Origin of the sequence: Geodermatophilus sp. YIM 151500, from assembly GCF_025716945.1 — a bacterium.
Lineage (GTDB): Bacteria > Actinomycetota > Actinomycetes > Mycobacteriales > Geodermatophilaceae > YIM-151500.
On record NZ_JAOVZT010000002.1, the window covers coordinates 479,761 to 527,096 of the forward strand.

The window sequence follows — 47,336 nt, forward strand, 5'->3', positions numbered from 1 at the left end:
CGCGGCCTCGGGCACCCGGGTGGCACTCCTGGACCGGAACCCCGACCGGCTCGCGGAGGTCGCCGCCGCCGTCCGCGGGACGAGTGGGGACGTCGAGCTCTCCGTGGCCGACGCCACCGACGAGCAGGCCGTGGCCGGGGTCGTCGGCGCCGCTGTCGAGCGCTGGGGCCGGGTCGACGTCCTGGTGACGTGCGCCGGGGGGTTCCGGGGCGTCGGGCCCGTCACCGAGGTGGGACTCGACGAGTGGAACGCCCAGCTCGAGGCCAACCTGACGAGCACGTTCCTGGCCTGCCGGGCCGTCGTGCCGGTCATGCGCCGCCGGCGCTACGGCCGCATCGTCACCGTGGCCTCGATGGCTGCGCGCACCGCGCTCGGGCAGGCGCCGCACGCCTACGCGGCGGCGAAGGCCGCCGTCGTCGGGCTGACCCGCCAGCTGGCCCTCGAGGTGGCGGGCGACGGCGTGACGGTCAACGCCGTCGCCCCGGGCGTGGTGCGCTCGCCCCGCGTCGCGGGTCTGGGCCCCGAACGCCTCCGGGCGCTCGCCGAGGAGACCCCGATGCGGCGGACCGGGACGCCGGAGGAGGTCGCGGCGGCGGTGTGCTTCCTCGCCGGACCGGATGCGAGCTTCATCACGGGGGCCACGCTCGACGTCAACGGTGGCCGGTTCATGGGCTGAGCCGCCGGGCCGCTCGTCGCGCCGCAGGCTTGTCGAGCGGGACAAACGCCGTCCCGCCGAGCTGTCCCCGCGGCGGTGTCCCGCCCGTCGAGCGCGCCGATACGGTCGGCGCCCGACCGGCGGCCGCCGAGGGGAGACGTCGATGGGCAAGACCACCCAGTTCACCAGGACCATGCGGATCGACTGGGACGAGCCGATCCTGATGGGGGACGGCACGGTGCTGCGGGCGGACGTCTACCGCCCCCTGGGTCCCGGCCGGTTCCCGGTGATCCTGACCTACGGCCCCTACGCCAAGGGCCTCTCCTTCCAGGAGGGCTATCCCGACCAGTGGAAGGCGATGGTGACCGAGCACCCGGACGTCACGGCCGGGTCCACCGGGAAGTACCAGAGCTGGGAGGTGGTCGACCCGGAGAAGTGGGTGCCGGACGGCTACGCCTGCGTCCGCGTCGACGGTCGCGGGTCCGGGCGGTCGCCGGGCTTCCTCGACCCCGTGTCCCCGCAGGAGAACCGGGACCACTACGAGTGCATCGAGTGGGCGGGGACCCGTACCTGGAGCAACGGCAAGGTCGGCCTGAACGGCATCTCCTACTACGCCTGGAACCAGTGGCACGTGGCGTCGCTGCAGCCCCCGCACCTCGCGGCGATGTGCCCGTGGGAGGGCGCGGCCGACTGGTACCGCGACATGACCCACCACGGCGGGATCCTCAGCACCTTCTTCGCGACCTGGTACCCGGAGCAGATCCTCAGCGTCCAGCACGGCGTGGGGGACCGGGCGCCGCGGAACCCGAACACCGGCGAACCGGTGGCCGGCCCCGAGACGCTGCCCGACGACGAGCTGATCCGCAACCGCGTCGACCTCGGCGTGCAGGCGCTCGCGCACCCGCTGGACGACGAGCACGCCAGGAGCCGCTCCGCGGACTGGTCGAAGGTCACCGTCCCGTTCCTGTCGTGCGCCAGCTGGGGCGGGCAGGGACTGCACCCCCGCGGCAACTTCGAGGCGTTCACGCGGGCCGCGTCGACGGAGAAGTGGCTCGAGGGGCACGGCCTCGAGCACTGGACGCACTTCTACACCGACTACGGGCGGCTGCTGCAGAAGCGGTTCTTCGACCACTACCTCAAGGGCGAGGACAACGGCTGGGACCGGCAGCCACGGGTCCTCCTGCAGGTCCGCCACCCCGGCGAGCGCTTCGTCGAGCGCGCGGAACAGGAGTGGCCGCTGGCCCGCACCCGGTGGACGACGTTCTACCTGGACGCAAGCACCATGGCGCTGACCTCGGAACCACCGGCCGCGGGCAGCGCCGCGTACGAGCCGCTCACCAGCGACGGGCTGACCTTCTCCACCCCGCCGCTGGATCAGGAGACGGAGATCACCGGTCCCGTGGCCGCGCGGATCGCGCTGTCCTCGGCCACGGCCGACGCCGATCTCTTCCTCGTCCTGCGGGTGTTCGACCCGGACGGGGACGAGGTGCTGTTCGCCGGCACCATCGACCCGCACACCCCCGTCGGGCAGGGCTGGCTGCGCGCGTCCCACCGCAAGCTCGACCCCGAGCTCTCGCTGCCCCACCGCCCCTACCACACGCACGACGAGCGGCAGCCGCTCACGCCGGGCCAGCGCTACGACGTCGACGTCGAGATCTGGCCCACCTGCATCGTGGTCCCGGCCGGGTACCGGATCGCGCTCACCGTGCGCGGGACGGACTACGACTACGGCGGCCCGCCGATCAACGTCGGGTGGTTCGTGATGAAGGGGTCGGGAGCCTTCATCCACGACGACCCGACCGACCGCCCCCGCGAGGTCTTCGGCGGGACGGTGACCCTGCACACCGGCGGCGAGGACGCGCCCCACCTGCTCCTGCCGCTGGTCCCGGAGGCCTGACCGGGCACAAGTTCGCCCCGCCCGCCTTTGTGGACGACCACATGGTCCCCGGCGCGGGATCGGCCTTGACTACCCGGGACCCCGGTTGCCGTCGGCACAGGGAAGGCCGCCGGGGGACGGGAAGCCGTACCGAACCGGAGGAGGACCCGCGTGCGCCGGTCGACCGCGGAACTGGACGACGTCGAGGAGCGGGTGGTCCGCTGCCTGCTCTTCGGCCGGACCACCATGGACCTGCTGTGCGACAGCCTGTACATCCAGTGCCACCAGGTGCGGCAGGCCCTGGACGGCCTCGAGGCGGCGGGCCTCGTCCGGCGGCGCGGTGAGGATGGCCGGGGCGCGCTCGAGGCCGAGCTGACCGACGCGGGCCGGGCGTGCGCGCTGGAGGGGGTCGATCCGCGCCAGGCTGCCTCGGCCGACCAGCAGCTCTCGGCCGACGACGTCCGCTACCTCCGCGCCCTCGCCGACGGGGCACCGCCGCCCCGCCAGGCCGAGTGCGAGTGGGGCGTGGGAGCCACCCGCCAGCACCTGTGGGAACTGCGGCTGATCGACGTGACGGGCTTCATCCGGCCGCGGTCGGTCCTGACCGACCGCGGCCGGGACGTCGTGCGCGGCCTGGAGGGGGTCCTGTCATGAGCCAGTCGGTCTGGCTGTGGACCTTCCTCGTCGTCTACACGGTCGGGATGATCGGCCTGGGCTTCTGGACCAAGCGCTGGATCGACGACGACGAGGACTTCATGGTCGCCGGGCGCGGGCTGTCCTGGCCCCTGCAGGGCATGGGCATGACCGCGATCATCATCGCGGGCACGACCGGCGCGACCGTCGGGGCCATCGGCTACGCCAGCGGCTACGTGGCCCACTGGTGGATCACCGGCTGGATCCTCGCCGTCGTCATCGGCGCGTTCACCATCGCCCCGTTCGCCCGCCGCACCGGCGGCGTGACGATGACCGAGTGGTTCGAGGCGAACTTCGGCAAGTGGGTGCGGATCGTGGCCGGCCTGGCCCTGGCGCTCGGCCTGCTGTTCTCGCCGCTGGCGAACATCCTCGGCGGCAGCCTCATCCTGTCGGGACTCATGGGGATCACGCCGGAGTCGGCCATCCTCATCCTGGGTTTCAGCGGCCTGGTCTACCTCTACCTCGGTGGCATGTGGGCGACGGTCTTCTCCGACCTCGTCCAGTTCGTGCTCTTCGCCCTCGCCTTCATCGGGGGCACGCTGTGGCTGGTCCTCGGCAGCGACGGGACGCGGGCGCTGTCCGAGCTGCCGTCCGGCTTCTTCAACCCGCTGCCGCACGGTGACTTCGCCGGGCTCAGCTGGACGGCGGGCAGCGCCTTCGGGCTCTTCTTCCTCATGTTCTGCCTGGCGTTCGGCGGCACCTACTGGCACCGGGGAGCCGCGGCCCGCTCGCCGGCGGAGGCCCGCAAGGGATGGCTGCTCGGCGTCGCGCTCGCCGTCCCCTTCGCCGTCGTCATGCCGCTGGCCGGCATGTACATCCGCGGTCAGGGCATCACGCTGGACGATCCGCAGCAGGCCTTCGGCGTGTTCATCGCCGAGCTGCCGCCCGTCGCCGCCGGGGCGATGCTCGCCGGCATCCTGGCCGCCACCATGTCGACCGTCGAGGTGGGCGTCGTCGCCGGCGTGAGCGTGCTGTTCCGCGACGTCATCGAACGCGGTCGCGGGATCAAGTTCAGCCCCGCGGCCAGCGTCCGCTGGATCCGCATGATCACCGTCGTCTACGGCGTCATCGCCATCTTCGGCGGCATCTTCCTGCACGGCGTGAGCCCGGGCGTCGGTGCGCTCATCGGTATCGCGTTCCTCAGCGCCTTCTCCGCGGCGCTGCTCCCGTCGGTGTTCGCCACCATGCTCGGACGGCGCTTCTGCAGCCGCGAGGCCTCGCTGCTCAGCATCGTCGCTGCGACGGTCTACACGGTCTACAGCCTGGCCTCGGGCACCTACGTCGAGGTGCACCCGATGTTCGTCTCGGCGATCATCGCCACCGTCGTGTACGTGGTCGTCGCCGCGATCGTGCGGATGACCGGGCCGTGGTGGGGTGCCGAGGAGCGCGTCCGGCAGCCGGCCGCCTCCCGGCAGCCTGCGTCGTGATGCCGCGGCGCCCGGGACCCTGCGCTCGCGCGGCCGGTCGGGAGGGTGCGGGGTGACCGTTCCCGGCGTGCTGGAGCAGCGGGCCGTCGAGTTCGTGGGCTACCACGACCTCGACGGCCGGCCGGGGTTCAAGCTGGCGATGCAGCGGCGCGGCGACCGCTGGTACCTGTACCTCGGTCACCTGTGGCACCGGGGGTGGTCGATCGTCGACGTGACCGACCCCCGGTCCCCGAGGCTCTGCCGCTTCGTCGAGGGGCCCGCGCACACCTGGACCATCCAGGTGCAGGTGGCCGACGGGCGAATGGTCACCGCGCTGGAGAAGCCCAACGAGGGGTGGGGTGTCGACCCCGGCCTGCCCTTCGAGGAGGGCGCCTACATCTGGGACGTCGGCACCGACCCCGAGGACCCGCGGCTGCTCGGCCACTGGCGGACCGGCGGCACCGGCACCCACCGGAACTTCTACGCCGGCGGCGACCTCGTGTGGATGACGGCCAACCCGGAGGGCTTCGCCGGCCACCTGCTCGCCGTCGTGGACATCGCCGACCCCACCCGGCCGACCGAGATCGGCCGGTGGTGGTGGCCCGGCCAGCACGTGGCCGGCGGGGAGGTGCCGGAGCACGACTTCTACCTGCACGGCCCGGCCTACGTCGTCGACGGGCGGGCCTACCTGGGTTACGGCCGCGTCGGGATGGTGATCCTCGACGTGGCCGACCCGACGGCGCCGGCGCTCGTCGGTCGGGTGTCCTTCGGCGACCTGGGGAGCGTGCTGGGCTGCCACTCGGCGGTACCCGTGGGCCGCGGCCTGGTGGTGGCGAACAGCGAGACGATCCTCGAGGGCACGGGTGACCCGGTGAACTACGCCTGCGTCGTCGACGTCGCCGACGAGCGGCCGAGGATCATCTCCACCTTCCCGCTGCCGCGGCCCGAGCCCGGCACCCCCTCGGCGAGCTACTACGCCAAGGGCGGTCGGTTCGGTCCGCACAACCAGCACCACCCCCAGGGGCACCCCGACCTGGCCGCCCCCGGGAACCGGGTCGTCATGACCTGGTTCAACGCCGGGCTGCGGGTCTTCGACATCTCCGACCCCTACGTCCCCGAGGAGGTCGGCTGGTTCGTGCCCGAGGACCCCCGGGAGCGGCGCGGGACGCTGCCCACGACGCTGGTCACCCAGTTCGAGGACGTCCTGGTCGACGCGCGAGGCTACGCGTACTGCACGGACAAGAACCACGGCCTGTTCGTCCTGCGCCCGGAGGGCGGCGCCGCCCCGGGGGACGGCTCGGCGTGATCCGACCCGACCGGCCGTGAGCCGGGCCCGACCGGCGGCCGGGTGGTCAGGCGGGCCAGCGCAGCCAGGCCAGCACGCTGCCGCCCATGACGGCCTCGACGTCGGCGGGGGAGAGGAAGTCGAGGTCCTCCCGGAAAAGCCGCACCAGGTCGGCGTAGCTGCCGCGCAACCGGGACAGGTCCGAGCCCCAGAACAGCCGCTCCGGGCCGTACGCGTCGTAGAGCTGCCGGAGCAGCGGGTGCAGCGCCGGATAGGGGTAGGGCTCGGTGCTGTAGCAGGGCGCCGCGGTGAGCTTGACCGAGACGTTGGGCAGGGTGGCCAGCCCGGCCAGGGTGGCGATCTCGGGCGCCGCGGCGGCGTCGGTCCGCTCCCCGGTCAGCCCCAGGTGGTCGACCGCGAGCCGCAGCCCCGGCCGCCGGCGGGCCAGCTCGCCGAGGGCGTCGAGCTGGCCCGACGCCAGCAGCATGACCGGGACGTCCTCCTGCTCGGCGAACTCCCAGAACCACTCCGCACCCGGGTCGTCGACCCGACCGGCGTCGGCCGGCAGGAAGACCAGCCGCACGCCGGCCACCACGGGGTCGCGCAGCAGCTCCCGCACCGGCCCGGCGTCGCCGGTACGCAGGTCGACGCGGGCCATCACCCGGAAGGCGTCCGGCGCCTCGGTCGCGCAGGCGACGGCGTGGTCGTTGCGGTACCCCTCGAAGAACGGCGGCACCAGGACGGCGCGGTCGACGCCGACCGCCCGCATCTCGGCCAGCAGCCCGCTGCCGCTGATCGGCTCGGCGCGGTGCATCGCCTTCGCCCGCTCGGCGCCGCCCGGCGGCCACGGCCGGTCGGGGGCCTCGGGCAGCCACACGTGCACCTGCGCGTCGACCACGGGAGCCGCCACGGCTACAGCTCCCGGACGGCGGGCAGCACCTTGCGCCCGATCAGCTCCAGCGACGACATGATCGCCTCGTGCGGCAGGCCGCCCAGGTGCAGGAAGAGCATGACGCGCTCGATGCCGAGCTCCCGGATGTCGCGGAGCCGCGAGACCACCGTGTCCGGGCTGCCGAACAGCGCGCTGTCGCGCAGGTCGGCGTCCAGGTCGAAGGGGCTCCGCCCGCCCTCGGCCGCGCCGGCCGACGTCGCCCGGCGGAGCTTGTCGGCGTACCCCAGGAAGTCCTTGTACGGGTCCTCCGCCTCGGCCCACGCCTGCTCGTCCGTCGGGGCCACGTGGGTCGCCCGGGCGAGGTAGACCCGCCCCCCGTCCGGGTCCGCGCCGGCGCCGGCGAGCGCCTCCGCGTAGCGCTTGACCTGGCCGGCGGTGACGGTGAGCGAGGTGCCCTGGGGCAGGAGCACGCCCCAGTCCTTCGCGGCGCAGGCGGCCAGCCCCTCGGGGCTGGCCGTGGCCATCCAGAACGGCGGGTGCGGGCGCTGGAAGGGCCGGGGCTGCGGGGCGGCGTCCTCGAACGACCAGTACCGGCCGGCGTGCGACACCGGCCCCTCGCTGGTCCAGACCCGCTCCAGCACCGCCAGCGCCTCGGCGAACCGCTCGTGCTTCTCGGCGATGTCGACGCCGAAACCGCGGAACTCGCCGGGCTGGTAGCCGCTGCCGATGCCGAGGTCGAGGCGCCCGCCGCTGAGCTGGTCGACCGTCGCCGCGGTCTCGGCGAAGCGCAGCGGGTGGTGCAGCGGCAGCACGGAGACCGCGGTGCCCAACCGCACCCGGTCGGTGCGCGCGGCCAGGTGCGCCAGCACGGCGAGGCTGTCGGAGACGATCCCGTGCCGGCTGAAGTGGTGCTCGGTGAGCCAGAGCGAGTCGAAGCCGAGCTCGTCGGCGCGGCAGGCCTGGCGCAGCGCCTGGTCGTAGCGGTCCCGCTGGTCGCTGCCCTCGGGCCACTGGACGGAGTGGAACAGGCCGATCTGCATGCGTCCTCGGCTCCCGGGAGAGGGGTGCGGCGGCGGTGCCCGGGGCGAGCCGGGCCGCGCGCACGGGTCATCCCGCATGCAACCGCACCGCCGGGCCCGGGTGCTTGTGGAGATCCACAAGCCAGCAGGCCGACTTTGTGTGGGTGGCGATGAGACCTAGGTCACCGTGCCGCTCGTAGGGTCCCCGGGAAACGATCTCCGGTGAGAGGTGGATCACATGCGGGTCACGGCAGCCCTGGTCGCCAGCGCCGCCCTCCTGGTCTCCGCCTGCGGGGGGACCGTCGCCGGCGGCGGCGGCGGAGGCGGCGGGGCCTCCGACGAGCCGCTGCGGGTCGGCGTCATCACCGGCCTCACCGGGGCCTACGTCCAGCTCGGCGAGGAGCAGCGGGCCGGCGCCGAGCTGGCCGTCCAGGCGCTCGACGGCATGGCCGGCGACCGCCCGATCGAGCTGATCGTCCGCGACGACCAGCTCAAGCCGGACGTGGCGCTGCGGGAGGCGCAGGCCCTCGTCCAGGAGGAGCAGGTCGACTTCCTGACCGGCTGCGTGTCCGCCGCGACCACGCTGGCGGTCAACCAGATCGCCTCCCAGGCGGGCGTGCCGTACCTGGGGACCTGCCAGACCGAGCAGCTGAACCGTCCGCCGAACTACGACCCCGAGGTGACCTACCACCTGGCGCCCACGCCGTCGCAGGCGATCAAGGCCGGCTCGCCGTTCATCTGCGGGCAGCTGGGGCAGCGGGTCTTCCTGCTGATGCCGGACTACGCCTTCGGCCACGAGCAGGAGACGGCGTACAAGAACGCGATCCCCCAGCAGTCGGGCTGCAGCGTCGTCGGCACCGCCTACTTCCCGCTCGGGACGACGGACTTCAACCCCTACATCCCGACGATCGAGGGCTCGGGCGCCGACGCCCTGGTGTTCGGGGGAGCCGGCCGCGACCAGGTGAGCTTCCTGCGCCAGGCCGAGCAGTTCGGCCTCACCGACCGGATCCGGACGTTCATCAGCATCGAGGACCTCACCTTCGACGAGGAGCTGGGCTTCGACCTCATCGACGGGACCTGGGCCATGGCGGCCTTCTACTGGAACGTCGACGACCCCGGCGTGCAGGAGTACGTCGAGGCGTTCCGCACCGAGTACGGGCGGCCGCCGGGCGGCTACGGCGTCTACCTGTGGAACGCGCTGCACCTCATCGCCCAGGGCGTCGAGGAGGGTGCGGACAGCCCCGAGGCGTTCAGCGAGTTCATGTCGGGCCGGGAGGTCAGCCTGGCCCAGGGCGAGATGACGGTCCGCGAGTGCGACCACCAGGCCCTCGCGCCGGTCTACATCCTCGAGGGCCTGTCGGCCGAGGAGGCGGCCGACCGGGGCGGCGACCCGCAGTTCGGGCTCCGCGCGGTCGTCGAGACCGTCCCGGGCACCGAGGAGTACGCGCCCACCTGCGAGGAGGTCCAGACGGAGTTCCAGCGCGCCGGGTGACGTCGCGCCGCCCCGCGGAGCCGCCGCTCCGCGGGGCCTGCTGTCGTCAGCCGGACCGATCGTCGTGCCCGGGAGGTGCGGATGGACCAGCTGGTCTCCCAGCTGCTGCTCGGCCTGGTCAGCGGTGCGTTGCTCGTCCTGCTCGCGCTCGGCCTGAACCTGATCTTCGGGTTGCTGGAGTTCATCAACTTCTCGCACGGGGCGCTGTACATGGTCGGCGCCTACGTCGCCTCGTACCTGGCCGCGGCGACGGGCAGCATCTGGCTCGCCCTGCTCGTCGTGCCGATCGTGATGCTGCTCGTCGGCGCCGGCCTGGAACGGACGATCATCCGGCCGATGTACGGGCGGGACCAGGTCGACGCCCTGCTGCTCACCTTCGGTCTCACCTACGTGCTCATCGAGGGCATCCGGATGATCGCCGGCTCCGGGGGTCGGCGGGTGCGGGCGCCGGAGCTGCTCGACTTCCAGGTGCCGCTGGGCATCGGCCGGCCCATCCCCGCCTACCTGCTCTTCGTCGTCCTGGTCGTGGCCCTGGTCGTCGGCGGCCTGTGGCTGTTCCTCCAGCGCACCGACGTGGGGCTGGTCGTGCGGGCCGGCATCCGCGACCACGTGATGATCCGGGCGCTGGGCGTGCGGTTCGACCGCTACCGCACGCTGGTCTTCGCGATCGGCGTGGCCGTCGCCGGGATCGCGGGCGTGCTCACCGGCCCGATCACCGGCGTCTACCCGGAGATGGGGGCCGACATCCTGATCCTCGCCTTCGTCGTCGTCGTGGTCGGCGGGATGGGCAGCTTCTGGGGTGCGGTCGCCGCCGGCCTGCTCATCGGCGTCCTCGTGTCGCTGACCACGCTGTACGCCAGCGTGTACGCCGGCATCGTGCCGTTCGTCCTCATGATCCTCGTGATGACCTTCCGTCCGCGCGGCCTGCTGGGGGCGACGTGACCCACGTGACCACGACGCCGTCGTCCGACGGGACGCCGGTCGAGGGAGCCGCGCCGGCGACGCTGGCGCGCGTCCGCGGTTCCCGCGCCGCGCGCTGGACCTGGGGGCAGCTGGGGCTGCTGCTGGTGCTGGCCGTCATCGTGCTGTTCACCGTGCCCAACCCGAGCCTGGCCATCGGCATGCTGATCTACGGGCTGTGGGCGGCCGGGCTGAACCTGCTGGTGGGGTACGGCGGCCTGGTCTCCTTCGGGCACGCCCTGCCCTTCGCCTGGGGTGGCTACGCCGCCGGCCTGGTGCTGCTGCACGTGAGCACGAGCGTCTGGCTCGCGCTGCTCGTCGCGGTCGCGTCGATGGCGCTGCTGTCGACGCTGGTCGGCGCCGTGTGCCTGCGGCGCACCGAGGTCTACTTCTCGATGCTCACGCTGGCCTTCGCCCAGCTCGGGTTCTTCATCGCGCTGCAGTGGGACAGCGTGACCGGCGGGGACGACGGCCTGGCGGGCATCCCCGTCCCGACGCTAGGACTGGGCACCGGCATCGAGCTCAACGCGCTGCGCGACCCGCTGACGTTCTTCCTGTTCACCGGCGTCGTCGTCCTGGTGACCTTCGCCGGGCTAATCCTGTTCACCGAGTCGCCGATGGGCCGGGTGCTGCAGGCCATCCGGGAGAACGAGGAGCGGGCCCGCGGCTGCGGCTACAACACCCGGCTCGTCCAGCTGGTCACCTTCGTGCTCGCGGGCACGGTCGCGGGCCTCGCCGGTGGCCTGTTCGCCATGCTGAACAACTTCGTCGGGCTGCAGCCCTACTGGCTGCTGTCCGGCGTGGTGCTGATCATGGTGATCCTCGGCGGGCGCTCGTCGCTGTTCGGCCCGGTGCTCGGCGCCGTCGTGTACCTGGTGCTGGAGAGCACGCTGAGCCGCTACTACGCGTCGTGGCAGCTCATCGTCGGGGCGATCTTCATGGTCTGCGTCCTGGCCTTCCCGCAGGGCCTGTGGGGCCTGGTGACGCAGACGGTGCCCGGCCTGTTCCGGAGGAGGCGATCGGCGGGATGAGCGAGCCGATCCTGCTGGCCGAGGGGCTCGACCGCTCCTTCGGCGGCATCCACGCCGTCAACGACGTGTCGCTGGAGATCCCCGAGGGGAGCCTGCACGCGATCATCGGCCCCAACGGGTCGGGCAAGACCACGCTGTTCAACCTCATCACCGGGCACACCCGGCCCAGCGCCGGCCGGGTCCGGTTCGCCGGCCAGGACATCACCGGGATGCCCTACTCCAAGGTCGCCCGCAAGGGGCTGGCCAAGTCCTACCAGATCACCACGGTCTTCCCGCTGCTGACGGTGTTCGAGAACGTGCGCATCGCCGCGCAGGCCGCCGAGCACTCCTACGTCTTCTGGCGCCCGGCCGACCGGATCAAGAGCGTCGTCCGGCACACCGAGCAGGTGCTGGAGCGGATCGGGCTGGCGCACGAGCGCGACACGATCGCCAGCAACCTCTCCCACGGCGACCAGCGCCGGCTCGACCTGGCCATCGCGCTGGCCACCTCGCCCCGGCTGCTCCTGCTCGACGAGCCGACGGCGGGGATGAGCCCGACCGAGACCGCGGCGACGGTCAAGCTGGTGGAGGAGCTCAACGCGGACGTGACCATCCTGATGATCGAGCACAAGATGGACGTCATCCTCTCCATCGCCGACCGGATCACCGTCCTGCACCAGGGGGAGAAGTTGTTCGAGGGGGCGCCGGCCGAGGTGAAGTCGCACCCGCGGGTGCAAGAGGTCTACCTGACGGGCAGCCTGTGAGCGCCGTCCCGCGGGAGGGGTCCGCGCCGCCGCGCACGGCCCTGCTCGAACTGCAGGACGTGCAGGCGTACTACGGGCTCGCGCACGTGCTGCAGGGCGTCTCGCTGGGCGTCCGGCCCGGGGAGCTGGTCGCCCTGCTCGGCCGCAACGGCGCGGGCAAGACCACCACGGTGAAGTCGATCATGGGCATGGTGAGCGTGCGCGGCGGTTCCGTCCGCTGCGACGGCCGGGACGTCGTCGGCCTGCCCGCCGAGGACGTCGCCCAGTTCGGCATCGGTTACGTGCCGGAGGACCGGCGGATGTTCCCGGGCCTGTCCGTCCGCGAGAACTTCCGGCTGGCCGCCATCGGCGCCCGGCTGCCGCGCGGTGAGCAGCAGGACGCCCAGCGCCGCGCGCTGGAGGTCTTCCCGCAGCTCGAGGCGCACCTGGACCGCGACGCCTCCCGCCTGTCGGGCGGCCAGCAGCAGATGGTGGCCGTGGGCCGGGCGCTGATCGGCGGCCGGAGGCTGCTGCTCGTCGACGAGATCACCCAGGGCCTGGCGCCGAACATCGCCGCCGACCTCGGGCGCACGCTGCGCCACGTGGCCGACGAGGGCCTCGGGGTGCTGCTCGTCGAGCAGAACAGCCAGATGGCGCTGGAGCTGGCCGACCAGGTCTACGTCATCGACCAGGGCGTGATCGTGCACTCCGGCGACGCCCGGGAACTGCGGGCCGACCAGAGCTGGATGGAGCAGTACCTGCAGCTGTGACCCGCTGACCGCCGCGGAACGCCGGCCGTCGGCCCGCGGCGAGGGAGGAGCCGGCGTGGCCGAGCTGGGCGTCGCACTCGTCACCTTCGCCCCGGCGCGGACGGCGGACTTCGTCGCGCTGGGGCGCGGCGCCGAGGACCACGGCTACGCCGCCGTCTACACCACCGAGTCGCTGACCGACACGCTGTCGATCGACCTGGCGATCCTGCTCGGCACCACGCGCGTCCGGGTCGGCAGCTACGTGGCCATCAGCTACCTGCGCCACCCGGTGGTCGCCGCGCAGATGGCCGTCACCGCCGCCGACCTCTCCGGCGGGCGGTTCGTGCTGGGCGTGGGGCTGGGACACAAGCTGCGCGTGGAGGCGTTGGGCGTGCCCGTCGGCCGGCCCTCGGTCGACCTGCCGGCGTACGTCCGCGACGTCAAGGCCGTCCTCTCCGGCCGCGGGCGGGAGCGCTACCCCGACCTGCCGCCGCAGTCCTACCGCGACCGGACGCTGGACTTCCGCCGTCCCGAGCACCCCGTGCCGGTGTACACCGCCGCCGTCGGGCCGCGGATGGCCGAGGCCGGCGCGGAGGTGTCCGACGGCGTGATGGCCTGGCTGGTCCCGCGGGCCGGCATCGGCGCGCTCACCGCCGCGTCGGCCCGGGCCGGGCAGCGGACCGGCCGTGCCGCACCCCCGGTGGAGGCCGCGGTGCACGCCTTCGTCTCCGACGACCTGGCGCTCGCGCGGGACGCCGCGCGGGCCGCCCTCGGCTACTGGGTAGGGCTGCCGAGCTACAACCGGGCGCTGGCCGCCGCCGGGTGGGAGGCGGAGGCCGCCGCGATCGCCGCGGCGTTCCGGGCGGGGGAGCCCGCACGGCTGCGGGCCGCCATCCCCGACCGGCTGGTCGACGAGTACTGCCTCGTGGGGCCGCCCGCCCGGTGCCGCGACCAACTGGCCGCCTGGGACGGCACGGACGTGGCCACGGTGGTCGTCGTGCCGCACCCGGTGGCGGCGGAGGAGTCCTACGTCGACGGCGTGCGCCGCAGCCTGGCGGCGCTCGCGCCGGCGTGACGCCCGAGGAGGAGGGATCACCGTGCCGGAGGACGTCGAGTCCAGCAGCGAGGGGACCACGGTCCGGGGCCACCTGCACCTGGTCCCCGCGGCCGAGAAACAGCTGTTCGTGATGCGTCGGTCGTCGCACATGGTCATGTACACGGACAAGAGCCACCTGGAGCTGGCCGCGGAGCAGGGGGTGCGGTTCCTCGGCGAGCACCTCGTCGCGCCCGGTCCCGCCGGTGCCTGATCCCGTGCCGTCGCCCGATCCCGTGCGGTCGCCCGATCCCGTGCGGCCGCCCGATGCCGTGCCGTCGCCCGATCCCGTGCCGTCACCCGACCCCGTGCCGTCGTCCGACCCGCTGCCGTTCGCCGGTCGCGTCGCCCTGGTCACCGGCGCGTCCGGGGGCATCGGCGGCGCCATCGCGCTGCGGCTCGCCGGCGCGGGCGCCGACGTGGCGCTCACCTACGCCTCGCACCGCGGGGATGCCGAGCGGGCCGCAGGCCTGGTGGCCAGCACCGGCCGGCGGGTGGCTCTCCTCGGGGGAGACCTGGCCGACCCCGCCGTCCCGGCCCGGCTGGTCCGGCGGACGGCGGAGGAACTGGGCCCGCCCGACGTCCTGGTGGCGAACGCGGCCACCGGGACCCGCCGCGACTGGGCCGAGGTCGACCTCGACCTCTGGCAGCACACCGTCGCGGTGAACCTGACCGCACCGTTCCTCCTGGTGCAGGCGGCGCTGCCGGGCATGGTGGAGCGGGCCTTCGGGCGGGTCCTGTTCGTCTCCTCGGTGGCGGCGCTCAACGGCGGCGTGCTCGGCCCGCACTACGCCGCGAGCAAGGCCGGCTTGCACGGGCTCACCCACCACCTGGCGCCCCGGGTGGCCGGGCACGGGGTGACCGTCAACACCCTGGCGCCGGCCCTGGTCGCCGCCACCCGCATGCTGCCCCGGGCGCCGGGCGGTGCGGACGGGCTGCCGATGCCGGTCCCGGTGGGCCGGCTCGGCCGCCCGGACGAGATCGCCGACATGGCGGTGGCCGTGCTCACCAACGGCTATCTGACCGACAAGGTCGTGACCGTGGACGGCGGCCTGGTTCCCCGCTGAGCAACCCGTGCCCCGCTGACCCCGTTCGCTGACCCCGTGCCTGATGACCCCGTGCCCGCTGACCCCGGCGGTCAGCCGGCGTGGTGGGCCGCCCGGTGCGCGGCGAGGACGTCGATGCCGAAGTCCGACCCCGGGTCGCGCCACACCGAGTGCGCGTGGTTGGCCCCGCGCTGGGTGTTGTCCCACTCGGCCAGGAACCGCGGCCCCTGCAGCCGGAAGTAGTGCGGCCGGCCCGGCTCGGTCGGCCCGGCCCACGCGATGTGCAGCTCGGACGGGTCCGGGACGGCGGCCAGCCCCTCGGGCACCCGGTCGGTGTGGGCGGCGACGAGGCGGCGCAACAGGTCGCGCTGCCCGTCGTCCAGCTCCGACGCCGGCAGCCCCTTCGGCCGGGAGGTGAGCGCCAGCCGGCCGTGATCGGCGTCGTCGTAGCCCGACGCCGCCTCCGCGCGCTCGTCCATGCCGGCGATGCGGTCGACCAGCCGGGGCTCGGTGAAGCGGCCGCGCCAGACGTCGGCCAGCAGCAGCATCCGGTCGCCGTCCCGCACCTGCGTGCGGTTGCCGCCGACGATGTCCGACGGAGCGCGGTCGAGCAGCACGGCCCGGGCGAGCTGATCGCGGTCCAGCGAGCGCACCAGCTCCCGGGCCAGGTCCTCGGTGGCCCCGAGCGGGCGCAGCGTCGTGCCCCCGAGCAGCGGGGCCCCGGCCGGGTCCGCGCCCAGGAAGCAGGGCGTGACCGACCGCACGCGGCCGTCGACGACCAGGTTGTTCAGCGAGACGTGGTGCCCGCCGAACCGCCACCCCCACGGCCCGTCACCGGTCGGGTCGCCGAAGACGCGCAGGTAGTACAGCCCGGGGTCGCGGCCCCGTTCCCGCCCCCAGTCGACCTCGAAGCCCTCGACGTGGTCGAGCACGTTCTCCCAGCCGATGACGGTGCACACCGTCACGTAGCCGGCCGTGGACAGGCCCGTGGCGACGAGCTGCAGAGCCCGCGACTGCTGGGCGGGGCGCTGCCCACCCAGCGGGAGGCCGCCGTGGTCGGTGGGCGTGTAGAACCAGCGCAGCCGCTCGGCCTCGGCGTCGCTGCCCGGGGCCGCCCAGGAGGCTGCCCGGCGCTGCTCGGCGTCGAGGCACGCGAGCCAGGCCGCCGCCGCGCGGGCCATCCGCTCGGCGACCTCCCGGTCCGGCGCGACCCGGCCGGTGGTGTCGACGGTCTGCATGGGTGCTCCTCTCGGCGGCCCTGTGTCGGCGGCCCTGTGTCGGCGGCCCTGTGTCGGCGGCGCGGTGGACATCCTCGGGGGTCGGGCGGACCGGGCGCCTTGGTCGCGGCCACAGCCGTGCGGGGCCGGTCCTGTGCGCGGGGCCACTGGTGGTCCGGGCACGGGTCCCGGCACGATCCCGGTGCCGGTGATCATGGTCGTCGTCGAGCGCCGGCGCACCCGGTCGCGCGGTCCCTGTCCCGTCCCGACCGTCCCGCACCCCGTCCCCGTCCCCGTCCCGACCACGAAGGAGCACGCATGCGGATCGTCGACCTGTCGCAGGACATCTACGAGGGGATGAAGGTCTATCCCGGGCACCTGAAGACGGTGCAGTTCGAGCACGTCACGCACGAGGAGACCGCGCCGCGGTTCGAGGGCGGGTTCTCCTTCCAGACCACCGGGTTCATCCTCAACGACAACGGGCCCACGCACGTGGACTCCTTCTCCCACCTGGATCCGGCGCCGGGCGCGGAGACCATCGACCAGATGCCGCTGGAGCTGTTCCACGGGCCGGCGGTGTGCCTGGACGTGACCGGGTTCGCGCCGCAGACCGACATCACCGCCGAGGACCTGGACCGGATCGAGGCCGCCGCGCCGGTGGAGGTGCGCCGGGGCGACATCGTGCTGTTCCACACCGCCACCTGGAACCGCTTCGCGGGGGACAAGCGGTACCTGACCGACTTCCCGGGGCTGGGCGCCTCGGCGGCGGAGTGGATCGTCGAGCGGGGGGTGAAGACCTTCGGGGTGGACAGCCCCACCCCGGACAACCCGGCGAGCAAGACCTATCCGGTGCACATGATGTGCCGCCGGGAGCACATCACCCACTACGAGAACCTGGCCAACCTCGACCAGGTGGTGGGCACCCGGTTCACGTTCATCGGGTTCCCGCTCAAGGTCCGCGGCGCGCACGGCGGCCCCACCCGCGCCGTCGCCCTCGTCGAGTGAGCCGGGTGCCTACTCGCCCAGGACGGTCTCGATCATGAGGGCGAGCTGGAGGTGGAGCATGGCCTGGGGGTCGGCCAGGTCGACGCCGAGGAGCTCCTCCACCCGGCGCAGCCGGTAGGCCACCGTGTTGGGGTGGACGTGCATCTGCTTGGCGGTGACCGAGACGTTGCAGCGGCGCTCCATGTAGCAGTGCAACGTCTCCCCGAGCCGGGTGTGGTGCTGCTGGTCGTAGGCGCGCACCGTGCCCAGCATGTCCTCAGCGAACGACTGCAGCTCCCGGGGCCGCTTGACCTGCAGCAGCAGCCGGTAGGCGCCGATGCCGTCGAGGGAGACCACGCGGTCGCGCCGGTCGGACTGCTGGACGAGGTCCAGCACGCCGCAGGCCAGCCGGTAGGCGTCGCCGTACTCCGCGACGTCCGCGCACGTGGGCCCGACGCTGATCGTGGCGGTCCACCCGCCCGCGTAGGCCCGGATCTCCCGGCACAGGTGCTCGGCGAACTCCCGCGCCGACCGGCACTCCTCCTCGGAGCGCACGAGCACCACGACGTGGTCGCTGCGCGTGGCCACGAGCGTGCCGGTGCTCCACGCGGCCGCGGTGCGCTGGACGAGGGAGAGCAGCGACCGCTGCGCGTAGGCCTCCCGGTCCCCGTGGCCGCCCAGTGCGCTCCCGTCGTCCGGATCGCGCCGCACGACCAGGAGGGTGTGCGGGCGCGACAGGTCGGCGCCCAGCTGCCGGCCCCGCGCGCCGAGTGCCTCACCGGCCCGGCCCTCGGCGTCCAGGAGGTCGTCGAAGAAGTCGCGCGAGAGCCGCCACTCCACCTCCTGCGCCGTCCGCTCCTTGAGCAGGGCCAGCGCGACGACGGCGGCCGCCCGGGTCAGCGCCTCGCGCTGGCGCTCGCCGAACCCCGCCCGGGGCCGCAGCGCCCACAGGTGCCCGGCCACCTCGTCGTCGAGGACGACGGGGACGACGAGCCCGCCGGTGTCCCCGCCGTGCGGGGGGAGGACCACGGTCTCCGGGCCGACGTCGGGGCCGACCCGCTCGCGGGCCTGCTCGTAGGCCGCCGCGGTCCGCCGGTCGCGCGCTCCGGGACGCACGTCGCAGCACGCCGACGCCAGCACGCGGCCGGCCTCGTCGTCGATGACGACCGCGCACTGCAGCGCGGCGCCGAGGAAGTCGGCGATGGCGGCCGGCCCGCCGCCGCGCAGGACCACGCCGAGCAGCTCCCGGTGCTGGTCGTGGGCCGACCGGGCGACCTCGAGCTCGGCGCGCAGGGCGGCCGCCTCCTCGGCGGCCCGCTGGGTGCGGTCCCGGGCCTCGGCCAGCCGCTGCGCGGTCTCGACGGCCAGCCCGGCCTGGTTGGCCATGCTCTCCATCAGGATGATCTCGCGGGGCGTGAACTCGTGCTTGTCCGCCGTGTAGCAGTTGACCAGGCCGAACTGGGTCTGCCCCACGACCAGGGGGACCGACAGCAGCGAGGAGTAGCCCTGCTGCGCGGCCACCGTCTCCCACGACCGCGAGGGGGCGTCGGCGGCGATGTCGAGCACGGTCGTCGGGCGCTGCGCCCGGAAGGCGCGGCTGGACGGGCCCTCGCCGGCGTCGCCGGCCCGCAGCAGCACCGGGGTGCGCGCGTTGATCGAGTCGATGTACTCCCGGGTGAGCCCGTACGACCCGCGGATGATCAGCGCGCGCCGCTGCTCGTCGGGCACGAAGACCGCGCAGAAGTCGTAGCCGGTGAGCCGAGCGGTCGTCCCGGCGATCAGGTCGAACAGCTCGTCCAGCGGGGCGTCCCGGTTGGCCGCGCGGGTGATCTCGGCGATCGCATCCAGCCAGGCGCTCAGCTCGGTCGAGGCCGGCTCGGTCGCGAGGAGGTCGCCGGTCGGTGGTGCCTGCGCCACGGACAAGGGCCCTCCTCCGCAGTGTGGTCCCGATCACCCCAACTCTACGGACGCCCTCGTTCCGGCGGGGGGCCGCCCGGCCGCCGTCACCCGGTCCGGGTGACGACCGACCGCGGCCAGCGCGTCAGGACGCCGGCGTCCTCGAGCGAGGAGAGGTCGCCCGGGGGCACGCCGAGGTAGGAGGCCCGGGCCACGCGCCGCAGGACCTTGCCGTTGCGGGTCTTGGGCAGCGCGTCGACGACGTGGACCGCGCGCGGCGCCAGGGCCCGCCCCAGCGCCGCGGTCACCACGGCGTGCAACGCCTCCGCGGCGGCGGCGGGCTCGACGCCGGGGTGCAGGACGACGAAGCAGACCAGCACCTCGCCCTTGACCTCGTCCGGGACACCGACGGCGGCGGCCTCCACCACCCGGCCGTCGGCGACCAGCAGCGACTCGACCTCGGCCGGCCCGAGCCGCTTGCCGGCGACCTTGATGGTGTCGTCGGACCGGCCCAGCACGTACCAGAACCCGTCGGCGTCGACGTAGGCGAGGTCGCCGTGGTGCCAGACGCCCGGGAACCGACGCCAGTACGAGGCCAGGTAGCGCTCCTCGTCGCGCCAGAAGCCGCGGGTCATGCCGGGCCAGACCGACCGGACCACCAGTTCGCCGACCTCACCGCGCACGGACCGGCCGGACTCGTCCACCACGTCGACCCGCACACCGAGCGGAGGGCCGGGGAACGACGTCGGCTTGGCCGGCAACCAGGTCGCGCCGCACAGCAGCGAACCGCCGATCTCCGTCCCGCCGGAGATGTTGACGACCGGTGCCCGGCCCTTGCCGACGTGCTCGGCGCACCACAGCCACGGTTCGACGTTCCACGGCTCACCGGTGGAGCCGATCGCCCGCAGGTCGGCCAGCGCGTGCCGGTCGGGCCACCCGTCCCCGTGCGCCATGAGCGCGCGGACGACGGTGGGGGAGACGCCGAGCACGGTGGCGCGCAGGCGCTCGGCGACGTCCCACAGCCGATCGGGCGCCGGCCAGTCGGGCACGCCCTCGAAGAGCACCGCCGTCCCGCCGTTGCCGAGCGCCGCGGCGACGACGTAGCTGCCCATGACCCAGCCCATGTCGGTCAACCAGAGCACCGCCGAGGTCTCGTCGACGCCCAGCCCGTGCCGGGCCTCGATGGCGATCTTGAGCGGCAGGCCGGCGTGGGTGTGCACGCAGCCCTTCGGCCGTCCGGTGCTGCCGGAGGTGTAGAGCAGCAGGCACGGATCGAAGCCGGCCATGGGCTCGGCCGCGGTCACCGGCTCGGCCGCGGCCAGCGCCGCCGCCCAGTCGACGTCGCGACCCGGGACGAGCGGGTTGCCGCTGCCGAGGCGGTCGACGACGAGGACGGTGCGCAGCCCGGCCAGGCCCCGGGCGGCCTCGTCGGCCACCCGCTTGAGCGGCACCGGGCGGCCCCGGCGCGGGAACGCGTCGCAGGTGACCAGCGCCCGGGCGCCGGCGTCCTCCAGCCGCGCCCGCACCGCCTGCGGCCCGTAGCCGCTGAACAACGGCAGCGCGATGGCCCCGATCCTCGCCGCGGCGAGGACGGCCACGACGGCCTCGGGCACCATCGGCAGCAGCAGCGCGACCACGTCGCCCCGGCCGACGCCGGCACCGCGCAGCGCCCCGGCCGCCCGGTTCACCTGCTCCGCGAGCTCCGAGTAGTCGAGCGCCCGGGTGGCGCCGTCCTCGCCCTCCCAGCGGATCGCCGGTGCCGAGCCGCGGCCCTCCCGCACCCACCGGTCGACGGCGAAGTCGGCCCAGTTGAGCCGGCCGCCGACGAAGAACTCGGGGTGCTCCACCCCGCGCGCGGTGTCGACCACCGCCCCGTAGGGGCGCATCCAGGGGATGCCGACGTCCTCGACCGCCGCCGCCCAGTACCAGGCCGGATCGGCGAGCGCGCGCTCGACGAGCGCGCCGGGGCCGGGGATGCCGTGGCGGGCCGCGAAGCGGCCGGCCGGGGAGGCGTCGAACGCGCCGGGCGGCGGGCTCCAGGTGACCGTCAGCCGCTCCAGCTCCTCGATCGGCATCGCCGCCGTCCTCCCTGCTCCGGGGCCTTCGGACGCCCGAGTATCGGGTCGAGCCGCTCGGGTGCGGCTTGTGCGCGTCGACAACGAAATGGCGGGAGACGCTGTGGCTGCGCCACATGTGACGGGCCCCCGGGTGTCCGTAGCGTCCCCGACCAGCGGGGTGGTGCACCTCACATCCCGACGCGACATCCCGACTGCGACCAGGAGGCCGGCGGCCATGGTGAAGGTGATCCTCCAGCTCTACCCCCAGGTCCGGGCCACCCGCGAGGAGCGGATCGCCCAGCGTCCATTGGGCCGTGACGCCGAGCGCTACCAGGCCCTGATCCGCGAGATGCCGACGATCGTCCGCGCGGCCGACGAGCTGGGCCTGTGGGGCATCTCCTCGATCGAGCACCACTTCCACAGCGAGGGCTACGAGGTCGGCCCGAACCCCGGCCTGCTCGACGCCTACTGGGCGGCCATGACCACGCGCATCCGGGTCGGCCAGCTCGGCTGGACGATGAGTGCGCAGAACCCGTTCCGCGTGGCCGAGGACGTCGCGATCATCGACCACCTCTCCGGCGGCCGCTCGTTCTGCGGCTTCTCCCGCGGCTACCAGGCGCGATGGACCAACATCATCGGCCAGCACCTGGGGACGCGCGCCACCCTGTCGCCGTCCGGCACGCAGGACAAGATGGCCGAGCTCGACGAGGCGACCCGCGCGGCCCGGATCTCCGACGACCAGGTCAACCGGGAGATCTTCGAGGAGAACGTCGAGCTCGTGCTGCAGTCCTGGACGCAGGACAGCGTCGAGGCCAAGGGCCGCTGGCAGGTGCCCTACCCCTACGAGGAGGGCGTCGACTGGACGATGACCGCCACGCGGGAGCTCGGCGCCCCGGGTGAGATGGACGAGAACGGCAAGATCCGCCGGGTCAGCGTCACGCCCAGCCCGCTGACCAAGCCCTACCCGCCGGTGTTCGTCTCCAGCAACGCCAGCAAGGAGACCATCGAGTACTGCGGCCCGCGCGGCTTCATCCCGACGTACTTCTCGAAGATCGAGCGGGCCGCCGAGTTCGGGGCGGCCTACGTCCACGCGGCCGCCGCCGGGGGGAGGACGTACGCGCTCGGCCAGAACCAGGCGCTGGTCCGCTGGGGCCAGATGGCCGACACCGAGGACGAGGCCCGGCGCATGGTCGCCGAGTACGACGTCGACATCTTCCGCGACCTGTACGCGGGCACCACCCCGATGAAGTTCGACCCGGACAACCCGGTCGACTCGGTGGTGAACTCCGGGCTGTGGGTCGTCGGCACGCCCGAGCAGGTCCGCGACCAGTACGTGGAGCTCTGGCGGCAGCTGCCGGCCGAGTACGTCGTGCTCATCTACCACTGGGCGCAGCAGCCGGCCGAGAGCGTCGTCCGCCAGCTCGAGCTGTTCATGCAGCACGTCAAGCCGGCGCTCGACGAGATGACCCCGTACGAGGCCTGAGGTGCCGACGGCCGAGGTGCCCGGCGGGGCCCGCTTCGACCCCGTCGGGCTGGCGGTCCGGGAGATCGCCGACGGCGGCATGGTCCTCGTCGTCGACGACGAGGACCGGGAGGACGAGGGCGACCTGATCATGGCCGCCGAGCACGTGACCGCGGCCGACGTCGCCTTCCTGGTGCGGCACACCTCCGGGGTGCTGTGCGTGGCGCTCCCCGGCGAACGCTGCGACGAGCTCGACCTGCCGCTGATGGTCGCCGACAACACCGAGCAGCAGCGGACCGCCTTCACGCACACCGTCGACCTCGCCGCGGGCACGACGACGGGCATCTCGGCGGCCGACCGGTCGGCCACGATCCGCGGGCTGGCCGACGCGTCGCTCACCGGCGGCGCCTTCAACCGGCCCGGGCACGTCTTCCCCCTGCGCGCCCGGGACGGCGGGGTGCTCAAGCGGGCCGGCCACACCGAGGCGGCGGTCGACCTGGCGCGGCTGGCCGGGGTGACCCCGGCCGGGGTGCTCTGCGAGGTCGTCAACGACGACGGGACCATGGCCCGCCGCCCGGAGCTGCTGCGCTTCGCGGCCGAGCACGGATTGCCGATCATCACGATCGCCGACCTGGTCGAGCACCGGCGGCGCGTCGACGTCCTGGTCGAGCGGACCGGCGAGGCGCGGGTGCCGACCCCGTGGGGCGAGTTCCGCTGCGTCAGCTACCGGTCGGTGCTCGACGGGACCGAGCACGTGGCGTTCACGGTCGGCGACGTCACCGGCGAGGAGGAGCTGCTCGTCCGGGTGCACAGCGAGTGCCTGACCGGCGACATCTTCCGGTCGCTGCGCTGCGACTGCGGGCCCCAGCTGGAGTCGGCGATGGCGCGGGTGGCCGCCGCCGGCCGCGGTGCGGTGGTCTACCTGCGCGGCCACGAGGGACGGGGCATCGGGCTGGGCCACAAGCTGCGCGCCTACGGGCTGCAGGACGCCGGACGGGACACCGTCGACGCCAACCTCGACCTCGGTGTGCCGGTGGACAGCCGGGAGTACGGCATCGGCGCGCAGATCCTGGCCGATCTCGGCGCCCGCCGGTTGCGGCTGCTCACCAACAACCCCGCGAAGTACGGCGGGCTGGACGGCTACGGGCTGGAGGTCGTGGGCCGGGAGCCGCTGCAGACGGTGCCCAACCCGGAGAACCTGCTCTACCTGCGCACCAAGAAGCGCCGGCTCGGCCACCTGCTCGACGGCCTCGACGACCTGCCGCTGCCCGTCGAGGGCACGCGGACCGACCTGCACGCCGCGGGAGGGCCCGACCGCGCATCCGTGCTCGCCTGACCCCCGCGGCGCACCGCCGCCCCGCCCCTGACGGAAGGACCCGCATGCGCTGGACCACCTACGTGTCACCCACCGACGGCCGCGAGCACCCGGCCGTCGTCTCCGACGGCTCGCTGCACGGTCTCCGCACGGCCACGCGGTTGCTCGACCTCCTGGGCGACGACGGCGAGCGGCTCGCCCGGGCCGGCGAGGAGGCGCTGGCCGACCCGCTCGACGTCGTCCCCGAGGGCGAGGCCGACCTGCGGGCGCCCATCCCCTCGCCGCCGTCGGTGCGGGACTTCTACGCCTTCGAGACGCACGTCCGGACCTACCGAGAGGCCAACGGCCAAGAGATGGACCCGGACTGGTACGAGCTGCCGGTCTTCTACTTCCAGAACCCGGCGGCGATCCGGTCCGCGCGGGCCGACGTGCCGATGCCACCGGGCTCGGCGAAGTACGACTTCGAGCTGGAGTTCGCCGCGGTGGTCGGCCGCGAGGGCGCGAACCTCACGCCGGACGAGGCCGAGCGGCACATCGCCGGCTACCTGCTCTTCTGCGACTGGAGCGCCCGCGACCTCCAGGCGCGGGAGGTCCGGCACAGCCTGGGACCGGTGAAGGCCAAGGACACCGCGACCAGCCTGGGCCCGTGGCTGGTCACCCCCGACGAGCTGGAGCCCCGCCGGTCGGGCCGGTCGTTCGACCTGGAGATGAGCGCCTCGGTCAACGGCCGGCCGTACAGCAAGGGCAACGCCGCGGACCTCTACTGGAGCTTTGGCCAGATGATCTCCTACGCCTCCCGCGGCACGCGGGTGCAGTCCGGCGACGTGATCGCCAGCGGAACGGTCGGCACCGGCTGCATCCTGGAGCTGTCCACCGTGCACAGCGAGGCGGAGTACCCGTGGCTGGCCCCGGGCGACGAAGTGCGGCTCGACGCCGACCTGCTCGGGTCGATCACCGCACGGATCACCGACGCCCCGCCGCTGCACCCGCTCAAGTGAGGCGGTTCTCGTGCCCGAGCAGCGGACGACCCCCGACGTGGGGGACCGCGCCCCCGACTTCCGGCTGCGCCACACGTTCGAGGCCGACGTCGGCCTGGCGGACACCCTCGCGCGCGGGCCGGTCGTGCTGGCCTTCTACGTGTTCGACTTCGGCGGCTACTAGCGGACCGAGCTGTCCCAGTTGGGACACCGGGCATCCGAGATCCGCGCGCTGGGCGCCGACGTCCTGGCCGTCGCCGTCACCGCGACCTTCTCCCAGCAGGCGTTCGCCGACGCCCTGGGCGTCGACTTCCCGCTGCTGTCGGACTGGGACCGGGAGGTCTGCGCCGCCTACGACGTCCGCTACGACGTGTGGAAGGGCCACCGCGGGCTGGCCAAGCGGTCGCTGTTCGTCGTCGGCCGCGATGCGACCGTCCGCTACCGCTGGGTCACCGACGACGCGCTGGTGCTGCCCGACCTCGACGAGGCCGTGGCCGTCCTGCGCGAGCTCTGAGCGGAGGTGCCGGTGACCCCCGGGGCTCCGGTCGGCGGGCCCGTGGGCCTGGTCGGCGGGCCCGTGGGCCCGGTCGGCGGGCCCGTGGGCCTGGTCGGCCTGGGCATCATGGGGTCGGCGATGTGGCGCCACCTCCTCGACCGCGGCCACCCGGTCGTCGGCTGCGACGTCGACCCCGCCCGGGTGCGCGACCTCGAGGCCGCCGGCGGCGCGGTCGCCGCCACGCCCCGCAAGGTGGCCGAGCGGGCCGACGTGGTCGTCACGTCGCTGCCCACGGAGGCCGCCGCGCGGGAGGTGTGCGCCGGCCTCGCCGGCGCCGGCCGCGCCGGCCTCGTCGTCGCCGAGACCTCGACGCTGCCGCACGAGGCCAAGGAGGACTGCCGGCGGCTGCTCGTCGACGCCGGAGGAGAGCTGCTTGACTGCCCGCTCAGCGGCACCGGGGCCCAGGCGCTGGTGCGCGACGTGGTCGTGCTGGGCAGCGGCGACGAGGCGGCCTTCGAGCGGGCCCGCCCGGCGCTGGAGGCCTTCGCCCGCTCGGTGCGCCACCTGGGCCCGTTCGGCGCCGGCTCCACCATGAAGCTGGTCGCCAACCTGCTGGTCGCGGTGCACAACGCCGCGACCGCGGAGGCCTTCGCGCTCGGGCAGGCGGCCGGGCTGGACCCGCGGCAGATCTACGACACCATCCGCGACGGCGCGGGCAACTCGGTGATCTTCGAGAAGCGGGGCGCGCTGATGGTGGACCGCCGCTGGGAGCCGCCCACCGCGAAGGTGTCGATGTTCGTCAAGGACGCCGCGCTCATCGCCGAGTTCGCCGACCGCGTGGGGGTGCTCACGCCCGTGCTGCAGGCCACCCGCCCGCTCTACGACCGCGCGGTCGAGCTCGGGCTGGCCTCCGCCGACGCGGCGGCCCTGCTGGAGGTCCTCGAGGCGCCCGCCGCGGCCCGGGAGGAGCCGGCATGACGACGCTCGCGCAGGCGCGGGCCGTCGCCTCGGCGACGCTGGCGCACGGACGGAGCATCGGCGCCGCCCCGTTGACCGTGGCGGTGCTCGACGCCGGTGGGCACCTGGTCGTCCTCGAGCGCGAGGACGGCTCGGGCATCCTGCGCCCGCAGATCGCCTGCGCGAAGGCGTGGAGCGCGCTGGGCATGGGGTTCAGCTCGCGGGAGATCGGTGTGCGCGCCGAGCGCCAGCCGGTGTTCTTCGGCGCGCTGGCCGCGGTCGCCGACGGGCGCTGGGCCCCCGCCGCCGGCGGGGTCCTGCTGCGGTCGGACGACGGCTCGGTCACCGGCGCCGTCGGCGTCAGCGGCGACGTCTCCGACGTCGACGAGGAGTGCGCGCTCGCCGGCGTCGCCGCGGCCGGGTTGCGGTCCGACCCCCCGGCCGGGGGAGCGACGGCGGGCCCGCCCGGGGGGAGCGGCGCGCGGTGAAGCCGGCGCCGTTCGAGTACGTGCGAGCCGACACCGTGCCGGAGGCGCTGGCCGCGCTCGGCGGCGCCGACGACGCCCGGGTCCTCGCCGGTGGCCAGAGCCTGGTCCCGATCATGGCGCTCCGGCTGGCCACGCCCGAGGTGCTGGTCGACGTCTCCCGGGCACCGGAGCTGCGGGAACACCGGTCGGACGGCGGGGTGCTCACCGTCGGTGCCGGGGTCACCGACCGCGAGCTGGAGCTGGACGCCGGAGTGCGCGCGGCGCACCCGCTGCTGGTGCGCACCCTGTCGCTGATCGCCCACCCCGAGATCCGCGCCCGGGGCACGCTGTGCGGCTCGCTCGCGCACGCCGACCCGGCCGCGGAGCTGCCCGCGCTGCTGCTGGCCACCGACGGCGAGGTGGAGGTCGCCGGCGACGCCGGCCGGCGTCGCGTGCCGGCCGCCGAGTTCGTCACCGGCCCGTTCACCACCGCGCTGGCGGACGGCGAGATGGTCGTCGCCGCGCACCTGCCGCTGCCCGGGCCGGGCTCGGGCTGGGCGGTGGACGAGATCGCGCGGCGCCCGGGTGACTACGCGCTGGCCGGCGTGGTCTGCGGCGTCGAGCTCGACGGTGCCGGGCGCTGCGCGGGGGCGCGGGTCGCCCTCTTCGGGGTGGCCGCCACACCGGTGCGGGCGCACGGCGCGGAGCGGGTGCTCGACGGCGCGGTGCCCGACGACGCCGCCCTCGACGCGGCGGCCGCCGCGGCCTTCGACGGCGTCGACGTGATCGGTGACGAGGTGCACGCCTCGGCCGGGTACCGGCGGCGGGCCGGCGCGGCCCTGGTGCGCCGGGCGCTGACCGCGGCGGTCCGGGCGGCGGGGGAGGGTGCGTGACGGTGGCTGGGGAACCGGTGCGGGTCCGGTTGTCGGTCAACGGCCGAGCCGAGGTCGGGCTGGCCGAGCCCCGGACGACGCTGGCCGAGTTCCTCCGCGAGGAGCTGGGGCTGACCGGCACGCACGTGGGCTGCGAGCAGGGCGTCTGCGGCGCCTGCACGGTCGTCGTCGACGGCGCCGCGGTGCGCGGCTGCCTGATGTTCGCCGTCCAGGCCGACGGCCGCGCGGTGGAGACCGTCGAGGGCCTGGCCGCCGAGGGCGGGATGCACCCGCTGCAGCGGGCCTTCTGGGACGCCCAGGCGCTGCAGTGCGGCTTCTGCACCCCCGGCCTGCTCATGACGGCGCTGGTCGCGCTGCGGGAGCGGCCGGAGTGGACCCGGGAGGCACTCCGCGAGCGGTTGAGCGGCAACCTCTGCCGGTGCACCGGCTACTCCACCGTGCTCGACGCGGTGCTCGCCGCCGGCCGCGCGGGCGCCGGGGACGGTGGCGACGACGGGAGCGCCGGCGCCGGCGCGCCGGCCTCCGGCGAGGCGGGACCGCGATGACGGGTACCGGGTACGTCGGGCGGGCCGTGCGGCGCCGCGAGGACCCCCGGCTGCTGGCCGGCCGGGGCCGCTACGTCGACGACGTGACCGAGCCCCGCCAGGCGTACGTCGCGTTCGTCCGGTCGCCGGTGGCGTCCGCGCGGATCGCCCGGATCGACACCTCGGCCGCCCGCTCGGCTCCCGACGTGCTCGCCGTGCTCACCGCCGACGACCTCGCCGGGCACTGCTCCGGCTGGCGCGGCCTGTTGTCCTGGCCCGGCATGGTCGCCGGCGAGCAGACCGCGCTGGCCACCGGCGTGGTCCGGCACGTGGGCGAGCCGGTCGCGCTCGTGGTGGCGACCGGCCGCGGCCCGGCCGAGGACGCCGCCGAGCTGGTGGAGGTCGACTACGAGGAGCGGCCGGCGGTCCTCGACCCGGTCGCCGCGCTGGAGCCGGGCAGCCCGCTGGTGCACGAGGAGCTGGGCACCAACCTGTGCTTCGCCTCGCCGTTCGGCAGCGGCGACGTCGACGCGGCGTTCGCCGGCGCCGACACCGTGGTCGACGTGACCGTCCGCACCGGCCGGCACACCGCCGTCGCGCTGGAGACCCGCGGCATCCTGGCCGCGTTCGACCGGGACGAGCGCACCCTCACGGTGCGGATCTCCACCCAGGCACCGCAGATGCTGCAGACGCTGTACGCCCGGCTGCTCGGGCTGCCCGAGAACTCCGTCCGCGTGATCACCGAGCACGTGGGCGGCGCCTTCGGGATGAAGGCGTTCGTGTACCCCGACGAGATCGCGGTGGCGGCCGCCGCGATGCTCCTCGACCGCCCGCTCAAGTGGACCCAGGACCGCTACGAGGCGATGCAGTCGGACACCCAGGCGCGCGACGAGCGGGTCACCGCCTCCCTCGCGCTCACCGCCGACGGCCGCATCCTGGGCCTGCGCTCGCAGGTCGTCTCCGACGCCGGGGCCTGGTCGATGTACCCCCGAGGGTGCGTGACCGAGGGCGTGCAGGTGGCCACGATCATGCCGGGCCCGTACCGCGTGCCGGCCGTCGCGGCGGACCTCCGCGTCGTCTACACGAACAAGGCGCCGCTGGCGGTGTACCGCGCGGTCGGCCACCCGCCGGCGATCCTGGTCATGGAACTGCTGATGGACGAGGCGGCGCGGGCGCTGGGGCTGGCTCCCGACGAGGTCCGGCGGCGCAACCTCGTCCGGCCGGAGGACCTCCCGTACACGTCGGCGACCGGCAACGTCTACGACTCCGGGTCGCACCTGGAGTCGCTGGAGCGCGCCGTCGCCCTGCTCGGCCCGGACGGGCTGGAGGAGCGCCGGCGGGACGCCGCGGCGAGGGGCCGGCTGCTCGGCGTGGGGCTCGCCGCGTTCGTCGAGCTGTCCGCGCCGGGCGCGATGTTCTACGGCGCGAAGGGCGCGCCCATCACCGCGCACGACCAGGTCGAGGTGACGTTGCAGCCCGACGGCTCGGTGACCGTGCTGCTGGGTACGCCCGGCCAGGGCCAGGGGCTGCACACCACGGCCGCGCAGGTGGTCGCCGACGGCCTGGGCGTACCGCTGGAGGCGGTCCGGGTCGTCTCGGGCGACACCGGCGTCGTGCCGCACGGCAGCGGCGTGTGGGCCAGCCGGTCGGCGGTGGTCAGCGCCGGGGCCGCGCACGCCGCCGCGGTCGAGGTCCGCGGCCGGGTGCTCGCCCTGGCCGGTCACCTGCTGGAGGCCGACCCGGCCGACCTGGAGCTGTCCGAGGGCGTGGTCGGGGTGCGCGGGGTGCCCGGCACCCGCGTGCCGGTGCACGAGATCGCCGCCGTGGCGTACTGGGGCACCCACCGGCTGCCCCCCGACCTGGAGGTGGGGCTCGGCGCGGTCGGCTCCTACGCCGGACCGCCGTACACCTTCAACAACGGCACGCACGTGGCGGTCGTGGAGGTTGAGCGCGCGACGGGGCTGGTCCGGGTCGTCGACTACGTCGTGGTCGAGGACTGCGGCGTGCTCATCAACCCCGACATCGTCGACGGCCAGATCCGCGGTGGCGTGGCGCAGGGCCTCGGTGGCGCCCTGCTCGAGCAGGTGGTGCACGACCCGAACGGCCAGCCGCAGACCTCCACGATGCTCGACTACCTGGTGCCCACCGCCTACGACGTGCCGGACATCCGCATCGAGCACATCCAGACGCCGGCGCCCACGACGACCCTGGGCACCAAGGGCGTCGGGGAGGCCGGGACCGCCGGCGCGCCGGCGGCCGTCCACTGCGCGGTCAACGACGCGCTGGCCCGGGCGGGCGCCGGCGGGGTGTTCCGCCAGCCCATCCGCCCGGAGGACGTGCTCGACGCGCTCGACCGGGCGCCGGCGTCGCGCTGACCCGGGACGCCGGTCACGGGAGTGCCGGTGGTGCGGGCCTCACCGGACGCGGACCGGCGGGCGGTCGACGGTCGCCCGCCGGACCAGGCTGGTCGCGAACACCTGCTCCCGGCCCGGACCGATCTCGTCGGCGCCCTCGATCCGCTCGGCGAGCATCCGGACCGCCGCCCGCGCCATGTCGCCGATGGGCTGGCGCAGGGTGCTGAGCTGGAAGACCTCCCACGCGGCCATCGGGATGTCGTCGTAGCCGAGGATCGAGACGTCGTCGGGCACCCGGACCCCCAGGGAGAGGGCGGCGTCGATGGCGCCGAAGGCGACGACGTCGTTGCCGCACACGATCGCGGTGGGTGGATCGGGCAGCCGCAGCAGCTCGCGGGTGTGCTGGTAGCCGTTCTGGTGGGAGAACGTCCCCTCGCGCACCAGCGCCGGATCCAGCGACAGGCCGGCCTCCGCGAGCGCCTCCGTCAGCCCGGCCAGCCGGTCGCGGCTGGTGGAGGTGTTGGCCGGGCCGCGGACCACGGCGATCCTGCGGTGCCCGAGGTCGAGCAGGTGCCGGCCGCCGATGACCGCGCCGCCGTGGTTGTCGCTGGTCACCCGGTCGACGTCGAGACCGTCGATGTACCGGTTGAGCAGCACCATGGGCAGCCTGCGCTGCTGCAGCTCCACGGCGAAGCGGGAGCCGAGCGTCGCCGTGGTGACCAGCACGCCGTCGATCGACCGGTCGAGCAACCGCCGGAGCGTCTCCTGCCCGGTCGGGATGTCGGTGCGCTCGGTCAGGAGCACGACGCGGTAGCCCAGCAGCTGCAGCTCGTCGTAGATGGGCGTGAGCAGCGAGGGGAAGAACGGGTTGGTCAGGTCGGAGACGATGACCGCGACCGTGCGGGTCGAGCGGCGGACCAGGCCAGCGGCCAGCGAGTTGGGCACGTAGCCCAGGCGCAGCGCCGCCTCGTCGACGCGTCGGCGGGTCTCCTCGCGCACCCGCGGGTCACCGCGCAGGGCGCGCGACACGGTCGACTGCGAGACGCCGGCCGCGCGGGCGACGGTCCAGCTCGTGGGCGTGGCGTGGCCGGTCGGCTCCGCCGTGAGCCGCGGGGGGGCCAGTGGCGCGGACAGGGTCCGCGCCCGGCGCCGCGGGCGGGCGGTCACCCCAACGTCGGTGGGCTCCCCGGGCGGGGATTCCGTGCTCACCGGGGACACCCCGGGTGCAGGGCCGGATCCGGGCGGGGGCAGGGTGCCGCGACGCGCCCCGGGATCGGCAGCGCGGTGTGCAGCAGGGACCCGGGCGCCCGGCGGTCGGGTGGCGGGCTGGTGGGCATCGACGTCCCCCTCGGATGTCCTGGGCGGCGGACCGTGCGGGGCCGGAGGACGGGCCCCGGGGGACGGGCGTGCGTGCCGGCGCGCGCCCGCCCCCGGGACGACGTCAGCCGGCCGCGGCCACCTGCGGCGTCATCGCCTTCATGTTCTCCAGGCGGGCCAGCACCTCGGCCTGCAGCGTGGCCACCGCCGGGTCGGACTGACGCCGGGGCCGGGGCAGGTCGATGGTGATGTCCTCGAAGATCCGGCCCCCGGGCTGCAGCACGATGATGCGGTCGGACAGCTCCACGGCCTCCACCACGTCGTGCGTGACGAACACGACGGTCTTCTTCGACTGCGCCCAGATGTCCTGCAGCTGGGCGCGCAGCCCCCGCGCGGTGATGGCGTCGAGGTGGCTGAACGGCTCGTCCATGATCAGGAGGTCCGGCTCGACCGCGAAAGCCCGCGCGATGCCCACGCGCTGCTGCATGCCGCCGGACAGCTGGCCGGGGAAGAAGTCGCCGTGCTTGCCCAGACCCACCATGTCCAGGTACGTGTCGACCCGGCGCCGGGTCACCTCGTCGTCGGCGTCCTGGACGTAGAGCATGTTCCTGCGCACGCTGCGCCAGGGCAGCAGCCGCGGGTCCTGGAAGACGTAGCCGAGCCGGGCCGGCTTGCCGGCGTCGCTGGTCACCGAGATCTCGCCGGAGGTGTGGGTCTCGACGCCGGAGATGATGTTGAGCAGCGTGCTCTTGCCGCAGCCCGAGGGGCCGACGATCGAGACGAACGTCTGCCCGCGGACGTCGAAGGTGATGTGGTCCAACACCCGGTTGGCGCGCGCCGTGCCCGCGCCGAAGGTCTTGCAGAGGTCGTTCACCGTCAGGACGGCCATGTCAGTGCCTCTCGGTGGGTCGGTGGTCGGAGGAGGGCGGGGGAGAGGTCGTGCCGGGCGGCGGCGCGACCGGACGCGCCGGAGGCGCCGCCGCCCGGCGACCGCTCAGTGGGCCGCGTCCCGCCAGCGGAACGCCCGCCGGGACAGCCGCTCGAAGATGAGCTGGTCCAGGATGATGATCACGCCGACGAACAGGACCACCCAGGCGGCGAACCCGGCGAACTGGTTGGCGTCGTACCAGTAGCGGGCGCGGTAGCCGGCGCCGCCGGAACCGCCGAACCACTCGGCGAGCAGGACGCCGTTCCAGCCCATGATCACCACGAACCGGATGCCGGCCATCACGTAGCCCATGACCGCGGGCAGGACCAGGTCGGAGACCCGGCGGCGCAGCGGGACGCCGTACGAGGACGACATGTCCCGCAGGTCGCGGGACACGCCGAGCACGCCCTGCGCCACGTTGACGATCATGAACGGCACCGCCGTCAGGAACGTGGTCACGATCGGGCTGGTGTGCCCGAACCCGAACCACATGACGGTGAGGAAGGCCCACATGATCGCCGGGATGGACAGCGCCACCATGACCGGGCTCTCGAGGAACGCCCGCGCCATCGGGGACAACCCGACCAGGACGCCGACCAGGATGCCGACCACGATCGACAGCGCCACGCCGATGCCGAACCGGTAGAAGGTGTCGGCGAAGTTGCCGAACACCTCCCCGCGGCGGAACTCCTCGACCAGCCGGTCGACGACCGACGGCGGGCCGGGGATGCGCTCGAACAGGCCGGCCAGGACGAGCCACAGCGCGAACGCCGCCACGTAGAACGTGAACCGGGCCGCCCTGTCCGAGGTGATGCGCTTCTGCCAGGCCGGTCGCGAGGAGGCCAGCTCCTCGGTCGACCGGCGGGGCGTCAGGGTCGCGGTCACGTGCGCACCCTCTCCTCCGGGCGCCAGGCGAGGACCTTGGCCTCCAGCTTGCGGAGGACCAGGCGCTCGATGATGAGCATGAACACGATGAACAGGGCCATCCACGCGATGACGCCGGTGATGTTGAACAGCTGGTACTCGTTGCGGATCTGGAAGCCCACGCCGTTCGTGCCGCCGAAGACCTCGGTGAGGGCCTCGACCTTCCACGCCACGGCGAAGGACATCCGGACCGCGGCGAACATGTAGGGCACGATGGTCGGCAGGTACACCTCGCGGCGGATCTGCTGCTGCGAGCGCCCGAAGGCCTGGCTCATCTTCACCAGCTGCTGGTCGACCCCACGGATGCCCTCCGCCACGTTGATGGCGACGTAGGGCGTCGAGACCAGGGCCACGGCGAGGACGGGGCCGAGGTTCGACAGACCGAAGATGATCAGCGACAGGACGGCGTAGGTGAGCGCCGGGATGGTGCCCGCCACGGTGACACCGTCGTGGAAGAAGGCCTTCCAGTAGTTGTGGCGACCCATCAGGTAGCCGACGGGCGCGCCGACCAGAACGGCGACGCCGAAGCCGGCGAAGGTCTTCAGGACGCTGGCCATGAAGTCGGAGACCAGGGCGCCGCTGGCGATGATCTCCCACATCTCGGCGCCGACCTCCAGGGGGTTCGGCAGCGTGCCGAACGGGAGGTAGTACGCGGCCACCTGCCAGATGAGCAGCAGGACCACCCAGCCGGCGACGAGGAGGGCGAGGCGCTTGCGCTTGTTGCGCGCCGCTGCGCGTCGGGCGAGCACCTCGCCCTCCTGCCAGGTGACCGCAGGCGCCGTCGGGGGCGCCTCGATCACGGGGTTCGACATGGCGTCGGTTCCTCCTCGTCGGGTGCGGCGGTCAGGAGGCCGGCTTCTCGAGGGTGGTGAAGCTCGGCTCCTCGACGTCCTCCTCGACGAAGCCGGTCTCCTTCATGAGGTCGAAGACCTCGCGCTCGCCCTCGACCCACTCCTCGGTGAGGTACGTGGTGGGCACGAACCAGTCGAACCGGTTGTCCAGCCAATCCTGCAGGAAGGCCATCTCCTCCGGCGTGCGGACGGCGAAGTCCTCCGGGTACGCCGCGATGATCTCGTCGCGGTGCTCCTGCCACTCCTGGATGCCGCGGTCCCACAGCTCGATCAGGAAGGACGCCTCCTCCTGGTTCTTCTCGACCCAGGCCTCCCGGGCGACGAAGACGTTCGTCTGCGGGTGGGTGACGTCCTCGGGGAAGCTGCTGTAGTTCTCGGCCCACATCTGCGCGGCCGACTTCGCGTCGTACAGCGGCTTGATCTGGTTGGTCGACAGCTCCGGGATGGCGAAGTCGGGCAGGCACAGGCACGCGGCGGCGTCGCCGCGGGCCACCAGGCTGGCGAGGTTCTGGATGTCGGTGACGACGAGCTCGTAGTCGCCGCCGTCGGCCGAGAGGTCCAGACCGCACATCTCCTTGGCGTACATGCCCCAGATCAGGGTGATGCTGACCGAGGTGAAGGTCGCGATCTTCTGCCCCTCGAGGTCGCAGATGTTCTGCGCGGGGTTGTCCGCTCCGACGGCCAGGATGCTGCGGTCGGTGTTGTAGGCACCGAAGACCGTGGCGGGTTCACCGGTCGCCTCGGCGAGGTCCGGGACCTCGTAGGTGGCCGCCGAGATGACGTCGGCGTGACCGCCGGCGTAGACGCCGAACTCGTCCCACGACGAGGAGGTCAGGACCTGGATCCCGGCCGCCTCCTCCATCTCCTGCTTGATGCCCTGGTCCTCGAGCCACTTCCAGACGGGGTCGGGCGCCATGACCATGTTGATGACGCCGCCTGCGTCCGCGGCCTCGCCGGGGGGCTGGCTGGACCCGCCGCCCGACGCGCACGCCGATGCGGTGACCGCGACCGCGGCCATGCCGGCCACCAGCCGCAACCCACGGGCGTTCCCGCTCGTAGTGATCCCCATGCTCCTGCCTCTCGTACGGGACGCCTCAGCGCGTCCGCCATGGGTGGATCCGTGTGGTGCTGCGTCGGCCGGCTGTGACCCAGCCCACGCGTATACGGCCGACTGTGCCTGCAATCACATGCATACGTCAAGCACGGGTGCCGCGGCCCTCCTCCGGTGGTCCGGCGCGCACCGGGCGGCGCGCCGATGCCGCGGCCGTCCCCCAGTCCTGGTGACACCGCGCTGAGCACCGTGTTCGTCAACGGCGGGACGACGTGCGGGCCACGTGGGCCGCGCCCGACCGCGACCGCGGCTTGACATGACTAGGTATGCACAACAGGATCGTGATCCCGACGTGACCTGGAGCACAGCATGAGCCGGCAGTTGAAGGAGGCGGCGTCCACCGCGGCGCTGCGGCAGGAACGGTCCGACGTGTCGGAGGTGGTGGCCGCGGTCATCGCCGACGTCCGCGAGCGCGGCGACGAGGCGGTCCGGCAGTACTCGGAGAAGTTCGACTCCTGGTCGCCGGAGAGCTTCCGGCTGTCCGCCGGGCAGATCGAGGAGATCGTCGCGCGGGTGCCCGACGAGGTGCTCGACGACCTCCGCACCGTGCAGGCCAACGTGCGGGCCTTCGCCCAGCACCAGCTGGAGTCGATGCGCGAGTTCGAGGTGGAGACCCGGCCGGGGGTGTTCCTCGGTCAGCGGCACCTGCCGATCGCCGCGAGCGGCGCCTACGTGCCGGGCGGGCGCTACCCGCTGACCGCCTCCGCGCACATGACCGTGGTGACCGCCAAGGTCGCGGGCGTCGAGCGCGTCACCACGTGCACCCCACCCATCCGGGGCGAGATCCCCGCGGCCACCGTCGCGGCCATGCACCTGGCCGGCGCCGACGACATCTTCCTCCTCGGCGGCGTCCAGGCCGTGGCGGCGATGGCCCTGGGCACCGGGACGATCGGCAAGGTCGACCTGCTGGCCGGGCCGGGGAACGCCTACGTGGCCGAGGCCAAGCGCCAGCTGTTCGGCGAGGTGGGCATCGACCTGTTCGCCGGCCCCACCGAGATCCTCGTCGTCGCCGACGGCAGCGCCGATCCGTTCGTGGTGGCCGTCGACCTGCTCAGCCAGGCCGAGCACGGTCCCGACTCACCGGCCGTGCTGATCAGCACCTCGGAGGAGGTCGCCCGCGCCGCCATGGCGCACATCGACCGGCTGCTCCCCGACATGCCGACCAACGACATGGCCGGTCCGGCCTGGCGCGACCACGGCCAGGTGCACGTCGTCGACGACCTCGACGAGGCCTACCGGCTGGCCGACGCCTTCGCCAGCGAGCACGTCCAGATCCTGACCGAGCGGCCGCGCGAGGCTCTGGAGAAGATGCACAACTACGGGGCCCTCTTCCTCGGCGAGGGCACCTGCGTCTCCTACGGCGACAAGGTGATCGGGACCAACCACGTGCTGCCCACCCGCGGCGCCGCCCGCTACACCGGCGGGTTGTGGGTGGGGAAGTACCTGCGCACGGTCACCTACCAGGAGGTCACCGACCGCGCGGCCAGCGCCGAGCTGGGCGAGCTCTGCGGCCGGGCCTCGCGCATCGAGCTGTTCGAGGGTCACGCGCGCTCCGGCGACGTCCGCGCCGCCAAGTACGCAGGCGCCCCGCTGCCGTGGGCCGCCGACGTGTACGCCCCCGCCCGCTGACCCGCCCGCTGACCCGCCCGCTCCCGACCCGCACCGTGCCGACCCGGGCACCGTGCCCCCCCACCCGAGAGGACCCGCCCGCATGACCCGGAGCACCGGCCGCACCGTGGACGTCCACGCCCACGTCATCACCCCCGCCTGCCTGGAGCTGGCGCAGGGCCTGATGGAGCCGCAGTACGACCCGTTCTCCTACTGGGCGGGCAAGGAGACCAACGAGTACCAGGCCGGTCACATGAAGGAGATCCTCCCGAAGGCGACCGACATCGACGTCCGCCTGGCCGACATGGACGCCATGGGCATCGACGTCCAGGCGCTGTCGGTGGCACCGCCGCAGTACTACTACTGGGCCGACGTCGAGCTGGGCCGGAAGCTCGCCCGCATGCAGAACGAGAACCTGGCGTCGATGGTGCAGGCCCACCCCGACCGCTTCGTCGGCCTGGCGACGGTGCCGATGCAGGACGTCTCGTCGGCGGTCGCGGAGCTCGAGCACTGCGTCCGGGAGTACGACTTCCGCGGCGTGGAGATCAACACGAACATCTTCGGCCTCGACCTCGACGACCCCCGCTTCCGGCCCTTCTTCGCCAAGGCGGAGGAGCTCGACGTCGCCGTCCTGCTGCACCCCAACGGGTTCACCCACGGCGAGCGGCTGCAGAAGTACTACATGACCAACGTGATCGGAAATCCGCTGGACACCACCGTGGCGATCAACCGGATCATCCACGGCGGCGTGCTGGAGGAGCACCCGGCGCTCAAGCTGGTCCTGGTGCACGGCGGTGGGTTCCTGCCGTTCTACTCCTCGCGCATCGACCACTCCTACGAGCTGCGGCCCGAGGGGCGCCACCACATCACCCGCCCGCCGAGCACCTACCTCAAGCAGGTCTTCGTCGACTGCCTGGTGTTCGACTCGGTGCACCTGGAGTTCCTCGTGCAGCAGATGGGTGCCGACCACGTCGTCATCGGTACCGACTACCCCTTCGACATGGGGCACTACGACCCGCTGGGGCAGATCGACGGCATGCGCGGGGTGAGCGAGGAGGACAAGGACCTCGTCCGCAGCACCACGGCGCACAAGCTGCTCAAGCTCGACCACTGACCGGCCCGGGCGTGCACGCGGGCGAGCGCGGAAGAGGGAGGCACCGGTGATCTCCGTGGCCGTGGTGGGCCTGGGCTGGTGGGGGCGCAACGTCGTCGGGCTGCTGTCGGGCAGCGAGCGCATCCGGCCGGTCCTGGGGGTGGACGTCGACCCCGCGGGCCGGGACTGGGCCCGGTCCCGCGGCCTGGACGTGGCCGGCGACCTGCAGGAGGCGCTCGACGACCCGCGGGTCGACGCGGTCGTGCTGTGCTCGCCGCACCGTTTCCACTCGGCGCAGATCGTCGCGGCGGCCGGGGCGGGCAAGCACGTCTTCTGCGAGAAACCCTTCTGCACCACCACCGCGGAGGCCGACGCCGCGATCGCCGCGGTCGAGGCCGCCGGCGTGCGGCTCGGCATCGGGCACGAACGGCGCTTCGAGCCGGCGGTGGTGGAGCTGCAGGAGCTGTGCCGCTCCGGTGCGCTCGGCACGCCGCTGGTCTTCGAGGGCAACTTCAGCCAGGACAAGTTCCTCGCCCTGCCCCCGGACAACTGGCGGCTGTCGAGCACCGAGGCGCCCGTCGGACCGCTGTCGGCGACCGGCATCCACCTGGTCGACCTGGCGATCAGCGTCTTCGGCGAGCCCAGCGAGGTGTGGGCCCGGCTCGCGACCCGCGCGACGTCGTTCCAGAACGGCGACACCCTCTCGGTGACGCTGGGCTTCCCGGACGGCGCCACCGCCTCGATCACCGCCGTCCTGACCACGCCGTTCATCGGCCGGATCTGCGTGCTCGGGTCGAGGGGCTGGATGGAGATCCGCGATCGCAGCCACCCGGAGAACCCGACGGGGTGGGACGTCACGACGCAGTACCGCGACGAGGCGCCGAGCACGCGGTTCGTCCCGCCGAGCCCCGCCGTCCTCGACAACCTCGAGCGGTTCGCCGCCGCCGTGGAGGGGACGGCGGAGTACCCGGTGAGCGCCGCGGACATCCGCGCCAACGTGCGGGCCTTCGAGGCGATCACCCGCTCCGCGCTCAGCGGCGCGGTGGAGAAGCTCTAGCCGCCTCCCCGCGCCCGTCCCTGTCCCGTCCCGACCGTCCCGCACCCCGTCCCCGTCCCGACCACGAAGGAGCACGCATGCGGATCGTCGACCTGTCGCAGGACATCTACGAGGGGATGAAGGTCTATCCCGGGCACCTGAAGACGGTGCAGTTCGAGCACGTCACGCACGAGGAGACCGCGCCGCGGTTCGAGGGCGGGTTCTCCTTCCAGACCACCGGGTTCATCCTCAACGACAACGGGCCCACGCACGTGGACTCCTTCTCCCACCTGGATCCGGCGCCGGGCGCGGAGACCATCGACCAGATGCCGCTGGAGCTGTTCCACGGGCCGGCGGTGTGCCTGGACGTGACCGGGTTCGCGCCGCAGACCGACATCACCGCCGAGGACCTGGACCGGATCGAGGCCGCCGCGCCGGTGGAGGTGCGCCGGGGCGACATCGTGCTGTTCCACACCGCCACCTGGAACCGCTTCGCGGGGGACAAGCGGTACCTGACCGACTTCCCGGGGCTGGGCGCCTCGGCGGCGGAGTGGATCGTCGAGCGGGGGGTGAAGACCTTCGGGGTGGACAGCCCCACCCCGGACAACCCGGCGAGCAAGACCTATCCGGTGCACATGATGTGCCGCCGGGAGCACATCACCCACTACGAGAACCTGGCCAACCTCGACCAGGTGGTGGGCACCCGGTTCACGTTCATCGGGTTCCCGCTCAAGGTCCGCGGCGCGCACGGCGGCCCCACCCGCGCCGTCGCCCTCGTCGAGTGAGCGACACGTCCGCAGGCGGCGCCGGCGACGGCGCCGCCCCGGTCGTCGCCGTCCTCGGCGCGGGGGCGATGGGCGCCGGCATGGTGCGTTCCCTGCGCCGGGCGCAGGTACCGGTGCGGGTGTGGAACCGCGACGCGGCCAAGGCCGAGGCGCTGGCCGGATCGGGGGCCGAGGTCTGCGCGACGCCGGCCGACGCGGTGGCCGGCGCCGACGTCGTCCTCACCGTGCTGCTCGACGCCGAGGCCGTGCTCGACACGGTCCGGCGGGCGGCCCCGGCGGCCGGCACCGTGTGGCTGCAGTGCGCGACGGTGGGCCTCGACGGGTTCGACCGCACCGCGGACCTGGCGCGCGAGCTGGACCTCGTCCTGGTCGACTGCCCGGTGCTCGGCACGCGCAAGCCCGCCGAGGACGGCGCCCTCGTCCTGCTCGCCTCCGGCCCCGAGGACGTCCGCGACCGGCTGGAGCCGGTGTTCGCGGCGATCGCGCGCAAGACGCTGTGGCTGGACGGCGACGGCGCGGGGACCCGGCTCAAGCTGGTCTGCAACGCCTGGATCTTCATGCTGACCGCCGGGGTGGCCCAGTCCGTCGCCCTGGCGCGCGCGCTGGACGTGGACCCGCGGCACTTCTTCGCCGCCATCGAGGGAGGCCCGCTCGACACCCCCTACGCCCACGTCAAGGGCGCGCTCATCCGCGACGGCGAGTACCCGGTGAGCTTCGCGCTGCCTGGCGCGATCAAGGACAACCGGTTGATCCAGGCGGCGCTGGCCTCGGCCGGGCTGTCCGACCGCTTGACCGCGGCCGTGCTGGAGACCATGGAGGCCGCCGCCTCCGGGTTGACCGACCCGGCGTCCGCGGACATGGCGGTGATGGTCGAAGGCCTGTCGCGCTCGCGGGACTGATCGGTCGGCTGCCGCCGGGTCCGTGGGGGGTGGCCGCCGGAGGGACGGCTCGTGCCGGTGCTGTGCTTTACTCGACGTGATGCACGGCACCGGCACGATCATTCTCAGCTAGCGCGCAGTCGACTCCCGACCGCGCGCAGACCTCCCGTACCCGGGGGGTCTTTTTCGTGTCGAGGGTCCCTCGCCGCCGACCGGAGGGCGTCATGAGCGTTCCGACAGACTTCCACGTCTTCGACACCACCCTGCGCGACGGCGCACAGCGGGAGGGCATCAGCTACTCCGTGGCCGACAAGCTCGCGGTGGCGCGGCTGATGGACCAGGTGGGGGTGGGCTTCATCGAGGGCGGCTGGCCCGGGGCGCTGCCCAAGGACACCGAGTTCTTCGCCCGCGCCCGCAAGGAACTGGACCTCCAGCACGCGCAGCTCGTCGCCTTCGGGTCCACCCGCAAGGCCGGGGTGCGCGTCGGCGACGATCCGCAGGTCCGCGCGCTGCTCGATGCGGAGACCCCGGTCGTCTGCCTGGTGGCGAAGTCCGACGTCCGGCACGTGCGCGAGGCGCTGCGCACCACGCTCGAGGAGAACCTGGCGATGGTGGCCGACACGGTCGCCTTCTTCGTCGGGCACGGGCGGCGGGTGTTCCTCGACTGCGAGCACTTCTTCGACGGGTACGCGGCCGACCGCGACTACGGCGTCCGCGTGCTGGAGGCGGCGTTCGGTGCCGGCGCCGAGGTCGGCGTCCTCTGCGACACCAACGGCGGCATGCTGCCGATGGGGGTCGGCCGGGTGGTCGCCGACGTCCGGTCCCGGGTCGACGGGAAGCTCGGCATCCACTGCCAGGACGACACCGGCTGCGCTGTGGCCAACAGCCTGGCCGCCGTCGAGGCCGGCGTCACCCACGTCCAGGGGACGGCGAACGGCTACGGCGAGCGCGCCGGCAATGCCGACACCTTCTCGCTGATCGCCAACCTGGAGACCAAGATGGGCCTGCGGGTGGTGCCGCCCGGGTGCCTCGCGGAGCTGCAGCGGGTCAGCCACGCGATCGCCGAGCTGGCCAACATCGCCCCGGACGAGCACCAGCCGTTCGTCGGCGCCTCGGCGTTCGCGCACAAGGCCGGTCTGCACGCCAGCGCCATCAAGGTCAGCCCGGAGCTGTACAACCACCTCGACCCTGCGGTCGTGGGCAACGACATGCGCATCCTGGTCACCGAGATGGCCGGTCGCGCCTCGGTCGAGCTCAAGGGCCGCGAGCTCGGCGTCGACCTCGACGGGCACGCCGACGTCATCGGCCGCGTCGTCGACCAGGTGAAGGTGCTCGAGGCCGACGGCTGGTCCTTCGAGGCCGCGGACGCGTCCTTCGAGCTGCTGCTGCGCGCCCACCTGCCCGAGGCGCCGGAGCCGTTGTTCGACCTGGAGAGCTACAGGACCTCGGTCGAGCACTGGGGCAACGGCGTCGTGGTCAGCGAGGCGACGGTCAAGGTGCACGTCGACGGCGAGCGGATCATCTCCACCGCCGAGGGCAACGGCCCGGTCAACGCCCTGGACAACGCGCTGCGCCAGGCGCTGGTCAGCCGCTACCCGCGGCTGGCCGACGTCGCGCTGGCCGACTACAAGGTGCGCATCCTCGGGTGGAAGGGCGGCACCAGCGCCACCACCCGGGTGCTCATCGACACCACCGACGGCGTGGGGGAGTGGACCACCGTGGGTGTGCACGCCAACATCGTCGAGGCCTCCTGGCACGCGCTGGTCGACGCCCTGACGTATGCGGTGAACTGCCGCGGCTGAGGGCGGTCAGAGCGGTGCCACGCGCCGGCCCAGGAGGCAGAACTCGTTGCCCTCCGGGTCGGCGAGCACGTGCCAGCTCTCGCCGCCGGTCTGACCGACCTCCGCCGGCACGGCGCCGAGGGCGAGCAACCGCCGCAGCTCGGCGTCCTGGTCGCGGTCGGTGGGGCTCAGGTCGACGTGCAGCCGCACCTTGCCCGGCGTGGGATCGGCCACCGGCGCGAAGAGCAGCGTGGGGGCCGCCCCGCCGAAGCCCTCGGCGGGGCCGATCTCGACGCTGCCGTCCTCCTCGCGGCCGAGGACGCGGTAGTCGAGGACGGCGGACCAGAAGGCGGCCAGCGCCTCGGGGTCCCGGCTGTCGACGACGAGCTCGGTGAACCGGCAGGCCATCGGACGAGCCTAGAGCGGCGGCGGGCCGACGCCGTCGGCACGGTTAACCTCGCGATGTGCGCATCGTCCGCTTCGCCTCCCCGCAGGGCATGTCCTTCGGCATCCTCGACGGGGACGGCAACGTCGCCCAGATCGAGGGGCACCCCTTCGGCCGCATCTCCTTCACCGGCGCCCGGTACGCGCAGGCCGACATCCGGCTGCTGTCCCCGATCCTCCCCAGCAAGGTGGTCTGCGTCGGCAAGAACTACGCCGCGCACGTCACCGAGCTCGGCCCGGGCGACGCGCCGTCCGAGCCGCTGCTGTTCCTCAAGCCGTCCACGTCGGTGATCGGCCCCGGTGACGCGATCCGCATCCCGCCGGGCAGCACCAACGTGCACCACGAGGTCGAGCTCGCCGTCGTGATCGGCGCCCGCGGCGCCCGGCACGTGACCCCCGGGCAGGCGCTCGGCAGCGTCTTCGGATACACGGTCGGCAACGACGTCACCGAGCGCGACATGCAGAACCGCGACGGGCAGTGGACCCGCGCCAAGGGCTTCGACTCCTTCTGCCCGCTCGGTCCGTGGATCGAGACCGACCTCGGCGCGCTGGGGCTCGACCCCGCGGACCTCGAGCTGACCTGCACGGTCGACGGCGAGCGCCGCCAGCAGGGCCGCACCAGCCAGCTGCTGTTCGACGTGCCGACGCTGATCTCCTACATCTCCCAGGTGATGACGCTGCTGCCCGGCGACGTCGTCCTCACGGGCACCCCGGCCGGCGTCGGCCCGATCCGCGCCGGCCAGCAGGTCGAGTGCACCGTCGAGGGGCTCGGCACGCTGACCAACGCCGTCGCCGACGCCGACGTCGTCTCCACCGCCGGAGGTGCCCGGTGACCGCGCCCGCGACGGTCCGCACCCGGTTCTGCCCCTCGCCGACCGGCCTGGTGCACGTCGGCCTGGTCCGGACGGCGCTGTTCAACTGGGCGCACGCCCGGCACGCCGGCGGCGCGTTCGTCTTCCGCATCGAGGACACCGACGCCGCCCGCGACACCGAGGAGTCCTACCGGCACCTGGTCGACAGCCTGCGCTGGCTGGGGCTCGACTGGGACGAAGGCCCCGAGGTCGGCGGCCCGCACGGCCCCTACCGGCAGTCGGAGCGGCACGACGTCTACCGCGAGGTGGCCGCGAAGCTGCTGGCCGCCGGTTCGGCCTACGAGTCGTTCTCCACCCCGGAGGAGGTGGAGGCGCGACGGCTGGCCGCCGGGCAGGACCCCAAGCTCGGCTACGACAACGCCGACCGGTACCTCACCGACGCGCAGAAGGCCGCCTTCCGCGACGAGGGCCGCCGGCCGGTGCTGCGGCTGCGGATGCCCGAGGAGGACCTGGGCTGGACCGACCTGGTCCGCGGGGAGGTCCGCTTCACCGCCGGCGCCGTCCCCGACTTCGTGCTCGTGCGCGCCAACGGCGCGCCGCTGTACCCGTTCGTGAACCCGGTCGACGACGCCCTGATGGGCATCACCGACGTGCTCCGCGGCGAGGACCTGCTGCCCTCCACCCCGCGGCAGCTGGCCCTGTACGCGGCGCTGGCCGACATCGGCATCGGCACGGGCGCTCCGCGCTTCGGCCACCTGCCGCTGGTGACCGGCGAGGGCACCAGGAAGCTGTCCAAGCGCGACCCGCAGTCCAACCTCGACGTCCACCGCGAGCGCGGGTTCTTGCCGGAGGGGCTGGTCAACTACCTGGCGTTGCTCGGCTGGGCGATCGCCGAGGACCGCGACGTGTTCACCCCCGCCGAGCTCGTCGCGGCCTTCGACGTGACCCGCGTGAGCGCCAACCCGGCGCGCTTCGACCTGAGGAAGGCCGAGGCGATCAACGCCACGCACCTGCGGGCGCTGCCGGTCGAGGAGTTCGTCGAGCGGGTGACGCCGTTCCTCGCCGCGGTCGGGTTGGTCGCCGACCCGCCCACCGACGACCAGCGGCGGGTGCTGACGGCGATCGCCCCACTGGCCCAGGAACGCATGGTCGTGCTGTCCGACGCGGTCGACCTGCTCGGCTTCCTGTTCACCGACGAGGTCGCCCTCGACCCCGGTGCCGTCGGCAAGCAGCTGTCCGGGTCCGGGGCGGTCGAGGTGCTCGACGCCGCGTCGGCCGCCCTCGCCGACCTGGCCGACTGGTCCACCGCGGAGATCGAGGCGGCGCTCCGGACGGCCCTGGTGGACGGGCTGGGCCGCAAGCCGCGGCAGGCCTTCGGGCCGGTCCGGGTGGCGGTGAGCGGCCGGACGGTCTCCCCGCCGCTGTACGAGTCGATCGAGCTGCTGGGCCGGGAGCGCACCCTCGCCCGGCTGTCCGCCGCCCGCGGCGCCGCCGGATGACCGGTCCCGACGCGGGGGAGGAGCCCTACGCAGGGCCGCCGCCGACCGAGCGGCCCGAGCCCTGGCAGTGGCAGCCGGCGTGGCTGCCGCCCGGACCGTGGTCCGGCCCGCCCGGACCGTGGTCCGGCCCGCCGGGGCCGTGGCCGCCACCGCCGCCGGGGTACGGCCGGCCGCCGTGGCCGGCAGCGCCGCCGGGGCCCGGGCCGGCGACCGCTCCGCCCGGCTACGGGGCGGGTGCGCCCGGGCCCGGGTACGGACCGCCGCCCCCGGGAGGGCCGTGGCCCGGCACGCCCGGTGCGCCCGCGCCCTGGTACGGCCCGCCCGGCGGGCCGCCGTGGCCGCCGGTCCTGCCGCCGGGCATGCGCTGGGTCCCGCCGCCGGGGACGCCGCCGCACGACGAGCCGCGCCCGTACCTGCGGGTGATGCGGTCGCGCACGTGGGCGTGGTGGCGGGCCCTGGTCGGCCTGCTGCTGGTGCTGGTCGTCTACACGGTCGCCGCGACCGCGATCGTGCTCGCCGGCGTCCTGCTGGGGCTCGACCCCGCCCTCGACACGCTCGACCTGGTCGACCCCGCCGTGCTGCTGCTGACCAACCTGACGCTGATCGCCGCCATCCCGGTCGTCTGGCTGGCCTGGGTGGCCGCGCACGGCATGGGCATCGGGTGGTCGTCGTCGGTGCTGGGCCGGCTGCGGTGGCGGCTGTTCCGGCCCTACGCGCTGCTGGCCCTCGTCACGCTCGGCGTCGGCATCGGCGTCTCCGTGCTGCTCGGCATGCTGGTCGACGACCAGCCGATCACCGGGCCGGTCGAGTCCTTCGGCTGGCTGCTGCTGGTGGTCGTGCTCACCACGCCGCTGCAGTCCGCAGCGGAGGAGTACCTCTTCCGCGGCTACCTCAGCCAGGCCATCGCCGGCTGGATCCGGGCACCCCGGGCCGGCGCCGTCGTGGCCGCGGTGACCACCGCCGCGCTGTTCTCCGCGGCGCACGCACCCGGTGACGTGTGGACCTTCCTCGACCGTTTCGCCTTCGGGCTGGCCGCGTCCGCGGTCGTCGTCCTGACCGGCGGCCTGGAGGCGGCGATCGTGCTCCACGCCGTGAACAACGTCATCGTCTTCGTGCTGGCCGGTGCACTGGGGGAGGGGGTGGCCACCGAGGAGGTGCCGCAGGGGGCCGGGGTGCTGTTCGTGCTGCTCAGCGTGCTGGCGATGGGCGCCTACGTGGTGGTGGTGGCGCGCTCGGGCCGCCGCCTGCGTCCCGACCGGGCGACGCCGGCGCACGACCTGCGCGCCCCGCCGGTCGCGCTGCCCGCCGCTCGCCCGTGACCCGCCGTCGGGAGGGCGCTGCCCGGCCGTCTCCGGACGTCGGGTATCGTCTCCTGCGGCGCCGCGAGGTGCCGCGCCACCTTGGGGTATGGGGTAATTGGCAGCCCGACGGATTCTGGCTCCGTTAGTCTAGGTTCGAGTCCTGGTACCCCAGCGAGGAAGCACCACCTCCTCCGCACCACCAGCACCACCGAGGGCCCCGTCGTCTAGCGGCCTAGGACGCCGCCCTCTCACGGCGGTAGCGAGGGTTCGAATCCCTTCGGGGCTACGGCAGGCGAGAGCCCCCGACCAGCGCGGTCGGGGGCTCTCGTCGTCCTCCCCCGCGACGAGCCGGCCTGGCGGCCGTGGCAGGATGGGCAACCGCACGGCCCCGTCGTCTAGCGGCCCAGGACGCCGCCCTCTCACGGCGGTAGCGAGGGTTCGAATCCCTTC

At 73.8% G+C, this 47,336-nt stretch carries 44 protein-coding genes and 2 tRNA genes (1 of these 46 running past the window's edge); 35 read left to right on the top strand and 11 right to left on the bottom strand.

Annotated elements, in window-relative coordinates; genetic code table 11:
* The 5 genes from OF117_RS05765 to OF117_RS05785 all read left to right on the top strand — a co-directional run.
* Nucleotides 1-676: the 3' portion of an SDR family NAD(P)-dependent oxidoreductase gene (locus tag OF117_RS05765; RefSeq protein WP_263551849.1), read on the top strand. It extends 116 nt beyond the left edge of the window; the window shows 676 of its 792 coding nt (coding positions 117-792); the start codon falls outside the window, past its left edge; the stop codon is at nt 674-676.
* 142 nt (nt 677-818) lie between these two features.
* On the top strand, nt 819-2,552 hold the full coding sequence (locus tag OF117_RS05770) for a CocE/NonD family hydrolase (protein ID WP_263551850.1): 1,734 nt from the start codon (nt 819-821) through the stop codon (nt 2,550-2,552).
* A 150-nt stretch (nt 2,553-2,702) separates the two neighbouring features.
* A complete protein-coding gene (locus OF117_RS05775) occupies nt 2,703-3,185 on the top strand; it encodes a hypothetical protein (protein ID WP_263551851.1) in 483 nt (160 codons plus the stop codon).
* The gene (locus tag OF117_RS05780; RefSeq protein WP_263551852.1) at nt 3,182-4,651 is read left to right on the top strand and encodes a sodium:solute symporter; all 1,470 of its coding nucleotides are present in this window, start codon (nt 3,182-3,184) and stop codon (nt 4,649-4,651) included. Before OF117_RS05775 ends, OF117_RS05780 begins: the two co-directional genes overlap by 4 nt.
* A gap of 52 nt (nt 4,652-4,703) precedes the next feature.
* A complete protein-coding gene (locus tag OF117_RS05785; protein ID WP_263551853.1) occupies nt 4,704-5,936 on the top strand; it encodes an LVIVD repeat-containing protein in 1,233 nt (410 codons plus the stop codon).
* A gap of 46 nt (nt 5,937-5,982) precedes the next feature.
* On the opposite strand, the gene OF117_RS05790 is transcribed toward OF117_RS05785, so the two are convergent.
* Nucleotides 5,983-6,825: an amidohydrolase family protein gene (locus OF117_RS05790; RefSeq protein WP_263551854.1), complete on the bottom strand. Its 843-nt coding sequence runs from the start codon at nt 6,823-6,825 to the stop codon at nt 5,983-5,985.
* A 2-nt stretch (nt 6,826-6,827) separates the two neighbouring features.
* Nucleotides 6,828-7,847 (bottom strand): LLM class flavin-dependent oxidoreductase, encoded by a 1,020-nt coding sequence (locus tag OF117_RS05795; protein WP_263551855.1) that lies wholly within the window; start codon nt 7,845-7,847, stop codon nt 6,828-6,830.
* 217 nt (nt 7,848-8,064) lie between these two features.
* Between OF117_RS05795 and OF117_RS05800 the strand changes: the two genes are divergently transcribed.
* From OF117_RS05800 to OF117_RS05835, 8 genes are all read left to right on the top strand, one after another.
* A complete protein-coding gene (locus OF117_RS05800) occupies nt 8,065-9,318 on the top strand; it encodes an ABC transporter substrate-binding protein (protein WP_263551856.1) in 1,254 nt (417 codons plus the stop codon).
* A gap of 81 nt (nt 9,319-9,399) precedes the next feature.
* Nucleotides 9,400-10,260: a branched-chain amino acid ABC transporter permease gene (locus tag OF117_RS05805; protein WP_263551857.1), complete on the top strand. Its 861-nt coding sequence runs from the start codon at nt 9,400-9,402 to the stop codon at nt 10,258-10,260.
* A gap of 5 nt (nt 10,261-10,265) precedes the next feature.
* Nucleotides 10,266-11,309 carry a branched-chain amino acid ABC transporter permease gene (locus OF117_RS05810; protein ID WP_263551858.1) on the top strand — a complete coding sequence of 348 codons (1,044 nt, stop codon included), beginning with the start codon at nt 10,266-10,268 and terminating at the stop codon, nt 11,307-11,309.
* On the top strand, nt 11,306-12,052 hold the full coding sequence (locus OF117_RS05815; RefSeq protein WP_263551859.1) for an ABC transporter ATP-binding protein: 747 nt from the start codon (nt 11,306-11,308) through the stop codon (nt 12,050-12,052). Before OF117_RS05810 ends, OF117_RS05815 begins: the two co-directional genes overlap by 4 nt.
* Nucleotides 12,049-12,801 (top strand): ABC transporter ATP-binding protein, encoded by a 753-nt coding sequence (locus OF117_RS05820; RefSeq protein ID WP_263551860.1) that lies wholly within the window; start codon nt 12,049-12,051, stop codon nt 12,799-12,801. The genes OF117_RS05815 and OF117_RS05820 overlap by 4 nt, the downstream gene beginning before the upstream one ends.
* Nucleotides 12,802-12,856: 55 nt before the next feature.
* The gene (locus tag OF117_RS05825) at nt 12,857-13,855 is read left to right on the top strand and encodes an LLM class flavin-dependent oxidoreductase (RefSeq protein ID WP_263551861.1); all 999 of its coding nucleotides are present in this window, start codon (nt 12,857-12,859) and stop codon (nt 13,853-13,855) included.
* Nucleotides 13,856-13,877: 22 nt separating this feature from the next.
* On the top strand, nt 13,878-14,087 hold the full coding sequence (locus OF117_RS05830; RefSeq protein WP_263551862.1) for a hypothetical protein: 210 nt from the start codon (nt 13,878-13,880) through the stop codon (nt 14,085-14,087).
* Nucleotides 14,080-14,940, top strand: coding sequence for an SDR family NAD(P)-dependent oxidoreductase (locus tag OF117_RS05835; RefSeq protein WP_263551863.1), 861 nt, complete (start codon nt 14,080-14,082; stop codon nt 14,938-14,940). Before OF117_RS05830 ends, OF117_RS05835 begins: the two co-directional genes overlap by 8 nt.
* Nucleotides 14,941-15,011: 71 nt before the next feature.
* Here the strand turns inward: OF117_RS05835 and OF117_RS05840 are convergent, their stop codons facing one another.
* Entirely contained in the window at nt 15,012-16,157 is a 1,146-nt protein-coding gene (locus tag OF117_RS05840; protein ID WP_263551864.1) for a DUF3500 domain-containing protein, read from the bottom strand.
* Nucleotides 16,158-16,454: 297 nt separating this feature from the next.
* Here OF117_RS05840 and OF117_RS05845 point away from each other — a divergent pair, with 297 nt between their 5' ends.
* Entirely contained in the window at nt 16,455-17,141 is a 687-nt protein-coding gene (locus OF117_RS05845; protein WP_263551865.1) for a cyclase family protein, read from the top strand.
* Between the two features lie 9 nt (nt 17,142-17,150).
* On the opposite strand, the gene OF117_RS05850 is transcribed toward OF117_RS05845, so the two are convergent.
* Together OF117_RS05850 and OF117_RS05855 are read right to left on the bottom strand one after the other, a co-directional pair.
* Nucleotides 17,151-19,037, bottom strand: a complete 1,887-nt coding sequence (locus OF117_RS05850; RefSeq protein ID WP_263551866.1) for a helix-turn-helix domain-containing protein — start codon at nt 19,035-19,037, stop codon at nt 17,151-17,153.
* Between the two features lie 86 nt (nt 19,038-19,123).
* A complete protein-coding gene (locus tag OF117_RS05855; RefSeq protein WP_263551867.1) occupies nt 19,124-21,091 on the bottom strand; it encodes an AMP-binding protein in 1,968 nt (655 codons plus the stop codon).
* 217 nt (nt 21,092-21,308) lie between these two features.
* Here OF117_RS05855 and OF117_RS05860 point away from each other — a divergent pair, with 217 nt between their 5' ends.
* From OF117_RS05860 to OF117_RS05905, 10 genes are read left to right on the top strand one after another with little or no spacing between them, the layout of a single operon-like run.
* The gene (locus tag OF117_RS05860; protein WP_263551868.1) at nt 21,309-22,556 is read left to right on the top strand and encodes an LLM class flavin-dependent oxidoreductase; all 1,248 of its coding nucleotides are present in this window, start codon (nt 21,309-21,311) and stop codon (nt 22,554-22,556) included.
* 1 nt (nt 22,557) lies between these two features.
* Nucleotides 22,558-23,871, top strand: coding sequence for a bifunctional 3,4-dihydroxy-2-butanone-4-phosphate synthase/GTP cyclohydrolase II (locus OF117_RS05865; RefSeq protein ID WP_263551869.1), 1,314 nt, complete (start codon nt 22,558-22,560; stop codon nt 23,869-23,871).
* A 44-nt stretch (nt 23,872-23,915) separates the two neighbouring features.
* Complete coding sequence (locus OF117_RS05870; protein ID WP_263551870.1) at nt 23,916-24,848, top strand: fumarylacetoacetate hydrolase family protein; 933 nt, start codon at nt 23,916-23,918, stop codon at nt 24,846-24,848.
* Nucleotides 24,849-24,858: 10 nt separating this feature from the next.
* A complete protein-coding gene (locus OF117_RS05875) occupies nt 24,859-25,011 on the top strand; it encodes a hypothetical protein (protein WP_263551871.1) in 153 nt (50 codons plus the stop codon).
* A 9-nt stretch (nt 25,012-25,020) separates the two neighbouring features.
* On the top strand, nt 25,021-25,341 hold the full coding sequence (locus OF117_RS05880; protein ID WP_263551987.1) for a redoxin domain-containing protein: 321 nt from the start codon (nt 25,021-25,023) through the stop codon (nt 25,339-25,341).
* Between the two features lie 12 nt (nt 25,342-25,353).
* Nucleotides 25,354-26,301 carry an NAD(P)-dependent oxidoreductase gene (locus OF117_RS05885; protein WP_263551872.1) on the top strand — a complete coding sequence of 316 codons (948 nt, stop codon included), beginning with the start codon at nt 25,354-25,356 and terminating at the stop codon, nt 26,299-26,301.
* Nucleotides 26,298-26,768: a GlcG/HbpS family heme-binding protein gene (locus OF117_RS05890; protein WP_263551873.1), complete on the top strand. Its 471-nt coding sequence runs from the start codon at nt 26,298-26,300 to the stop codon at nt 26,766-26,768. The genes OF117_RS05885 and OF117_RS05890 overlap by 4 nt, the downstream gene beginning before the upstream one ends.
* On the top strand, nt 26,765-27,640 hold the full coding sequence (locus tag OF117_RS05895) for an FAD binding domain-containing protein (protein ID WP_263551874.1): 876 nt from the start codon (nt 26,765-26,767) through the stop codon (nt 27,638-27,640). Before OF117_RS05890 ends, OF117_RS05895 begins: the two co-directional genes overlap by 4 nt.
* A complete protein-coding gene (locus tag OF117_RS05900; protein ID WP_263551875.1) occupies nt 27,637-28,185 on the top strand; it encodes a (2Fe-2S)-binding protein in 549 nt (182 codons plus the stop codon). The genes OF117_RS05895 and OF117_RS05900 overlap by 4 nt, the downstream gene beginning before the upstream one ends.
* A complete protein-coding gene (locus OF117_RS05905) occupies nt 28,182-30,539 on the top strand; it encodes a xanthine dehydrogenase family protein molybdopterin-binding subunit (protein ID WP_263551876.1) in 2,358 nt (785 codons plus the stop codon). The genes OF117_RS05900 and OF117_RS05905 overlap by 4 nt, the downstream gene beginning before the upstream one ends.
* A gap of 39 nt (nt 30,540-30,578) precedes the next feature.
* On the opposite strand, the gene OF117_RS05910 is transcribed toward OF117_RS05905, so the two are convergent.
* From OF117_RS05910 to OF117_RS05930, 5 genes are all read right to left on the bottom strand, one after another.
* Entirely contained in the window at nt 30,579-31,727 is a 1,149-nt protein-coding gene (locus tag OF117_RS05910) for a LacI family DNA-binding transcriptional regulator (protein ID WP_263551877.1), read from the bottom strand.
* A gap of 232 nt (nt 31,728-31,959) precedes the next feature.
* Nucleotides 31,960-32,724 (bottom strand): ABC transporter ATP-binding protein, encoded by a 765-nt coding sequence (locus tag OF117_RS05915; RefSeq protein WP_263551878.1) that lies wholly within the window; start codon nt 32,722-32,724, stop codon nt 31,960-31,962.
* 105 nt (nt 32,725-32,829) lie between these two features.
* The gene (locus OF117_RS05920; RefSeq protein WP_263551879.1) at nt 32,830-33,648 is read right to left on the bottom strand and encodes an ABC transporter permease; all 819 of its coding nucleotides are present in this window, start codon (nt 33,646-33,648) and stop codon (nt 32,830-32,832) included.
* Complete coding sequence (locus OF117_RS05925; protein WP_263551880.1) at nt 33,645-34,499, bottom strand: ABC transporter permease; 855 nt, start codon at nt 34,497-34,499, stop codon at nt 33,645-33,647. Before OF117_RS05925 ends, OF117_RS05920 begins: the two co-directional genes overlap by 4 nt.
* Nucleotides 34,500-34,530: 31 nt before the next feature.
* On the bottom strand, nt 34,531-35,607 hold the full coding sequence (locus OF117_RS05930; RefSeq protein ID WP_263551881.1) for an ABC transporter substrate-binding protein: 1,077 nt from the start codon (nt 35,605-35,607) through the stop codon (nt 34,531-34,533).
* Between the two features lie 351 nt (nt 35,608-35,958).
* Here OF117_RS05930 and hisD point away from each other — a divergent pair, with 351 nt between their 5' ends.
* From hisD to cimA, 6 genes are all read left to right on the top strand, one after another.
* Nucleotides 35,959-37,278 carry a histidinol dehydrogenase gene (gene hisD / locus OF117_RS05935; RefSeq protein WP_263551882.1) on the top strand — a complete coding sequence of 440 codons (1,320 nt, stop codon included), beginning with the start codon at nt 35,959-35,961 and terminating at the stop codon, nt 37,276-37,278.
* An 82-nt stretch (nt 37,279-37,360) separates the two neighbouring features.
* Nucleotides 37,361-38,371 (top strand): amidohydrolase family protein, encoded by a 1,011-nt coding sequence (locus OF117_RS05940; RefSeq protein ID WP_263551883.1) that lies wholly within the window; start codon nt 37,361-37,363, stop codon nt 38,369-38,371.
* A gap of 46 nt (nt 38,372-38,417) precedes the next feature.
* The gene (locus tag OF117_RS05945; protein ID WP_263551884.1) at nt 38,418-39,407 is read left to right on the top strand and encodes a Gfo/Idh/MocA family protein; all 990 of its coding nucleotides are present in this window, start codon (nt 38,418-38,420) and stop codon (nt 39,405-39,407) included.
* Between the two features lie 77 nt (nt 39,408-39,484).
* On the top strand, nt 39,485-40,171 hold the full coding sequence (locus tag OF117_RS05950; RefSeq protein WP_263551865.1) for a cyclase family protein: 687 nt from the start codon (nt 39,485-39,487) through the stop codon (nt 40,169-40,171).
* A complete protein-coding gene (locus OF117_RS05955) occupies nt 40,168-41,070 on the top strand; it encodes an NAD(P)-dependent oxidoreductase (protein WP_263551885.1) in 903 nt (300 codons plus the stop codon). The genes OF117_RS05950 and OF117_RS05955 overlap by 4 nt, the downstream gene beginning before the upstream one ends.
* Nucleotides 41,071-41,273: 203 nt before the next feature.
* The gene (gene cimA, locus OF117_RS05960) at nt 41,274-42,851 is read left to right on the top strand and encodes a citramalate synthase (RefSeq protein ID WP_263551886.1); all 1,578 of its coding nucleotides are present in this window, start codon (nt 41,274-41,276) and stop codon (nt 42,849-42,851) included.
* Between the two features lie 6 nt (nt 42,852-42,857).
* Here the strand turns inward: cimA and OF117_RS05965 are convergent, their stop codons facing one another.
* Nucleotides 42,858-43,238 (bottom strand): VOC family protein, encoded by a 381-nt coding sequence (locus OF117_RS05965; RefSeq protein WP_263551887.1) that lies wholly within the window; start codon nt 43,236-43,238, stop codon nt 42,858-42,860.
* A gap of 56 nt (nt 43,239-43,294) precedes the next feature.
* On the opposite strand from OF117_RS05965, the gene OF117_RS05970 reads away from it, so the two are divergent.
* The 5 genes from OF117_RS05970 (at nt 43,295) to OF117_RS05990 (ending at nt 47,172) form a co-directional block, all read left to right on the top strand.
* Nucleotides 43,295-44,107: a fumarylacetoacetate hydrolase family protein gene (locus OF117_RS05970; protein WP_263551888.1), complete on the top strand. Its 813-nt coding sequence runs from the start codon at nt 43,295-43,297 to the stop codon at nt 44,105-44,107.
* Entirely contained in the window at nt 44,104-45,585 is a 1,482-nt protein-coding gene (gene gltX, locus OF117_RS05975) for a glutamate--tRNA ligase (protein ID WP_263551889.1), read from the top strand. Before OF117_RS05970 ends, gltX begins: the two co-directional genes overlap by 4 nt.
* Before the next feature lie 359 nt (nt 45,586-45,944).
* Nucleotides 45,945-46,904, top strand: coding sequence for a CPBP family intramembrane glutamic endopeptidase (locus OF117_RS05980; protein ID WP_263551890.1), 960 nt, complete (start codon nt 45,945-45,947; stop codon nt 46,902-46,904).
* A gap of 82 nt (nt 46,905-46,986) precedes the next feature.
* A tRNA-Gln gene (locus OF117_RS05985) sits at nt 46,987-47,058 on the top strand.
* A 41-nt stretch (nt 47,059-47,099) separates the two neighbouring features.
* A tRNA-Glu gene (locus OF117_RS05990) sits at nt 47,100-47,172 on the top strand.
* The last annotated feature ends 164 nt before the right edge of the window (nt 47,173-47,336 follow it).

Coding starts and splice junctions, on each gene's coding strand:
- OF117_RS05770 (WP_263551850.1), top strand. CDS start 819: ATGGGCAAGACCACCCAGTTCACCAGGACCATGCGGATCGACTGGGAC.
- OF117_RS05780 (WP_263551852.1), top strand. CDS start 3,182: ATGAGCCAGTCGGTCTGGCTGTGGACCTTCCTCGTCGTCTACACGGTC.
- OF117_RS05795 (WP_263551855.1), bottom strand. CDS start 7,847: ATGCAGATCGGCCTGTTCCACTCCGTCCAGTGGCCCGAGGGCAGCGAC.
- OF117_RS05800 (WP_263551856.1), top strand. CDS start 8,065: ATGCGGGTCACGGCAGCCCTGGTCGCCAGCGCCGCCCTCCTGGTCTCC.
- OF117_RS05805 (WP_263551857.1), top strand. CDS start 9,400: ATGGACCAGCTGGTCTCCCAGCTGCTGCTCGGCCTGGTCAGCGGTGCG.
- OF117_RS05815 (WP_263551859.1), top strand. CDS start 11,306: ATGAGCGAGCCGATCCTGCTGGCCGAGGGGCTCGACCGCTCCTTCGGC.
- OF117_RS05840 (WP_263551864.1), bottom strand. CDS start 16,157: ATGCAGACCGTCGACACCACCGGCCGGGTCGCGCCGGACCGGGAGGTC.
- OF117_RS05845 (WP_263551865.1), top strand. CDS start 16,455: ATGCGGATCGTCGACCTGTCGCAGGACATCTACGAGGGGATGAAGGTC.
- OF117_RS05855 (WP_263551867.1), bottom strand. CDS start 21,091: ATGCCGATCGAGGAGCTGGAGCGGCTGACGGTCACCTGGAGCCCGCCG.
- OF117_RS05860 (WP_263551868.1), top strand. CDS start 21,309: ATGGTGAAGGTGATCCTCCAGCTCTACCCCCAGGTCCGGGCCACCCGC.
- OF117_RS05870 (WP_263551870.1), top strand. CDS start 23,916: ATGCGCTGGACCACCTACGTGTCACCCACCGACGGCCGCGAGCACCCG.
- OF117_RS05890 (WP_263551873.1), top strand. CDS start 26,298: ATGACGACGCTCGCGCAGGCGCGGGCCGTCGCCTCGGCGACGCTGGCG.
- OF117_RS05905 (WP_263551876.1), top strand. CDS start 28,182: ATGACGGGTACCGGGTACGTCGGGCGGGCCGTGCGGCGCCGCGAGGAC.
- OF117_RS05915 (WP_263551878.1), bottom strand. CDS start 32,724: ATGGCCGTCCTGACGGTGAACGACCTCTGCAAGACCTTCGGCGCGGGC.
- OF117_RS05925 (WP_263551880.1), bottom strand. CDS start 34,499: ATGTCGAACCCCGTGATCGAGGCGCCCCCGACGGCGCCTGCGGTCACC.
- OF117_RS05930 (WP_263551881.1), bottom strand. CDS start 35,607: ATGGGGATCACTACGAGCGGGAACGCCCGTGGGTTGCGGCTGGTGGCC.
- hisD (WP_263551882.1), top strand. CDS start 35,959: ATGAGCCGGCAGTTGAAGGAGGCGGCGTCCACCGCGGCGCTGCGGCAG.
- OF117_RS05940 (WP_263551883.1), top strand. CDS start 37,361: ATGACCCGGAGCACCGGCCGCACCGTGGACGTCCACGCCCACGTCATC.
- OF117_RS05950 (WP_263551865.1), top strand. CDS start 39,485: ATGCGGATCGTCGACCTGTCGCAGGACATCTACGAGGGGATGAAGGTC.
- cimA (WP_263551886.1), top strand. CDS start 41,274: ATGAGCGTTCCGACAGACTTCCACGTCTTCGACACCACCCTGCGCGAC.
- OF117_RS05965 (WP_263551887.1), bottom strand. CDS start 43,238: ATGGCCTGCCGGTTCACCGAGCTCGTCGTCGACAGCCGGGACCCCGAG.
- OF117_RS05980 (WP_263551890.1), top strand. CDS start 45,945: ATGCGCTGGGTCCCGCCGCCGGGGACGCCGCCGCACGACGAGCCGCGC.